58 protein-coding genes are annotated in these 57,671 nt (G+C 51.0%); 19 read left to right on the plus strand and 39 right to left on the minus strand.

Going from position 1 to position 57,671, the window contains the following annotated elements; all coding sequences use genetic code 11:
• Positions 1–149: 149 nt before the first annotated feature.
• The 8 genes from fusA to fkpA form a co-directional block, all read right to left on the minus strand.
• The gene (fusA, locus tag D515_RS00615; protein WP_002535160.1) at positions 150–2,246 is read right to left on the minus strand and encodes an elongation factor G; all 2,097 of its coding nucleotides are present in this window, start codon (positions 2,244–2,246) and stop codon (positions 150–152) included.
• Positions 2,247–2,318: 72 nt separating this feature from the next.
• The gene (rpsG, locus tag D515_RS00620; protein WP_002535161.1) at positions 2,319–2,789 is read right to left on the minus strand and encodes a 30S ribosomal protein S7; all 471 of its coding nucleotides are present in this window, start codon (positions 2,787–2,789) and stop codon (positions 2,319–2,321) included.
• 98 nt (positions 2,790–2,887) lie between these two features.
• Positions 2,888–3,262, minus strand: a complete 375-nt coding sequence (rpsL, locus tag D515_RS00625; RefSeq protein ID WP_002535163.1) for a 30S ribosomal protein S12 — start codon at positions 3,260–3,262, stop codon at positions 2,888–2,890.
• Between the two features lie 179 nt (positions 3,263–3,441).
• A complete protein-coding gene (gene tusB / locus D515_RS00630; protein WP_002535164.1) occupies positions 3,442–3,732 on the minus strand; it encodes a sulfurtransferase complex subunit TusB in 291 nt (96 codons plus the stop codon).
• A 9-nt stretch (positions 3,733–3,741) separates the two neighbouring features.
• Complete coding sequence (tusC, locus tag D515_RS00635; RefSeq protein WP_002535165.1) at positions 3,742–4,098, minus strand: sulfurtransferase complex subunit TusC; 357 nt, start codon at positions 4,096–4,098, stop codon at positions 3,742–3,744.
• 8 nt (positions 4,099–4,106) lie between these two features.
• The gene (gene tusD / locus D515_RS00640; RefSeq protein WP_002535167.1) at positions 4,107–4,499 is read right to left on the minus strand and encodes a sulfurtransferase complex subunit TusD; all 393 of its coding nucleotides are present in this window, start codon (positions 4,497–4,499) and stop codon (positions 4,107–4,109) included.
• Positions 4,496–5,218, minus strand: a complete 723-nt coding sequence (locus D515_RS00645) for a helix-turn-helix transcriptional regulator (RefSeq protein WP_002535169.1) — start codon at positions 5,216–5,218, stop codon at positions 4,496–4,498. Before D515_RS00645 ends, tusD begins: the two co-directional genes overlap by 4 nt.
• A 165-nt stretch (positions 5,219–5,383) precedes the next feature.
• The gene (gene fkpA, locus D515_RS00650) at positions 5,384–6,160 is read right to left on the minus strand and encodes an FKBP-type peptidyl-prolyl cis-trans isomerase (RefSeq protein WP_002535170.1); all 777 of its coding nucleotides are present in this window, start codon (positions 6,158–6,160) and stop codon (positions 5,384–5,386) included.
• Between the two features lie 122 nt (positions 6,161–6,282).
• Here fkpA and D515_RS00655 point away from each other — a divergent pair, with 122 nt between their 5' ends.
• Together D515_RS00655 and D515_RS00660 are read left to right on the plus strand one after the other, a co-directional pair.
• Entirely contained in the window at positions 6,283–7,260 is a 978-nt protein-coding gene (locus D515_RS00655; protein ID WP_002535172.1) for a WD40 repeat domain-containing protein, read from the plus strand.
• A 14-nt stretch (positions 7,261–7,274) separates the two neighbouring features.
• The gene (locus D515_RS00660) at positions 7,275–7,499 is read left to right on the plus strand and encodes a SlyX family protein (RefSeq protein ID WP_002535174.1); all 225 of its coding nucleotides are present in this window, start codon (positions 7,275–7,277) and stop codon (positions 7,497–7,499) included.
• A 10-nt stretch (positions 7,500–7,509) separates the two neighbouring features.
• Here D515_RS00660 and D515_RS00665 read toward each other — a convergent pair whose 3' ends face one another.
• From D515_RS00665 to kefG, 5 genes are all read right to left on the minus strand, one after another.
• Entirely contained in the window at positions 7,510–8,475 is a 966-nt protein-coding gene (locus tag D515_RS00665) for an isoaspartyl peptidase/L-asparaginase family protein (RefSeq protein ID WP_002535175.1), read from the minus strand.
• 141 nt (positions 8,476–8,616) lie between these two features.
• Positions 8,617–9,192, minus strand: coding sequence for a peptidylprolyl isomerase (gene slyD / locus D515_RS00670; protein WP_002535177.1), 576 nt, complete (start codon positions 9,190–9,192; stop codon positions 8,617–8,619).
• A 98-nt stretch (positions 9,193–9,290) separates the two neighbouring features.
• Entirely contained in the window at positions 9,291–9,500 is a 210-nt protein-coding gene (locus D515_RS00675) for a YheV family putative zinc ribbon protein (protein WP_002535178.1), read from the minus strand.
• 26 nt (positions 9,501–9,526) lie between these two features.
• The gene (kefB, locus tag D515_RS00680; protein ID WP_002535179.1) at positions 9,527–11,326 is read right to left on the minus strand and encodes a glutathione-regulated potassium-efflux system protein KefB; all 1,800 of its coding nucleotides are present in this window, start codon (positions 11,324–11,326) and stop codon (positions 9,527–9,529) included.
• The gene (kefG, locus tag D515_RS00685; RefSeq protein ID WP_002535180.1) at positions 11,326–11,889 is read right to left on the minus strand and encodes a glutathione-regulated potassium-efflux system ancillary protein KefG; all 564 of its coding nucleotides are present in this window, start codon (positions 11,887–11,889) and stop codon (positions 11,326–11,328) included. Before kefG ends, kefB begins: the two co-directional genes overlap by 1 nt.
• Positions 11,890–12,159: 270 nt before the next feature.
• Between kefG and D515_RS00690 the strand changes: the two genes are divergently transcribed.
• The gene (locus D515_RS00690) at positions 12,160–14,082 is read left to right on the plus strand and encodes an ABC transporter ATP-binding protein (RefSeq protein WP_002535181.1); all 1,923 of its coding nucleotides are present in this window, start codon (positions 12,160–12,162) and stop codon (positions 14,080–14,082) included.
• Positions 14,025–14,543, plus strand: coding sequence for a TIGR02444 family protein (locus D515_RS00695; RefSeq protein ID WP_039849453.1), 519 nt, complete (start codon positions 14,025–14,027; stop codon positions 14,541–14,543). The genes D515_RS00690 and D515_RS00695 overlap by 58 nt, the downstream gene beginning before the upstream one ends.
• Here D515_RS00695 and D515_RS00700 read toward each other — a convergent pair.
• Both D515_RS00700 and D515_RS00705 read right to left on the minus strand, forming a co-directional pair.
• Entirely contained in the window at positions 14,525–14,818 is a 294-nt protein-coding gene (locus tag D515_RS00700; protein WP_002535184.1) for a DUF1330 domain-containing protein, read from the minus strand. The genes D515_RS00695 and D515_RS00700 overlap by 19 nt on opposite strands.
• 14 nt (positions 14,819–14,832) lie before the next feature.
• Positions 14,833–15,435 carry a LysE family translocator gene (locus D515_RS00705; RefSeq protein WP_002535185.1) on the minus strand — a complete coding sequence of 201 codons (603 nt, stop codon included), beginning with the start codon at positions 15,433–15,435 and terminating at the stop codon, positions 14,833–14,835.
• 123 nt (positions 15,436–15,558) lie between these two features.
• Between D515_RS00705 and D515_RS00710 the strand changes: the two genes are divergently transcribed.
• The 8 genes from D515_RS00710 to D515_RS00745 all read left to right on the plus strand — a co-directional run bounded on the left by D515_RS00710 (position 15,559) and on the right by D515_RS00745 (position 22,763).
• Positions 15,559–16,941, plus strand: coding sequence for an aminotransferase-like domain-containing protein (locus tag D515_RS00710; protein WP_002535186.1), 1,383 nt, complete (start codon positions 15,559–15,561; stop codon positions 16,939–16,941).
• A 9-nt stretch (positions 16,942–16,950) separates the two neighbouring features.
• Positions 16,951–17,937 (plus strand): hydrolase, encoded by a 987-nt coding sequence (locus tag D515_RS00715; RefSeq protein ID WP_002535187.1) that lies wholly within the window; start codon positions 16,951–16,953, stop codon positions 17,935–17,937.
• A gap of 42 nt (positions 17,938–17,979) precedes the next feature.
• Positions 17,980–18,957 (plus strand): DUF3187 family protein, encoded by a 978-nt coding sequence (locus D515_RS00720; protein WP_002535188.1) that lies wholly within the window; start codon positions 17,980–17,982, stop codon positions 18,955–18,957.
• A 14-nt stretch (positions 18,958–18,971) separates the two neighbouring features.
• Positions 18,972–19,187: a YheU family protein gene (locus tag D515_RS00725; protein ID WP_002535189.1), complete on the plus strand. Its 216-nt coding sequence runs from the start codon at positions 18,972–18,974 to the stop codon at positions 19,185–19,187.
• Between the two features lie 71 nt (positions 19,188–19,258).
• A complete protein-coding gene (locus tag D515_RS00730; RefSeq protein WP_002535191.1) occupies positions 19,259–20,128 on the plus strand; it encodes a phosphoribulokinase in 870 nt (289 codons plus the stop codon).
• 169 nt (positions 20,129–20,297) lie between these two features.
• On the plus strand, positions 20,298–20,717 hold the full coding sequence (locus D515_RS00735; RefSeq protein ID WP_002535192.1) for a rubrerythrin family protein: 420 nt from the start codon (positions 20,298–20,300) through the stop codon (positions 20,715–20,717).
• Between the two features lie 108 nt (positions 20,718–20,825).
• The gene (locus D515_RS00740; protein ID WP_002535194.1) at positions 20,826–22,151 is read left to right on the plus strand and encodes a heterodisulfide reductase-related iron-sulfur binding cluster; all 1,326 of its coding nucleotides are present in this window, start codon (positions 20,826–20,828) and stop codon (positions 22,149–22,151) included.
• Between the two features lie 15 nt (positions 22,152–22,166).
• Positions 22,167–22,763, plus strand: a complete 597-nt coding sequence (locus tag D515_RS00745) for a DUF3501 family protein (protein WP_002535196.1) — start codon at positions 22,167–22,169, stop codon at positions 22,761–22,763.
• A gap of 60 nt (positions 22,764–22,823) precedes the next feature.
• On the opposite strand, the gene D515_RS00750 is transcribed toward D515_RS00745, so the two are convergent.
• Entirely contained in the window at positions 22,824–23,231 is a 408-nt protein-coding gene (locus D515_RS00750; RefSeq protein WP_039849422.1) for an OsmC family protein, read from the minus strand.
• 236 nt (positions 23,232–23,467) lie between these two features.
• Here D515_RS00750 and crp point away from each other — a divergent pair, with 236 nt between their 5' ends.
• Both crp and D515_RS00760 read left to right on the plus strand, forming a co-directional pair.
• Positions 23,468–24,100, plus strand: coding sequence for a cAMP-activated global transcriptional regulator CRP (crp, locus tag D515_RS00755; protein WP_002535199.1), 633 nt, complete (start codon positions 23,468–23,470; stop codon positions 24,098–24,100).
• Positions 24,101–24,265: 165 nt separating this feature from the next.
• Positions 24,266–24,460: a hypothetical protein gene (locus tag D515_RS00760; RefSeq protein WP_002535202.1), complete on the plus strand. Its 195-nt coding sequence runs from the start codon at positions 24,266–24,268 to the stop codon at positions 24,458–24,460.
• A 23-nt stretch (positions 24,461–24,483) separates the two neighbouring features.
• Here the strand turns inward: D515_RS00760 and D515_RS00765 are convergent, their stop codons facing one another.
• The 11 genes from D515_RS00765 to rpe form a co-directional block, all read right to left on the minus strand.
• Complete coding sequence (locus D515_RS00765; protein WP_002535203.1) at positions 24,484–25,278, minus strand: DUF1338 domain-containing protein; 795 nt, start codon at positions 25,276–25,278, stop codon at positions 24,484–24,486.
• 33 nt (positions 25,279–25,311) lie between these two features.
• A complete protein-coding gene (gene astD, locus D515_RS00770) occupies positions 25,312–26,769 on the minus strand; it encodes a succinylglutamate-semialdehyde dehydrogenase (protein ID WP_002535204.1) in 1,458 nt (485 codons plus the stop codon).
• Positions 26,770–26,781: 12 nt separating this feature from the next.
• Positions 26,782–27,798 carry an arginine N-succinyltransferase gene (astA, locus tag D515_RS00775; protein ID WP_002535206.1) on the minus strand — a complete coding sequence of 339 codons (1,017 nt, stop codon included), beginning with the start codon at positions 27,796–27,798 and terminating at the stop codon, positions 26,782–26,784.
• 43 nt (positions 27,799–27,841) lie between these two features.
• Positions 27,842–29,059 carry an aspartate aminotransferase family protein gene (locus D515_RS00780; RefSeq protein WP_002535207.1) on the minus strand — a complete coding sequence of 406 codons (1,218 nt, stop codon included), beginning with the start codon at positions 29,057–29,059 and terminating at the stop codon, positions 27,842–27,844.
• A gap of 324 nt (positions 29,060–29,383) precedes the next feature.
• Entirely contained in the window at positions 29,384–29,962 is a 579-nt protein-coding gene (locus D515_RS00785; protein ID WP_039849455.1) for an aminodeoxychorismate/anthranilate synthase component II, read from the minus strand.
• Between the two features lie 79 nt (positions 29,963–30,041).
• Positions 30,042–31,010, minus strand: a complete 969-nt coding sequence (locus D515_RS00790) for a response regulator (protein ID WP_002535211.1) — start codon at positions 31,008–31,010, stop codon at positions 30,042–30,044.
• Entirely contained in the window at positions 31,000–34,332 is a 3,333-nt protein-coding gene (locus D515_RS00795; protein ID WP_002535212.1) for a PAS domain S-box protein, read from the minus strand. The genes D515_RS00790 and D515_RS00795 overlap by 11 nt, the downstream gene beginning before the upstream one ends.
• A 207-nt stretch (positions 34,333–34,539) precedes the next feature.
• On the minus strand, positions 34,540–37,356 hold the full coding sequence (locus tag D515_RS00800) for an ExeM/NucH family extracellular endonuclease (protein ID WP_002535214.1): 2,817 nt from the start codon (positions 37,354–37,356) through the stop codon (positions 34,540–34,542).
• A gap of 266 nt (positions 37,357–37,622) precedes the next feature.
• Positions 37,623–38,639 carry a tryptophan--tRNA ligase gene (gene trpS, locus D515_RS00805; RefSeq protein ID WP_039849424.1) on the minus strand — a complete coding sequence of 339 codons (1,017 nt, stop codon included), beginning with the start codon at positions 38,637–38,639 and terminating at the stop codon, positions 37,623–37,625.
• A gap of 78 nt (positions 38,640–38,717) precedes the next feature.
• Complete coding sequence (locus D515_RS00810; RefSeq protein WP_002535218.1) at positions 38,718–39,416, minus strand: phosphoglycolate phosphatase; 699 nt, start codon at positions 39,414–39,416, stop codon at positions 38,718–38,720.
• A 3-nt stretch (positions 39,417–39,419) separates the two neighbouring features.
• Positions 39,420–40,094: a ribulose-phosphate 3-epimerase gene (gene rpe, locus D515_RS00815; protein WP_002535219.1), complete on the minus strand. Its 675-nt coding sequence runs from the start codon at positions 40,092–40,094 to the stop codon at positions 39,420–39,422.
• A gap of 186 nt (positions 40,095–40,280) precedes the next feature.
• Between rpe and D515_RS00820 the strand changes: the two genes are divergently transcribed.
• Positions 40,281–40,514, plus strand: a complete 234-nt coding sequence (locus D515_RS00820; protein ID WP_002535220.1) for a DUF2970 domain-containing protein — start codon at positions 40,281–40,283, stop codon at positions 40,512–40,514.
• Here D515_RS00820 and D515_RS00825 read toward each other — a convergent pair.
• From D515_RS00825 to pilM, 9 genes are all read right to left on the minus strand, one after another.
• A complete protein-coding gene (locus D515_RS00825) occupies positions 40,511–41,344 on the minus strand; it encodes a Dam family site-specific DNA-(adenine-N6)-methyltransferase (protein WP_002535221.1) in 834 nt (277 codons plus the stop codon). The genes D515_RS00820 and D515_RS00825 overlap by 4 nt on opposite strands.
• Before the next feature lie 102 nt (positions 41,345–41,446).
• Positions 41,447–42,955, minus strand: coding sequence for an AAA family ATPase (locus D515_RS00830; protein WP_039849458.1), 1,509 nt, complete (start codon positions 42,953–42,955; stop codon positions 41,447–41,449).
• Between the two features lie 30 nt (positions 42,956–42,985).
• On the minus strand, positions 42,986–44,062 hold the full coding sequence (gene aroB, locus D515_RS00835) for a 3-dehydroquinate synthase (RefSeq protein WP_002535225.1): 1,077 nt from the start codon (positions 44,060–44,062) through the stop codon (positions 42,986–42,988).
• 16 nt (positions 44,063–44,078) lie between these two features.
• Positions 44,079–44,597: a shikimate kinase AroK gene (aroK, locus tag D515_RS00840; RefSeq protein ID WP_039849459.1), complete on the minus strand. Its 519-nt coding sequence runs from the start codon at positions 44,595–44,597 to the stop codon at positions 44,079–44,081.
• Positions 44,598–44,879: 282 nt separating this feature from the next.
• A complete protein-coding gene (locus D515_RS00845; protein ID WP_002535227.1) occupies positions 44,880–46,664 on the minus strand; it encodes a type IV pilus secretin PilQ in 1,785 nt (594 codons plus the stop codon).
• A 12-nt stretch (positions 46,665–46,676) separates the two neighbouring features.
• Positions 46,677–47,192 carry a pilus assembly protein PilP gene (locus D515_RS00850; RefSeq protein WP_002535229.1) on the minus strand — a complete coding sequence of 172 codons (516 nt, stop codon included), beginning with the start codon at positions 47,190–47,192 and terminating at the stop codon, positions 46,677–46,679.
• A complete protein-coding gene (locus D515_RS00855; protein WP_002535230.1) occupies positions 47,189–47,782 on the minus strand; it encodes a type IV pilus inner membrane component PilO in 594 nt (197 codons plus the stop codon). Before D515_RS00855 ends, D515_RS00850 begins: the two co-directional genes overlap by 4 nt.
• The gene (locus D515_RS00860) at positions 47,772–48,359 is read right to left on the minus strand and encodes a PilN domain-containing protein (RefSeq protein WP_002535231.1); all 588 of its coding nucleotides are present in this window, start codon (positions 48,357–48,359) and stop codon (positions 47,772–47,774) included. Before D515_RS00860 ends, D515_RS00855 begins: the two co-directional genes overlap by 11 nt.
• Positions 48,349–49,287, minus strand: coding sequence for a type IV pilus biogenesis protein PilM (gene pilM / locus D515_RS00865; protein WP_002535233.1), 939 nt, complete (start codon positions 49,285–49,287; stop codon positions 48,349–48,351). The genes D515_RS00860 and pilM overlap by 11 nt, the downstream gene beginning before the upstream one ends.
• 146 nt (positions 49,288–49,433) lie before the next feature.
• Between pilM and D515_RS00870 the strand changes: the two genes are divergently transcribed.
• The gene (locus D515_RS00870; RefSeq protein ID WP_039849429.1) at positions 49,434–51,944 is read left to right on the plus strand and encodes a penicillin-binding protein 1A; all 2,511 of its coding nucleotides are present in this window, start codon (positions 49,434–49,436) and stop codon (positions 51,942–51,944) included.
• 57 nt (positions 51,945–52,001) lie between these two features.
• Here D515_RS00870 and oxyR read toward each other — a convergent pair whose 3' ends face one another.
• Entirely contained in the window at positions 52,002–52,907 is a 906-nt protein-coding gene (gene oxyR, locus D515_RS00875) for a DNA-binding transcriptional regulator OxyR (protein WP_002535235.1), read from the minus strand.
• 147 nt (positions 52,908–53,054) lie between these two features.
• Between oxyR and D515_RS00880 the strand changes: the two genes are divergently transcribed.
• Both D515_RS00880 and D515_RS00885 read left to right on the plus strand, forming a co-directional pair.
• Positions 53,055–53,786: a glutathione peroxidase gene (locus D515_RS00880; protein WP_002535237.1), complete on the plus strand. Its 732-nt coding sequence runs from the start codon at positions 53,055–53,057 to the stop codon at positions 53,784–53,786.
• 72 nt (positions 53,787–53,858) lie between these two features.
• Positions 53,859–55,310 (plus strand): dihydrolipoyl dehydrogenase, encoded by a 1,452-nt coding sequence (locus D515_RS00885; protein ID WP_002535238.1) that lies wholly within the window; start codon positions 53,859–53,861, stop codon positions 55,308–55,310.
• On the opposite strand, the gene D515_RS25855 is transcribed toward D515_RS00885, so the two are convergent.
• Positions 55,307–55,462 carry a hypothetical protein gene (locus D515_RS25855; RefSeq protein ID WP_002535239.1) on the minus strand — a complete coding sequence of 52 codons (156 nt, stop codon included), beginning with the start codon at positions 55,460–55,462 and terminating at the stop codon, positions 55,307–55,309. The genes D515_RS00885 and D515_RS25855 overlap by 4 nt on opposite strands.
• On the opposite strand from D515_RS25855, the gene D515_RS00890 reads away from it, so the two are divergent.
• Positions 55,461–55,712: a DUF3624 domain-containing protein gene (locus tag D515_RS00890; protein WP_002535241.1), complete on the plus strand. Its 252-nt coding sequence runs from the start codon at positions 55,461–55,463 to the stop codon at positions 55,710–55,712. The two genes, D515_RS25855 and D515_RS00890, sit on opposite strands and share 2 nt — an antisense overlap.
• Before the next feature lie 57 nt (positions 55,713–55,769).
• On the opposite strand, the gene argH is transcribed toward D515_RS00890, so the two are convergent.
• Positions 55,770–57,647 (minus strand): argininosuccinate lyase, encoded by a 1,878-nt coding sequence (argH, locus tag D515_RS00895; protein WP_002535243.1) that lies wholly within the window; start codon positions 57,645–57,647, stop codon positions 55,770–55,772.
• Positions 57,648–57,671 lie beyond the last annotated feature (24 nt).

Below are 57,671 nucleotides of genomic sequence, written 5' to 3' on the forward strand. Positions count from 1 at the left end.
AACGTTAACGTGCGGTTTCGTACGTTCAAATTTTTCTTTAGACACGATCGTGTTCCTTCCTAGTTGTGAGCCGCACCCACCGTCGTGAGTGCGATCAGAAGTTTTTATTAATGCGGGCCAATAATGCCAGCATTAAAACCACCTATCAATCAAGAACGCTCTGCGATGATTGAATCAGCGATGTTCTTAGGAATATCAGCATAGTCACTGAATTCCATAGAGTAAGATGCGCGGCCCTGAGTCGCTGAACGCAAGTCAGTTGCGTAACCAAACATCTCAGCCAGTGGCACCTGCGCGCGAATGATCTTCAAGCCAGCTGGACCTTCATCCATACCACCAATCAGACCACGACGACGGTTCAGGTCGCCCACTACGTCACCCATCCAGTCTTCTGGAGTGGTAACTTCCACTTTCATCATTGGCTCAAGAATGACAGGTTGCGCTTCAAGTGCACCTTTCTTGAATGCCATAGATGCAGCGATCTTAAACGCCATTTCGTTGGAGTCAACATCATGGTACGAACCATCGAAAAGCGTTGCTTTGATATCAAGCACTGGGTAGCCAGCAAGTACGCCGCTACTCATCTGCTCTTCAACACCTTTAGCAACAGCGCCGATATATTCTTTCGGTACCACACCACCAACGATTTCGTCGACGAAGACAAAACCTTCGCCTTTCTCAGATGGTTCCAGTTTCAGCCAAACATGACCGTACTGACCACGACCACCAGACTGCTTGACGAATTTACCTTCGACTTCAGCCGAACCACGGATGGTTTCGCGGTATGCCACCTGTGGCTTACCTACATTACATTCTACGCTGAACTCACGACGCATGCGGTCTACGATGATGTCTAGGTGAAGCTCACCCATACCTGAGATCAGGGTCTGGCCTGACTCGTCATCGGTTTCAACGCGGAATGATGGATCTTCTGCCGCCAGTTTACCCAGCGCGATACCCATTTTTTCCTGGTCTGCTTTAGAGCGTGGCTCTACAGCGATCTGAATAACTGGTTCAGGGAACTCCATACGCTCAAGAACCACTTTTGATTCTTGTGCACACAGGGTGTCACCTGTAGTGACGTCTTTCAGACCGATGGCTGCTGCAATGTCACCCGCGCGAATTTCTTTGATTTCTTCACGCTTGTTTGAGTGCATCTGAACGATACGGCCGAAACGCTCACGCTTTTGCTTCACTGAGTTGTACACAGTGTCGCCAGTGTTAACCACACCTGAGTAAACACGCAGGAAGGTCAAAGTACCCACGAATGGGTCTGTAGCAATTTTAAATGCCAGAGCTGCAAACGGTTCGTTGTCGTCAGAGTGACGCTCGATCTCGTTGCCATCTTCGTCTTCACCTTTGATCGCTTTCACATCAACAGGGGAAGGAAGGAACTCAATAACAGCATCAAGAACCGCCTGAACGCCTTTGTTCTTAAATGCAGAACCACAAGTCGCCAGTACGATTTCATTATTCAGTGTACGTTCACGCAGAGCTTGCTTGATTTCAGCTTCGGTCAGTTCACCCTCTTCGAGGTACTTATCCATCAGCTCTTCGTTTGCTTCAGCAGCGGCTTCGACCAGATTCTGGTGCCACTCATCAGCCAGCTCTTGCATGTCTGCCGGGATGTCTTCGTATGTGAAGCTCATACCCTGGTCAGCTTCGCTCCAGTTAATCGCCTTCATTTTGATAAGGTCGATAACACCGCGGAAGTCTTCTTCAGCGCCGATATTCAGATGAATTGGCACTGGAGTTGCGCCCAGTCGAACTTTAATTTGCTCAACCACACGCAGAAAATCTGCGCCTGCACGGTCCATCTTATTGACGAAAACCATACGAGGAACTTCATATTTGTCAGCCTGACGCCAAACGGTCTCTGACTGAGGTTCAACACCGGAAGAACCACAGAATACAACTACTGCACCATCCAATACGCGCAGGGAACGCTCTACCTCGATGGTAAAGTCAACGTGTCCTGGGGTATCAATGATGTTGATGCGATGCTCAGGGAATTGCGCATCCATACCGCGCCAGAAAGTTGTAGTCGCAGCGGAGGTGATGGTGATACCACGCTCTTGCTCCTGCTCCATCCAGTCCATGGTTGCTGCACCATCGTGCACTTCACCAATTTTATGAGAAAGACCGGTGTAAAACAGGATACGCTCTGTTGTTGTAGTTTTACCTGCGTCTACGTGCGCACAAATACCGATGTTACGGTAGCGCTCAATAGGGGTCTTACGAGCCACAGTAGTATCCTCTTACTAAGGGTATCCTTAGAGTGTGGTTTAGGCGCGACCGAAGTCGCGCCCAAAAAGGTATTACCAGCGGTAATGAGCGAATGCTTTGTTCGCTTCTGCCATACGGTGAACGTCTTCACGTTTCTTAACAGCAGTACCTTTGTTCTCAGATGCATCCAGCATTTCGTTAGCCAGACGCTGAGCCATAGATTTTTCACCACGCTTACGCGCAGCTTCAACCAACCAACGCATCGCCAGAGCGTTACGACGTACAGGACGTACTTCTACTGGCACTTGGTAAGTTGAACCACCAACACGGCGAGATTTAACCTCTACCGCAGGGCGTACGTTTTCAAGAGCGGCTTCGAACACAGACAGGTGATCTTTACCAGAACGCTCTGCCATGATGTCCAGTGCACCATAAACGATTTTTTCAGCAGTCGACTTTTTACCGTCAACCATTACGATGTTTACAAATTTTGCCAGCAGCTCTGATCCGAACTTAGGATCCGGCAGGATTTTACGCTGACCAATTACGCGACGACGTGGCATGGAAATTCTCCGTTGTCTTCTTCAGGTTTTATCCAAAACTTTTCAGTTTTTTCAAAATTACAAATTAATTAGTGTTTGGCCTTACTTAACGGATTCCATTAAGACTTAGGACGCTTCACACCGTACTTAGAACGACCTTGTTTACGGTCGTTAACGCCTGCACAGTCAAGTGCACCACGAACGGTGTGGTAACGCACACCTGGAAGGTCTTTAACACGACCACCGCGGATCAGAACAACTGAGTGCTCTTGCAGGTTGTGACCTTCACCACCGATGTATGAAGTAACTTCAAAACCGTTGGTCAGGCGAACACGACATACTTTACGCAGTGCCGAGTTAGGTTTTTTAGGAGTAGTGGTGTAAACACGAGTACATACACCACGTTTTTGCGGACACGCTTCCAGCGCAGGCACGTTGCTTTTTGCAACTTGCTTGATGCGTGGCTTGCGTACCAGCTGGTTAATAGTTGCCATTAAATAGCTCCTGATATTACTTACGTATAAGTGTGAAAAATCTATGCCCCACAAAAGTAGGGACGCGAAATTTTAGGCGTCGTCAAATGGGGTGTCAAGATTTATACAACGATCTTTGCTTTGATCGTTTTATAACCGCAACAATCCCAGACTATTACGCTAGTAGATAGACGGCTAAATCACCATTTCAATTGCGTGACATGCCGGGCTGTTAGCTCTACAAACCCTTCCATATCAATAAGTTCAAATTGTGAGGCGATTTGATGCTCGATGCCGCGAGCCATGGCGTCTTCTTGAAGCACGTAAATCCTGCGCCCCGACGAAACCAGTTTTTCTTGCCACAGCCCTCCAAGGATCCCGGCGACAACCGCATCTTCGAGCAAAAGGATCTCACTGTGTTTCTCGGAATATCGCAGGCAATTCGCCAGAGCAGATGAGGCGTAAGGGGAAGCATTAACGGTATGAAGCATTGACGATCCTTAAAACTGGAGCACTTTGGCACATTGACCCAGTGAGGCTGCAATGTCCGTTGGTGAGACTTTTTCTACCGCAATAACAAGGGGATGGTCACTCAATCCGCGCTCAGCTAATGAGTCAGCACATACGTAGATTTCCTCCACATCGCACAGTGACAGCATTTTGAAGGTAGAAATGTAGTCTCGGCTAAGGACTTCACTTGGCTTTTGGTCTGCCAGCAATTGCATCACACCATCACCGACAAAAAACAGGACAAGATCTTCACTGTAATTGGAAGTTGCCAGCACCGCATCAAGCCCTTCCCGGCCAGACGCGCTGCCGTGAGGCGCAGAAGAGAAAACAAAACCTATCTTTTTCATACCAGCACCTAAAACTGAATCACGCGATCAGCAGTCAGCAGAGCTTCTGAAAGCGCGCCAAGACCTGCCTGAGAGAAACTATCCGCCATGTTGGATGATGTGAGCGCATGCTGTTTCGCCTCTTCTTCGCTCACCTGACCACGACGAAGTGCAGCGGCAACACAGGTTTCCAGCTCGACGCCGCTTTCTTTTGACAGTGATTGCCAAGCAGCAACCAAATCAAATTCGTCATTGGCTGGCACTGTCAGTGAAGAAGCGTTGGACACACCATCTTGATAGAAAAACACACGCGTTAACGTGTGTCCTTTTTCTATCAGTGCTTTGGCAAAGCGGTACGCGGTGAGCGATGACTGGCGCCCGTATACTGGGCCATTCACCACCAGCACATAACTCAGGCTCATTTTTCGCCGTCCTCACCTTTTCGCTGACGGATGTAGAGATAAACCGTGTGCTTGGAAATATTAAGGCGATCTGCCACACGGTTGATGGCATCTTTGATATCGAAAATACCTTTATCGAACAGCTCCATCACAATCTGGCGGTTCTTGGTATTGTTCGACACAGATTTGTCTGCATTGATCTCTTCGATGGTGCGCTCAACCGTTTGGTCTACCAGCTCATCCACATCGCTGGCAAAGTTAACGGAAGACACAGCCTGACGCGCTTCTTCTGTAGGCATGAAAGCTTGCAGCACTTGAGAGAAAGGCGCATCCAAGTTGATGTTGATACACAGAAGGCCAATCACGCGGTTGTCCGCATTGCGGATGGCCACTGTGATAGATTTCATCAGAGTGTTGCCTTTGGCACGCGTGAAATAAGCACGTGAGAAGTTTCGCTCAGATCCTTCAATATCACGCAGCATACGCAGTGCCAAATCAGTGATAGGCGAACCCACCTGACGGCCAGTGTTTTCGCCGTTGGCAATTTTGATAGCAGAGGTGTTCAAATCTTCCAGCGAGTGCAGCACGATTTCACAGTGCTGACCAATCAGGGCTGCAAGACCATCTACCACGGCTTCATAAGATTTCAGGATAACGCGATCGGTGTCAGTGAAAGGATTACTCTCGATAAAGTCACTTTCGACGATCACGTCCGCACCAAAGCTGTCTGTCGATACCACAGGTTTATCTTCCTTTGTGATGGATTTCGTTTACCGCAGGCAAAGATAAACGAAAGCTGCAAACTTTAAAATCTAGCGATAAGTCTAACAGACTTAGATCAAGAAAATAAAAAAACCCCGACAAAAGCCGGGGTTCTCTTTGTAAGCAAACGTGCAATCGAAGGATTAACCTTTCGCTTCGTCACCTTTGCCTTTGATTTCCAACAGCTCAACTTCGAACACTAGCGTCGAGTTAGCAGGAATCGCCGGCGTATCCTGAGAGCCGTATGCCAGCTCAGGCGGGATAACGAACTTGAACTTAGAACCTACAGGCATTAACTGAACGCCTTCAGTCCAGCCCGGGATCACGCGGTTTAACGGGAAAGTCGCTGGCTGGTTACGATCATAAGAGCTGTCGAACTGGGTACCGTCAGTCAGGGTGCCTTTGTAGTGAACCACAACAGTGTCTTCTGCTGCTGGTTTATCACCCTCACCCATTGTTTCTACCAGGTACATGAGGCCAGAATCTGTGGTATTCACACCGTCAGTCTTCGCAAACTGTGCACGGAAGTCTTCACCAACTTTCACTGCTTCTGCTGCTTTCTCCTGAGCCTTTTCCTGAGCCAGTTGGGCAACACGCTGATCCAGCGCTTGCAACGCCAGCTGCGCTTCTTCTTCGGTCAGCTTGGATTTGTCAGCAAATGCGTCCTGCACACCTTGCAAAACCAAGTCGTTGCTCAAAGCCAAGCCCAATTCTTCTTGCTGGTCCAGATTGGCTTTCAGGTACTGCGCCAGGGACGCACCAATCGCGTATGCCGCTTTGTCATCTTCAGTTGCGAACGTTACAGCTTCAGCAGCAACAGGCGCTTCAACTTTTGCGGTTTCGTCTTTCGCTTCTTCCTGACAACCCACAGCTAGTGCAACAGTGGCAGCCAGCAGCGACATTTTAAAAACTGATTTCATTAGTGACTCCGTTGGTATAAAACCCACATTTCTTTTATTCGCTTACGCGATAACGATGCGAAAGCCCGAAACGATCAATATACTCGACGTTATAGGGGTCCAAGATAAGGAACACAAGGGCAATGCGACAATTCGTCCGCACAATTTGCTTATTTCTGACACTGTTAGCACTTTCCGGCTGCTTTCACTCCACCCATGAAGCCCAGCGCTGGACGCTGGATCCGAATGGCGTGACCAGTTTCAGCCTTAGCCGAGACGGCCGCTTCGCGCTCATCGCTTCCACGTCCCACGGCATTGATTTGTGGGATTTGGTACAAAATAAAAAGCTGGCCGAATTCGGCGATCAAGACCCGGATAAAAACACCGTGCTCGCCAGTCAGATCTCAGACAACAACCGCTACGCCATTACCGCCACATCGCAAAACTTTGCAGTATGGGATTTGGCATGGGGACAAGCCGAAGGTCTGTGGTCGATTTCCGACGGCATTATCCGCGACGTTGATATCAGCAATAATGGCGAAAAAGTCCTGCTTGCCCTTTCGAATGGCAAAGCCCTTTTCGTGGACTTAGGCACTGGAAGACGCTTAGAGTTCCTTGCCCACCAAGATAAAGTGAACAGTGTGTCGCTCGCGCCCAATGGAAAATTCGCCATGTCAGGCGGAAATGATCACAATGCCTTTTTCTGGAGCACGGAAACCGGACAAATCCTCAATGAGTTTCCTCATGAACACCGCATTACCCGCGTAGAGTTGCACCGCACCGGTAAGTTCGCTTTCTCTGCAGATGGTGATGACACCGCCATTATCTGGGATTTATCGACGGGCGAGCCGAAAACCGAGCTCAACATGTTCCACCGTCACCCGAATTTCTCAACCGCCCGTTTTTCAGATGATGGCACCAAACTGGTGACCGGCACGCCGGGACGACGGGTAGAGTTTTGGGATGTAGAAAGCGGGGACAATCTCGGCCGCTGGCTGGCAGAGGAGCAACAAAATACGCGTCCACCCAGTGCAGTCGTGTATGATGTCGCCATCGATCCAACTGGTCGCGTGATTTCCGGCACTTCCGCTGGCATCGCTCAGGCGTGGATAGCAGAGTAATTTGAGATACCAAGATGACCGAGACAGAACTGCGTCTGCAGAAACAAATTGACGATCTGGAGATCAAACAGGCTTTTCAGGAACACACAATTGAAGAGCTGAATGATGCGATCACCCAGCAGCAAAAAACCATCGACAAGATGGCAACGCAAATAACCTTTTTGGTAACCAAGCTGAAAGCGATGGAGCCGGCAAACATTGCCAGCATGTCGGAAGAAACACCGCCACCGCATTACTAAAAAACAGGTCCTAGGATCCTAGGACCTGAAGCTCTTCGTCCGCAAAAATAGCCACCAACGCTTCTCCTTTCTCGTTCACCGTCGCGCGGTACATGCCCGGACAATTCAATTCGAAATTCACCTGTCCGCCAGCATCAATGGCAATGACTCCGCCTTCTCCACCAAGGCTCAGGAAATCACCATGAATCACATCACGGCAGGCTTGCTCTATCGATGCCTTACCATATTGCATGCGTCCGGCAATATCGCCTGCAACCGTGCAGCGCATCAGAAGTTCGCCCATACCGGTTGCAGAAACCGCCACATTGCCGTTGCGGGCATAATTCCCCCCACCAATGATCGGTGTGTCACCGACTCTGCCCCAGCGCTTGTTGGTGAGTCCACCCGTGCTGGTTGCAGCGGCCAGATTGCCTTCTTTGTCGAGTGCCACTGCTCCGACTGTGCCGTGCTTCTTTTCATCCGGATAGCGGGCTTCTGACAGTGCAACGCCGCCGGTTTTTTTCATCGCTTTCAATTCTTTGTAGCGACGATCCGTGAAAAAGTAGTCCTGCTCGACGTACTCGTAGCCACACTCTTTGAATGCAAAGGACTCGGCGCCCTCGCCTGCCAACATTGCATGGGGGCTTTTTTTCATCACATCACGGGCAAGTTGCACTGGATTTTTGATATGGCGAATCAGGGTTACCGCGCCGGCTTCAAGGTTTCTGCCATCCATGACCGAAGCGTCCATCTCAACGGTTTCTTCATGGGTAAGCACCGACCCTTTGCCTGCATTGAAAAGCTCGCTGTCTTCCATCACAGTCACAGCGGCGACTGTCGCATCAACCGCCGATCCACCTCGCTCCAACAAAGCATGTCCAGCCAATACTGACTGCGCCAGTGCTTTACGATAAGCAGCTTCCAGTTCTGGTGTCATCAGACGGCGTTCAATGGTGCCAGCACCACCGTGTATGGCGATAGAAAAGGGGCGGGTCATGATGATTCCTTTCGAAGTGAGAGTGGATATCCGATGAGATTAATATGAAATTGCCTAATAAAAAAGCGCCAACCGACTGATCGATTAGCGCTTTCTTTTCAGACCCTGCAGCCAGCGATAGCTGCAAGCCCAAGGCTTGGATTAGTGAGAGCCGCAGCCACCACCGCCACAACATTCATGGTCGTCGCCTTTGTCTTCGCCGCCACAGCAACCGCCTTCGTCGTCATGGTCATGACCACCGCAGCAGCCGCCAGACTGGTGGATGTGACCGTGTGCGATTTCTTCTTCCGTCGCCGCACGCAGTTCTACCACTTCAACGTTGAACGTCAGGGTTTGGCCAGCCAGCATGTGGTTACCGTCAACCACGACTTCATCGCCGTCAACATCAGTCACTTCAACTGGGATTGGACCCTGGTCTGTATCCGCCAGGAAGCGCATACCAACAACGATTTCGTCAACGCCCTGGAACACGTCAGCAGGTACGCGCTGAACCATTGCATCCAGGTATTCGCCGTACGCTTCTTCCGGCGCAACAGTCACTTCGAAAGATTCGCCAGCTTCGCGGCCTTCCAATGCATTTTCCAGACCTACGATCAGGTTATTGTGACCTTGCAGGTACTGCAGTGGCATTTCTTTGGTTGATTCATCAACCACGATGCCGTCTTCGTTTTTCACTTGGTAAGCAATGCTTACTACCACGTCTTTAGTGATTTTCATCTTAACTCCGGAAGCGGTTCAAGGGTGTCGACATAACGACACCTGCTCATTTCGGCGCCGATAATACAGAAATAAACTGACTTCGACCATGGGATTCGTTATTGCGGTTTAAATATCCCTATAACCTGAGCATCCTGCTGCTGCGCAACGGGCTGTTTCTCTTCCGCAGACATCGGTGAGCGTCTGTCGGTATGACCGCACTGCACGCACTCCACCACTTCCACGTGGTGTTCTTGCCACCAGCGCATCGTGTCCGTTGCGCTGCATGATGGACAGGTCGCGCCAGCGATAAATCGTTTCTTGGCCATGTACTTCCTTGCCTTCGTTCTTATTGTTAACTATCCCGGTTCCAGCTCTGGTGGCGTTCGGTATCCCCTTTCATTTCGAGGTCGAACAGTTCTTCAAGCTCCACTCGCGCTTCTTTGGTCCGGGATGCAGCCATGGAATCTTCACTGTGATGGGGCTGCATTTCATGTAATCGCATTTCATCCAGCTTTCTGAAAAATGCCTCTGCGCGTTTGGCTTTATACGGGTGCATGCCCAGTGCGATCAATGTCTGTTTCCCTAAATCAAGCGCACTTAAAAAAGTTTCCCTGGAAAAACCCACCACGTCATGATCGAGTAATTGGTTTGCCTCAACACGGCTTCGGGCCCGGGCGAGCACCTTCAGATTCGGGAAATGTTGCTGACAAAGTTCGACGATTTCCATCACTTCTTCCGGCGAATCCGCGCAAACGATAATGGCCTCCGCCGTTGCCGCCCCTGCGGCCCTCAATAAATCAAGCTGGGTTGCATCCCCATAATACACCTTGTAGCCAAACTTACGCAGCAAGGCGATTTGCGAAGGATCGCGCTCCAGTATGGTCAGTTTGATCTTGTTGGCGAACAGCAATCTACCCACCACCTGACCAAAACGACCAAAGCCGGTGATGATGACGCGGGCGCCTTCATGATTAAATTGCTCCGCCGCGGGCATTTCGGCATCCGCATTTATGGTGCGGGCAAACCATTTGGATTGCAGCATCAGCAGTATCGGGGTTGTCATCATAGACAGACTCACTACCACCAGCAGGAAAGCATTAAGCTCTGGCGTCAGCAGGTTTTCACTTCGCGCTGCAGTAAACAATACAAACGCAAATTCCCCACCCTGGCTAAGCAGCAAAGCAACGTGACTGCGGGATTTCTCGCTACCACCAAAGACGCGGGCTAACCCATATATGATGGCGGCTTTTACGCCAATCAAGCCAGCGACCGCAGATAAAATTTCCAGCGGATATTGGAGCAGCAAACCAAGGTCAACCGCCATGCCCACAGCGATGAAAAAGAGGCCCAGCAACAAACCTTTAAAGGGCTCGATGGCGATTTCCAGCTCGTGGCGGTATTCACTCTCTGCCAACAGCACACCTGCCAAGAAGGTGCCTAGCGCCATAGAAAGTCCGAGTGACTGCATACCAATCGCGATACCAATCACCAGCATCAAAGCAGTCACGGTAAACATCTCTTTGACGCGGCTGAGCACCACCCAACGTAGCAAAGGACGCAAAAGGTAATGACCACCGACCAAGAGCACCAAGATCGCTCCCAGCATGATGCCTACATCCAGCCAGCTGCCACCCGCACCACCTGCCATCGCAGGAAGCACCGCAAGCATAGGGATCACAGCGATATCTTGAAACAAGAGCACCGCAAAGCCTGATTGCCCGGCTTCGCTGCGCATCAAGCGTTGTTCTTCGATAATCCGCATGGCGATGGCCGTGGATGACAGCGCCAGTCCCATCCCGACAACCAAGGCATCAACGCGACCGACACCCCAGTAATAGGCAATAAGAGCAATCACCACGGTACTGATAAAGACCTGAGAGCCACCAAAGCCAAGGATTGGCCGTCGCATCTGCAACAGCTTCTTTGGATTCAATTCCAGACCAATCAGGAACAGCAGCAGCACCACGCCAAGCTCGGCAAAGTGCAGAATCGCTTCTACATCTGTAATCAGGCCAAGCCCCCAAGGGCCAATCACCACGCCGCCGATCAGATATCCCAGCACAGAGCCAATTCCGAGGCGCTGGGCAAGGGGAACTGCCACCACAGCAGCAGCAAGGAAAATCAGAGCGTCTAGAAGGTAGTTATGTCCCATTACACCACCTCCGACACAGGATGACAGAGCCAATCGGCGTAGAGTTCTGCATGGGCTTCCCTGTCTTCATCGCTCACTCGGCGAGCCCAGTGAAGCACAAGCGGATCGACCCAACGCATCTGGCAAAGGAGTGCAGTCAGCTCAAACGGCTGTAAAAGTTCTTCCATACTGTATTTGTTGTAACCGGTTTGGCTGAAGGCTTCCGCAGCACCTCCGGTGGTAATGACAAAGCGGCAAATCTTGCCAGCCAATGCATTACCGCCACCATGGGCAAAGCCTTTGCCAAGCACCACATCAATCCATTCTTTTAAAAGCGAAGGGCAGGAGTACATTTGAAGTGGATGTTGGAACACAATCACATCGTGTTCTAAAAGAAGCTCACGTTCATGGTGAACATCAATAATAAAGTCAGGATAGGCTGCATAGAGGTCGTGTACTTTGACATGATCAAATTGACGGGCAGCCTCAATCATCCGTTTGTTGGCGACAGACTCGTGCGGGTCTGGGTGAGCAAAGACCACCAGCACTTTCGATTTAAATAACGACGTTGTCGGGGTTCCCATTTGGCAGCAAAATCCTTTTAAGCTTTCCAACGCCCAATGTGTGGTAGAGCGAAGAGGTAACATAATATTTTTTATAATCTTTTTATCATGACACAAAACTGCCAACTCTGCGGCTTTGGCGTCATCCTTCAACCATACGGTAAATCGTCCCGCATTTCACCGCTCTGCCGTGGTCCATTTTTGCGCCTCTCTTAAGTAAATCGCCGTCGTGTGATATAACAGCGCCAGTTTTTCGACCCCACATTCCTGCGGCCGGAGCCGCCAAGAGTCATGATCACTATTTCTGATATTCAGCTACTTCGTGGTGGCAAACCGCTGCTTAACAATGCGTCTGCCACTATCCACCCGGGCGACAAAGTCGGTCTGGTCGGTAAAAACGGCTGCGGTAAATCGACCCTGTTTGCGTTGCTGAAAGGCGAACTGTCCCTTGATGCGGGCAGTTGTAACTTCCCAAGCGGCTGGCAAATGGCATGGGTGGCACAGGAAACCCCGGCGCTGGAACGCGAAGCGATTGAATATGTGATTGACGGAGACCGCGAATACCGCGCGCTGGAACAGGCCCTTCGTGCTGCAGAAGAAGCGGATGACGGCCACAAGGTCGCCACCCTTCATGACAAAATTGATGCCGTTGGCGGTTACAGCATTCGCGCCCGCGCAGCAGAGTTGCTGGATGGCCTCGGCTTTCGTCAGGAGCAGATGAGCTGGAACCTCACCCAATTCTCCGGTGGTTGGCGTATGCGCCTGAACCTCGCACAGGCACTGCTTTGTCGCTCAGACTTACTGCTGCTCGACGAACCGACCAACCACTTGGATTTGGATGCTGTGATGTGGCTGGAAAAGTGGCTGCAAAACTACCGCGGCACTCTGGTACTCATTTCCCATGACCGCGACTTCCTTGACCCAGTGGTTAACCGCATCATCCATATCGAAAATGAGCTGCTGAACGAGTACACGGGTAACTACTCAGCCTTCGAAACCATGCGTGCAGAAAAGCTGATCCTGCAACAGGCGATGTACCAGAAGCAGCAAAAGCAAATGGCGCACATGCAGTCGTACATTGACCGCTTCCGCTATAAAGCCAGTAAAGCCCGTCAGGCGCAGAGCCGGATTAAAGCGCTTGAACGCATGGAGAAAATGCTCCCGGCGCAATTTGACAACCCATTCAGTTTCGAATTCCGTGAGCCATCTGCTCTGCCTAATCCTATCCTGATGATGGAAGAGGTGTGCGCAGGTTACGGCGACACCATGATTCTGGAAAAAATCTTCCTGAATCTGGTGCCAGGCAGCCGCATTGGTCTGCTTGGCCGTAACGGCGCGGGTAAATCAACGCTGATAAAACTGCTTTCAGGCACAGTGCCCGCACAGGCTGGTGAGCTGCGTTATTCGCAGGGTGTGAAGATTGGTTACTTTGCCCAGCACCAGTTAGAAACATTGCGTGATGATGAAACGGCCATTCAGCATATGATGCGTCTGGCACCGGAAGCGACAGAGCAACAGCTTCGCGATTACCTCGGCAGCTTTGGCTTCCATGGCGACAAAGCGCTGGATGTGATTGCCCCTTTCTCTGGCGGCGAAAAAGCACGTTTGGTGCTGGCATTGATTGTTTGGCAAAAACCGAACCTGTTGCTGCTCGATGAACCCACCAACCACCTTGATCTGGACATGCGCGCTGCACTAACCATGGCACTGCAATCGTTTGAAGGCGCCATGGTTATCGTGAGCCACGACAGATACCTGCTCCGTGCAACCACTGACGATCTGTATCTGGTGCATGACCGTAAGGTTGAGCCGTTCAATGGCGACCTGAATGATTACCATCAGTGGCTGAATGAATTGCAGCGCTCTGAGCGTCGTCAGGAACAGGCAGAAAACGCCAAACCTGCAGGTACAAATACTCAAGCAGCCCGTAAAGAACAAAAACGTCTGGAAGCAGAATTTCGCAAACAGACCGCGCCTATCCGCAAGAAAATTGACACGCTGGATACAAAACTCGAAAAGTATTCTGCAACAATTGCTGAAGTAGAATCTCAACTGGCGGAACCTTCTATTTATGAAGCGTCCAACAAAGAGAAACTTACCGAATTGCTGCGCCAGCAGGCAGACGCGAAATCATCGCTCGAAGAGGTCGAACTGGAATGGATGGATCTTCAGGAACAACTAGAGCAAATGGAAGCGGAGTTCCAAGGCCGCTAAAACAGCAAGCCACAGCCGATGGGCTGTGGCAATTTTGTCTGCATCATTATGGACAGCAAGAGGTCAAACACGCCTGCCTTAAACTTCAGGATCAGTTCAAAGGCAATGTGAACCTCGCCCTGCTGTTAGCCTGGCTGGAAGACACAGGGTTTTCCCTCTCGGCCTCATCACTCGCTCAACTTCGCCAATCATTGGTTCAGTCAGAAACCCTTCTCACCCGCTATCGATTGATGCGGCGCGATCTCAAACCACAGCTCTCACGCGGGGCTTACCAGAAAATGCTTAACTATGAGCTGACATTAGAGAAGTTCCAGCAGCAGGAATTGCTCGCCTGTGTTAACCAACAAGTGTGGGAAGAAAACGCCTCTTCCTCTTTGGAGATGTACTGCTCGCAGTTAGATGGGGATGCACATTACCTTTATCCGGCGTTGATGAAAGGACTTCATACCTGCTCGTCGTAAAGGACTATCGTCATCTCACAGGCTTCATCGCGAAGTGGCACCAATTCAAGATACGCCGGAGAAGCGTAAAAACGTTCGACAGCTTCAATATCCCGATAGCGAAAAACGGCGGTGACATGCTCTTCCGCTTTGTCACCTCGGAAAGTCCCCACGCAATTTCCTCGAACCACCACTTCCACACCAGCTTGGTCGAGCAGCACTTTGGCGGCTAACACATATTCGCCGAATTTCTCGGCATCTTTGATGGTGGCATAAGAAAAATTAAGTACAGACACACAAGACTCCCTGCTTACAGCCAAATAAAGATTAAGCAGGATGCGGTCAGGGTGCCCATCACGCGGTTAAACACTTTCCAGCTTTTTTCTGAAGACAGCACTTTCCCCACCCAGACGCCAAAGCCCGCCCAAATAGATGTGAGAGACAAGCCCACGATGAGAAAGGTAGTGACAATCACCATGGAAGATAACCAATAGTCTCCGCCTGCTAAGGTAAAGGTACCCACCGCACTCACCGCCATTGCCCACGCCTTGGGATTGACGTACTGGAACAATGCCCCTTCCATCAGGGTCATTGGCCGGCGATCACTGGAAGCATCCTCAGAAGGTGCGCCCGCCCTCGCAATACGCCAGGCAAGGTAGAGCAGATAGGCACTGGCGAGCAGCTTCATCCCTTCCTGTACCCAAGGGTAGAGCTGAAATACTGCGCCAAGTCCGGCGGCAACCACACCAATCAATGACGCCACCCCCAATGAAATGCCAATAAGGTGTGGCACTGTGCGTCGAAATCCGAAGTTTGCCCCTGATGCTGTCAGCATCATGTTGTTTGGTCCTGGCGTGCCTGTCATGGTCGCTGCAAAAAGCGCCAGCGTCGCCAAAAAAGATAGTTCCATCATGAATTGTCTCCCTGCTCACATTGTATCGATACAATTCAGGCTAAAAATTGAAATTGACCTATTAATTGTTCAAAATTCACGCTAACAGGGATCAAAAATCAGATCAAAAGGTTTATTGTCACCATGACAATCATCAATATTGCATTGGAGAAGTCCGGCGCTCCTATGTATCGGCAAATAGCCGATGCCATTGCGGATAAAGTGGTTAGCAAAGAACTGGCACCGGGAACAAAACTGCCGACCCACCGCGCACTGGCGGATGCGTTGTCAGTCACCGTAGGAACGGTCACCCGCGCGTATGCAGAAGCGGAGCGACGAGGAATTGTCGAAGCCAAAGTCGGTGCAGGCACCTACATTTGCGAGAACAACCGCCCACTGTGGTCTTTTTCTGATCCTGATCGACAAGATGTACTGAGCTTTGGCTACAACGTGCCACCAACGATTAACCGTGCCGATCTCTTCGCGGAGGCACTGGAGCAACTTGCCGCCCACCCGCAGGAACTCAATAGTCTGATGCTGTATCAGCCGCCTTCCGGCATTGTGCGTCATCGTGAAATTCTGGCCGACTGGTTGAAAGGGCATCAGGTGAACGCCGATCTGTCGCGCTTGCTGTTCTGCTCTGGCGCGCAAAATGCCATGCAGCTTTGCCTTATGACCCTTTGTCGAGCCGGGGATACCATCCTTACCGACAAATTCACCTATCCCGGTTTACTCAGTCTTGCCAGACAGTTGCAACTCACGGTGAAGCCCGTAGAGATGGACGATGAAGGCATGTTGCCAGAATCCTTAAGCGCAGCCTGCCAGCAATATCAGGCAAGATTGGTGTACCTCACCCCTACCCTGCAAAACCCCACAACCGCGACAATGAGTGAAGCCCGTCGTCACGCACTCATCGAGGTATGTGAACAACAGCAATTGATGATCGTGGAAGATGACATTAACGGCCTACTTCCCCGCGAACGGCCCTCGCCGATGGTCAATCTGGCTGCTGACAATGTGATATATATTGGTGGGTTGGCGAAAACATTGGCTCCCGGTCTTCGTCTGGGCTTCCTGCATCTGCCGGAACGCTTCTATCCCCACTTCGTTAACGCACTGCAAAACCACAGCTGGATGATCAGCCCGCTTTTAACCGCCATGGCATCAATCCTTTTGGAGAATGGCTCAGCAAACCAGATCCTTGAAACCATTCGTACTGAAATGGAAACACGGTGGGAAATCGTCACCCGCTATCTTGGTACTGAGTCGATGCGTTACCATCCCAACGCGTTTCACGGCTGGCTAACATTACCCGAAGCCTGGTCTCTCAGTGAGTTTCTGGCGGCGAGCAAAGCGGAAGGCCTGGAGCTGAAATCGTCTGAGCTTTTTGTGCCTGCGGGATATTCCGCGCCACCGACGGTGCGGATTGCTGTGAGCGCACCGCCCAGTCGTGAGTTACTTGAACAGGGCTGCGAGAAGCTCGCCAAGCTGTTGGCGAATCCACCACTGACTGAATTTGCGTTGTAAGAGATAGAAATGGAACAAACAGCAAGCAAGCCTTTCGTGCCGATGAAAGGCGGCAAAAACCCACATATCCAAACCCTGCTTCCGCGCTTTTTGCGCAGGAAAGCGGTGTTTGAACCGGTCTGGCAACGCCTTGAAACGCCGGATAGGGATTTTCTGGATATCAGCTGGACGCAAGACCCCGCCAGCGTTGGTGACAAACCTATTGTGGTGCTGTTTCACGGCCTTGCCGGGTGTTTTTACAGCCCTTATGCCAACGGATTGCTCAATGCCTTTAAACAGCAAGGTTGGGTCGGTGTTTTAATGCACTTTCGCGGCTGTAGCGGCTCGCTGAACAAAATGCCACGCAGCTATCACTCTGGTGAAACGGGGGATGCCCGCTTTTTCCTCGAGTATCTAAACAAACGATTCCCTGCCAATACCAAAGTCGCTACCGGCGTCTCCCTCGGTGGCAACATGCTGGTGCGCTATCTGGCAGAGTTTAAAGACGATCCCATCATCAAAGCTGGATGCGTCATCAGCCCACCTTTGGATCTGGCAGCATGTTCCAGCCGCATTCGTCAGGGTTTTTCCCGCGTCTATCAAGCGTATCTGCTCCGCTCAATGAACCGCACCCTCGGTAACAAGCTTGCCCGTCACCCGCAAATCGGGCACTGGAAAAGTGGGGAGAAAGTGGCGATATCGAACCTCTATCAGTTCGACCAAACCGTCACAGCGCCACTGCACGGATTCAACGATGCTGAGGATTATTATCGCCAATGCAGCGGCTTAGGTGTGCTGCAGGAAATTGCGGCTCCGCTCAAAGTGATCCATGCTAAAGATGATCCTTTTATGACGGAAGCGGTGATCCCCAAAGCGCCGCTACCGGACAACATTGACTATCACCTGACCGAATATGGCGGTCACGTCGGATTTATCTCCGGTACCTTGAATGCACCAGACTTCTGGCTGGAAAAAGAGGTGCCACGCTGGTTAGCCCTGCACATCGACGCCGAATAAAGGCGCAATAACACCAAGAAAGCAGGGCGAGAGAGGTGGACGATGGCAATATCTCGCACTGCTTTTATGCTGCTATGGTGGCTCCCCCTCGCTACGCAGGCAGAAAACACAGACCCTTTGCGCTTTGGGCCGCTGATTGCCCAAAGTCAGGCACCGCTGCAAACCACAGGGCTCACACCGATACTCCAAGACCCGTTTCAATTAAAAGCGGGACAAACAGATGCCTTCGCTTCCGTCGCTATTGGCAGCGTTTGGGCACCTTCACAGGAATACAACTTCGACTACTATCACAACCAGTTTATGGGCGGCTTCGTTCATGCGCTGGATGAGGAAAAACGGATTGGGGTTTGGCTGCAATACCGCTATGCGGCAAACAACCGATTGGATGGCCTAACGGAAAAGTTCCATAGCATTTTTGGCATCGACCAAAACGGTCGCACCGAAGTCGATGAAGACAGGTTCTACATCTATGTCCCCAGCACCATGGACGCGCCAGTCGAAGACTTCACTGGCGACCCTTTACTCAGTGCCATCAATCTGTATGGCGAGCAAACACTCTATGAAGCCATGCACCATGCGGTGAGTGCGGGTGTCACCCTGTTCTTTAACCGGGTCAGCCATGGCGTGTTTGCCAACACTTCCTTCGAGCAGTCTGCTCAGCTCAACTATGGCTACCAAAGAGAGAAACACCGGCTGACCGCCATGGTGTCGCTCGTCCACCGACCGGATAAACCCCAGCATTTTGTTGAGGTAAAATCCTGGGGTATTCACGCGGGTATCAGCTACCAGTATCAATGGTTCACGCATCATGAGCTGATAGGCGAATACCTGATATCGCAAGGCAAAGCAGCCGGTGCAGGGCTGGGTGAACTTAATGCCTTGGTGCACGAGTTTGCGCTGGGTTATCGCTACCTTTTTAATAACAGTGCGATAGAATTGGTGGCTATAGAGAATATGTTCAATCACGATAACAGCACGGATATCGTGTTTAACGCCACCTTCCGGCACCGTTTTTTGTAGTAGGTAAAGCCACCATGATTGTTCCCTGGCAAGAGATCCCCGAAGAGACCCTTAGAAACCTGATTGAGCACTTTGTGCTGCGTGAAGGGACAGATTACGGCGAGCAGGAAGCAAGCTTCGAGGAAAAGGTGGAACAGGTCTATAACTTGCTCAAAAACAAAGAAGCCGTTGTGGTGTTTTCTGAGTTGCACGAAACGGTGGATATCAAACCTGTGCGATCACTTGCCTAATACCCATCGCTTGACCAAGCCAGCGAGACCCTGTTAACTGTTGCCATCTTTCTAAATTGACAGGGTTTGTCATGTCTGCAAAGCACCCCATTATTGCAGTCACCGGTTCGTCCGGCGCAGGGACTACCACCACCTCAGACGCATTCCGCAAAATTTTCAACATGATGAAGATTAGCGCCGCTTGGGTGGAAGGTGACAGTTTTCACCGGTATACCCGTCCTGAAATGGACGTGGAAATCCGTAAAGCCAAAGAACAGGGCCGTCATATCAGTTACTTCGGCCCAACTGCCAACGACTTCCCAAGGCTCGAATCTTTCTTCAAGGAATACGGTGAGGAAGGCACGGGTCAGTTCCGTCGCTACCTACACACTTTTGATGAAGCTGTACCTTATAACCAAATGCCGGGCACCTTTACAGCTTGGCAGGACTTGCCGGAAAACACTGACTTGATGTTCTATGAAGGGCTTCATGGCGGTGTGGTAGAAGGTGACATCAACGTCGCACAACATGTTGACCTGCTGATCGGCATGGTGCCAATCGTGAACCTGGAGTGGATCCAGAAGTTTGTCCGCGACACCCGCGACCGTGGTCACTCCCGCGAAGCGGTAATGGATTCCATTGTTCGTTCGATGGACGACTACCTGAACTACATCACACCGCAGTTCAGCCGAACCCACATCAACTTCCAGCGTGTCCCGACGGTAGATACTTCGAATCCACTCAACGCAAAAGGCATCCCAAGCTTGGATGAAAGTTTTGTGGTGATCCGTTTCCGAGGCATCAAGAAAGTCGACTTCCCTTATCTGCTTTCAATGATCCAAGGTTCTTTTATGTCCCGTCATAACACCCTGGTTGTGCCGGGCGGCAAGATGAGTTTCGCCATGGAACTGATTATTCGCCCCCTTATCCAGCAGCTGATTGAAACCGGCAAAATCAGCTAGTACCACTGAACTCATCTACCACGTTTAAACGTAATCCGCCATCGATAAAATCTATCGCGGATTACGTTTTTATTCATTAGACCGAATAACAAACCTGTCCTTAACTTAATCTTGCTGGTTACTTTTTAACCAGCAGAAGCAAGACAATGTCATAAAAGAGGACAGAGCCATGTCACTGAAAGGAACCAAAACCGAGCAAAACCTCAAAGACGCCTTTGCCGGTGAAAGTCAGGCAAACCGTCGATATCTCTATTTCGCATCAAAAGCAGACATTGAAGGCTACAACGATGTCGCCGCCGTTTTCCGCTCAACGGCCGAGGGTGAAACGGGCCACGCACACGGCCATCTGGAATACCTAGAGGAGGTGGGCGACCCTGCGACAGGGTTACCTATGGGTAACACAGCAGAAAACCTCAAAGCGTCGATTGCCGGTGAAACCCACGAATACACCGATATGTATCCGGGCATGGCCGCCACGGCGCGCGACGAAGGTTTCGATGAGATCGCGGACTGGTTTGAAACGCTCGCCAAAGCAGAGCGAAGCCACGCGAACCGCTTCCAGAAAGCACTCGACAACCTCGACAGCTAGTCGCACAAAAAGGGCGGCCAGTCCGCCCTTTCAGAGCGCAATAGGCGCTAATGACGATAACGCACAGTGACTGCCGAAAACCGGCACAACCAGTAGCAGGGACACGTCATGAAAGAAAAACGCGAAGGAGGCATTGACGCCCCCACCCGCCACGCAATTGAGTGGCAATCCCCAGACTTTTACGATCGCGAAAAGCTCGAAGCAGAAATGGAGCGCGTCTTCGACGTTTGCCACGGCTGCCGCCGCTGCGTGAGCCTCTGCGATTCATTCCCCACCCTGTTTGACCTCATTGATGAATCCGAAACCTTCGAAGTCGATGGCGTTGATAAGAAGGATTACCAGAAAGTCGCAGATCAATGCTACCTCTGTGACATGTGTTATATGACCAAATGCCCCTACGTCCCGCCACATGAGTGGGAAATCGACTTCCCTCACCTGATGCTACGCGCCAAAGCGGTGAAATTTCACGAGCAAGGTGCATCGCTGCGGGACAAACTGCTTTCAAGCACAGATTTGGTGGGTGGCATGGCAACGATTCCCATTGTGGATGTCACCGTAAACGCGATGAACAAAAACAATGCATTTAGAAGCGTGCTTGAGAAAGCCGGCGTTCACAAAGACGCTATTGTTCCGACATACGACAGCAACACCATGCGAAAACGTGTTGCCTCAATGGTGAAAGACATCACGCCAGAACCTGTTGGCGAAACCACAGGGAAGGTGGCTATGTTCACCACCTGTTACGGCAACTACAACAGTCCAGAACTCGGTGAGGATTTCTACAAGGTCTTTCAGAAGAACAATATCCATATCGAAGTGGTCGGCAAAGAGCGTTGCTGCGGTATGCCCAAAATGGAACTGGGCGATTTAGAAAGCGTTCAGCGCGCCAAAGAAGAAAATATTCCGCAGCTTCTTGCGATGGTGGAGAAAGGGTTCGACCTTATCGCACCGGTACCATCCTGCGTGCTGATGTTCAAACAGGAGCTTCCGCTCTTGTTTCCCAATGACCCGGATGTCGCCAAAGTCCGTGATGCCTTCTATGACCCCTTCGAATATCTGATGCTTCGCCACAAAGCCGGCAAACTCAACACCGAGTTCGATACGCCGCTTGGTGACATCAGCTACCACGTCGCCTGTCATCTTCGCGTGCAGAATATTGGCCTAAAAACCGCAGATCTACTCCGTTTGGTGCCTGGCACTCAGGTTGCACCGGAGCAACGCTGTTCGGGTCACGACGGGACTTACGCGGTGAAAGTGGAAACGCATGATAAGGCAGTGAAAATAGGTCGCCCCGTGGCAAAGAAAGTGAAACAAGCCAACGCCGACTACTTTGCCAGTGACTGCCCGATGGCAGGTGCGCACATTGCCAAACTGGCGGAGGTGGATAAACCCATTCACCCCATGACCTTATTGAGGAAGGCCTACGGCCTGTAACAGGGAGCGAAAACCATGGAAAAACTGACTGCAGATGACTTAATGACGCTGGAGGATTACGCCCGTGCACGCGCCCAATTCCGCCACCAAATCATGGAGCACAAAAAACACCGCTTCGTGAAGCTTGGTGATCATGCAAGGCTGATTTTTGAAAACCGTCAGACCATCCAATACCAGATTCAGGAAATGCTGCGTATTGAGCGCATCTTCGAGCCAGAGGGCATTGAGGAAGAATTGGATGCCTACAATCCTCTGATCCCTGATGGCAGCAATCTGAAAGCTACCATGATGATTGAGTATGCTGACCCAGAAATCAGGAAAGTAGAACTCGCCAAGCTCATTGGCGTGGAGAACAAGGTCTGGCTGAGAGTAGGCAACGATGCGAAGGTTTACCCTATCTGCGATGAGGACCTTGAACGCGACAATGACGAAAAAACCTCGAGCGTGCACTTTATGCGATTCGAGCTGACACCCCCGATGATCACCGCCCTGAAAAAAGGTGACGCACTGACCGCGGGCGTTGATCATCCTGCACTCGAACTCAGCGTGACGATCAGTGATGAGGTGAGAAATGCTCTGTCTGATGATCTCGACACACCACAGATAAACTAAAGGAGGGCTAACCCTCCTTTTCATTCTTACCGTTTGATGTTCAGGCTTTTTGTTACATGATCAAGCCTCCTCAATCACCTCATAACTGTGGGTCATTTCCACTCCTGCACCTAGCATCAAGCAAACAGAGCAGTATTTCTCGAGGCTGTCTTTCACCGCAGAGGCTACCCGGCTTTCATCAAGCGCTTTACCTGTCACGACAAAGTGAATATTGATTCTGGTAAACAGCTTTGGTGCTTGCTCACGGCGTTCAGCACTTAGCTCAGCCACACAAGAAACCACCTGCTGTGCACCTTCTTTCAGTGCTGCAACCACGTCGACAGAGCTACATCCGCCCGCGCCCATTAGCACCATTTCCATCGGACTTGGGGCATTTGCACCACCGTTTCCATCCATCACAATGCTATGGCCGGAATTTGACAGTCCGAGGAAGGTCTCATTTCCACACCATTTGACGCTCGCTTGCATTTCTTACCTCCATTTACTTTCAGGGTCGTGATCTTGTCCACGTTTTTAGCCTTTAATAGGGGGAGAAGTCCATATCAAAATCAAGAAATCGTGCTGGAAAAAGGATAAACTCAATGACTCAAACAGAGAGCTTGTAGCCTGACTGCCGACACTTTATGCTATCCAACGGACTTGTGCCGCAGGACGGTGGGCTAAGGAAGACTCATCAGGCAACAACTGCAGAGGAAATGAGATATATGGTTCCAGGAAAACCTCAAACAGACCCAACACTAGAGTGGTTCCTTTCACACTGCCACATTCATAAGTACCCTTCGAAAAGTACTCTTATCCACGCGGGTGAGAAAGCAGAAACGCTGTACTACATCGTGAAAGGCTCTGTGGCTGTACTGATCAAGGATGAAGAAGGCAAAGAGATGATCCTCTCTTACCTCAACCAGGGCGACTTCATTGGCGAACTTGGCCTATTTGAGGAAGATCAGGAGCGTACCGCTTGGGTTCGCGCAAAATCTCCATGTGAAGTTGCAGAAATCTCATTCAAGAAATTCCGCCAGCTGATCCAGGTTAACCCAGACATCCTGATGCGCTTGTCTTCTCAGATGGCTCGCCGTCTGCAAGTGACCAGCCAGAAAGTTGGTGACTTGGCGTTCCTGGACGTAACTGGTCGCATCGCTCAGACGCTGCTGAACCTGGCAAAACAACCAGACGCAATGACTCACCCAGACGGTATGCAAATCAAGATCACCCGTCAGGAAATTGGTCAAATCGTTGGCTGTTCACGTGAAACCGTTGGCCGCATCCTGAAGATGCTGGAAGAACAGAACCTGATTTCTGCACACGGTAAAACCATCGTGGTATACGGTACTCGCTAAGCGTACCCAGCCTAAAAAGAAAGCCACCGTTTATGCGGTGGCTTTTTTGTTTGCAGCGTGATCGTGATCACGTCGATTTTCCAGCGAATGTCATTATTCAGTGCTAATTTTCAATGCAAGCTATGTATGCATTCGCATGCAGTCGTTGTATTAGGGAACATCGACATGGACATGGAAATCCAGCACTTCTCACAACCTGCTCAGCAAACGCCAGTTTCCGCTACCCCGGGCCACCTCAGCACTGAATTGACTGGCTTTAGCGACCCATCGCACTACCACATTCAGTGCATGCTAGGCGAGGACAGACGTCGTTTAGACACGCCTTCAGCGGAAGATTGGCCAACCACGCAATCCTACTGAGTTAGCCTTTCACTGATGAAGCGTTACTGATCGGTACTCTCGAAGATTTTGTCTGCTGATGCTTCGACAAAACCTTGGTAGAGAGAGCCGTCAGCCAGCGGGTAACGCTTGGCAAATTCGTAGAATCCGCCAGGAATGGTTTGTTCGCCGTCGCTGAAAACCACACTCACTTTGTCAGCCATGGTCGATGACTGCTCCAGACACACTTCCGGACTACCTTTCACTTCCCCGCCAGACTCATTGATGGCAAAGCCAGACTGGCGCAGCAGGTCATTGACGCCTTTTACTGTGTCCAACGTACTCAGCTGATTCACACTGACAGTAAAATGGTTGGCGCCAAAGCCATGCGCTGACAACCAGCCTGCATATTCACTTTCATCAGCCAGTTTCTTGTAAGTATCAAAGTCGATATCCCACAAACGGCCACCGTAAAGGAAAGCAGGATCATTTAATGCGGCATCATCCACTTGGTCCACCAGCGAGCGAACTGCCAGTTGAAGCTCTGAAGAGCATTGACCGACCAACAGCTCACTGATGAAGACTTTAGGTGCATCAGGGTTCGGATGTTCAAAATGGCGTGCGAACAGCTTCTTAGCTTTGAATTCATATTCGCCCTTTGGCTCATAGCCGATAGCAATGAAAGGCGCAGCCAGCCTGTCGAGACCCACTTTTGGCAACGCAAAGGTACGCAGTGCAATGTGGTCATTCAGCAGCGGCGTGCCTTCTTCCAGCAGCTGATGAACCTTTGCTGCTGAAGGGCACAGGCGTGCAGTGTAATCTTTCCAAAGTCCGTCGAATAAAGCCTGAACGCGTTCCATCACATCCTCCTGAATGCTTGTGATTGCGGAATATTAAAGTGAGAGCCCTGGGCTCAATTGTGCTGGCAGTGAAACGTCTTCACCTTCCATCGATGCCATCGGGTAAGCGCAGTAGTCTGCCGCGTAGTAAGCGCTTGGACGAAGGTTACCCGACGCGCCAGGTCCACCAAACGGTGCATCACCACTTGCGCCCGTCAACTGTCGGTTGCGGTTTACAATGCCTGCGCGGATATGGTCGAGGAAGTAATCCCACTCAGCGTCATCGGTGGATACCAGACCCGCAGACAACCCATAGCGGGTATCATTGGCAAGCTCGACAGCCTGTTCCAGCGAATCATAACGAACCACCTGAAGCAGTGGGCCAAAGTATTCTTCATCTGGCAGCTCAGCAACTTTGCTCACTTCAATAATGCCTGGAGACACCACAGCATCGTGCAGCAACTCTGCTTTCAGCAGTGGTTCGCCGCCAAGAGACTCAAGATTCGCCTGCGCAGCCAGAATGCCTTCTGCGGCGCGAACAGAAATCTGCGCGCCCATAAACGGTGCTGGCTCATCGAACTGACCACCGACGCGGATGTTCTTGGTCATCTCGACCAAACGGGAAAGCAAGGCATCACCCTTGTTACCCTTCGGCACATAGAGTCGACGGGCACAGGTACAACGCTGACCTGCGCTGATAAAGGCTGACTGGATGATGGTGTATGCCGTAGCATTTACTTCGCCATAGTCATTTGAAATCACCATTGGATTGTTGCCGCCCATTTCGAGCGCCAGCATTTTGCCCGGCTGACCTGCGAACTGGCGGTGCAGGATATGGCCAGTGTTGGCACTGCCGGTAAACAGCAAGCCATCAATGCCTTTTGATTGCGCCAGCGCTTCACCGGTTTCTCGACCACCCTGAACCATGTTGATCACGCCCTCAGGTAAACCCGCTTCAATCCAGAGCTTAAGGGTTTCTTCGGCCGTTTTCGGCGTCAGATCTGAGGGTTTGAACACCACAGTGTTACCCGCTAGTAATGCCGGAACAATGTGACCATTCGGCAAGTGCCCAGGGAAGTTATATGGGCCAAATACCGCCATCACACCCAGCGGGCGATGACGCAGCACCGCTTGTGTGCCCGCTACGTCTTTTGCCCGTTCACCAGTACGTTCCTGATAGGCACGCAAAGAGATACCGATTTTTCCGACCATGGCCGCCGCTTCTGTGCGCGTTTCCCACAGTGGTTTACCGGTTTCTTCGGCGATCACTTTCGCAATATGCTCGCTATTTTCTTTTACTTTTTCCGCGAAACGCTCCACCAGCGCCTGGCGCTCGGTAAACGGCGTTTTTTTCCAGCTGATAAACGCACAACGCGCGGCATCAACCGCCGCTTCCACTTGCTCAGGCGTGGCCGCTTTGCCGGACCAGACCGCTTCGCTGTTAAATGGGTTGAGCGATTCGAACGCGTCGCCCTTACCCTCAATGGCTTTGTTCTCAATCCATTGTGTCATTGATCGTCTCTCCTAAACCGACACCAGACGCACGGTATCTCCATCTTGTACAAACAGCGCTTCTGCCACTTCCTTGCTGATGAGCACTTCATTGCGCTCTTCATCGACACCAACCTTGGTTGCAGTGGCGCGGAAGTTTTCAAAGTCACTGTTACAGATCAAATAATCCTGTGCGCTGCTGTGCTCGGCGATCTTCACTCTTGCGGTGAATGACCGACGAATAGAATCTATGTTCTGGCGAAGGCACTCTACCGTTGGGCCAGCATCGAAAATGTCGACATAGCCACGGCAAGTGAAACCTTCTTTTTCCAGAAGGCGAAGTGCCGGACGGGTTTTCTCATGCACCTGTCCAATCACTTCACGCGCTTCTTCACTCAATAGACTCACGTAGATTGGCAGCTTAGGCATCAGATCAGCGATGAAGCCTTTCTGGCCCGTTCCTGTCAGGTAGTCTGCCAAGGTGAAATCAATCGAGAAGAAATGCTCTTTAAGCCAAGCCCAGAATGGCGAGTTTCCGTCTTCATCAGATACACCGCGCATTTCTGCGAAGATGACGTCGGAGAATTTTTCCGGGAACTGGGCCAACATCAGGAAGCGGCATTTAGACAGCAATTTACCGTTCAATCCCTGACGGAACTCAGGGCGCAGGAACAGGGTGCAAATTTCCGTTGCACCCGTGTAGTTGTTCCCGAAGGTCAGTACTTCCACCACGTTATGCACATCCAGACGACGTGAATGGTGAACGATTTTACTGATGTGGTAGCTGTAAAACGGGTTGTCCAACCCGATGGCCGCTTCAATGCCGGTGGTGCCTGCCACTTCGCCAGTTTCAGTGTCTTCCGCTACCATCAGGTAACCTTCCATGCCCGGTGCTTGTGCGTTACGGGCGAAACTGTCCAGCGAGTGATCAATACGGCCTTTAATCAGGGTTTCGTCAACAGGGAGCGACGTAAAACCGTGTCCGGACTCCTCTGCACAAAGCATTAAGGCGTCAAAATCCGTTTCTCTGATTGGTCGAATTACCAGCATCTTACTTCCTCCTGATGCAATGAGTGGTCAAAACGTTGGGCGATCATGCCGCCGTCAGTTTTGCCAGTGCACGATCCAGTCGCGCTAAACCTTCTTCTGCTTCTTCTTTGGTGATAACCAGTGATGGGGTCATACGTACCACATTGGTACCGGCAACCAATAACAGCAAACCTTCTTCGCCAGCAGCCAGCAGCACATCACGGGCGCGCCCTTTCCACTCTTCGTTGAGGGCAGCACCAATCAGCAGGCCTTTGCCGCGAATTTCGCTGAACATCTTGTACTTCGCATTCAGTGCTTCCAGCCCTTCACGGAACCAACCTTCACGCTCTTTCACACCAGCCAGCACGTCCGGCTTGCTCACTTCGTTCACCACCGCTTCGGCAACCGCACATGCCAGCGGGTTACCGCCGTAAGTGGAGCCATGGGTACCGACTTTCATGTGAGCAGCCAGTTTTTCAGTGGTCAGCATGGCACCAATTGGGATGCCACCGCCCAGCGATTTCGCCGTGCTCAGGATGTCTGGCGTCACACCGGTTTGCTCATACGCGTAGAAAGTCCCTGTACGGCCGTTACCTGTCTGAACTTCATCGAAAATCAGCAGAGCATTGTGCTTGTCACACAGCTCACGAACGCCTTGAACGAAAGCGGGATCTGGGGTGACGATACCGCCTTCACCTTGCAGTGGTTCCATCATGATGGCGCAGGTTTTGTCAGACATGGCCGCAGCCAGTGCATCCAAATCGTTGTAAGGCAGGTGGGTGACGTTGCCCGGTTTTGGTCCGAAGCCATCGGAGTATGCAGCCTGACCACCCACGGTGACGGTGAAGAAAGTACGGCCGTGGAAACCTTGGGTAAAGGCGATGATTTCGCTCTTCTCTGGGCCGTGGACGTCCACTGCCCAGCGGCGTGCCAGTTTCAGCGCTGCTTCGTTAGCTTCTGCACCAGAGTTAGCAAAGAAAACGCGCTCAGCAAAACTCACTTCAGTCAGCTTTTTCGCCAGACGCAGTGCAGGTGCATTGGTCATGACATTACTGAGGTGCCACAGTTTTTCGGCTTGGGCTTTCAATGCATCCACCATCACTGGGTGGCAATGTCCCAAGCAGCTCACGGCGATACCGCCGGCAAAATCGATGTACTCGCGATCATCCTGATCCCAAATACGAGCACCCTTGCCTCTGTCCGGGATCATATTCATGGGTGCATAACATGGCACCATCACTTCATCGAACAGTTTACGTTCTACTTTATGTTCGGCTGTCATCGCTCATATCCTTCTGTCGATTCTGCTATAAGCATAGTATTTACATTTCATTAACCGCATCAATAGCAGAAAATTTTATAATCTAGCGCAATAAACTATGGGAAATTCACACAAGTGCCATATTTATGCGTGAAGAAGGGTAAATGATTAATAGAACAAGCGGTAAGACTGTCTTTCCTGTTGGGAAATAAACGAGAGATAGCACGAAGGGAGTGAATAAGGTTTCACTGTTAACAACAGGAAAACGGCGAAACAAAAATGTAAAAAGAGTGATGATGATCGGCTTTCAACACAAGTTCGGAAGGTTGAATGCCAGAGTTGGAATCAATCGCGTGTAAGGAAGTTCTGCAGCAGTTGGTGGCCTTGTTCGGTCAAGATACTTTCTGGGTGAAACTGCACACCTTCAAGGTCGAGGGTTTTATGGCGAATACCCATGATTTCATCAAACTCACCTTCCACTTCTGTCCATGCCGTCACTTCAAAACACTCAGGCAATGTATCCGCTTCCACCACCAGTGAGTGGTATCGGGTTACTGTCAGCGGATTGTTCAGCGAGTGAAACACGCCGAGATTACGATGGATAACCGGACTGGTTTTACCATGCATGACCTGCTTGGCACGGATCACTTTGCCACCAAACACTTGCGCCAGCGCCTGATGTCCCAGACACACGCCAAGAATCGGCAGTTTTCCAGCAAAGTGCTCAATCGCTTGAAGGGAGATACCCGCATCATCCGGCGTGCAAGGGCCTGGAGAGATGACCAGATGTGAAGGAGACATGGCTTCAATGTCGGCCAGGGTAATGGCGTCGTTGCGGATCACTTCGACCTCGACACCCAACTGACAAAAGTACTGATACAGGTTGTAGGTAAATGAATCGTAGTTATCAATAATCAAAAGCACAGTGGTTCCCATCACGTCCTGCCCGCCATACATCAGCGGGACTGGGCGCAAATGCTAACACAGGCTTATTCACACTGCATCAGAACTCGTTGATAGGGAGAATGGGCGTTGGCCACGGTGAGGCCAGCCAATCAAAGTAGAGGCTACAAAGCTCTTCGCTGTTTTCGTCCAGAATGTGGATGAGCCTAGGGTCAGCAAGGGTTCCCGCTTCTTGGGAGAGCGCTAAAATCGCCCCTTTCACCCTCTCTGAGACGCTGCCTTCGAGGTTTTCGATCTCTTTGTCGATCGCTTCAGCCACCGTTACCACCCGGCATTCTTCAGGAATTTTATCCCCTTCAATTTCGGGGAAACCGGAGCCATCCCAGCGGGTATTTTTGTAGGTCAGCAAAGTTGCGGCGACACAGGCAAATCCTTTGGTGGCCTCTGATAGCAGCAGCAAACTCCGACTTTCTGCTGTCGTGTTGTTGCCGCCATCGTCCCAAAGCTCCCCTATCTGACAAAGCGGATAGGCCAGGCCAATGTCCTCAGCTTTGGATTTGGTCAGGCCATATTTTACTGCCAACCACTCGCAAAACTTTGCAATACGGGGCGCGGTGATTTCCACGTAGTTGTTGTGAAGCGCGGCGACTGCAGCAATTTGGTTTATCACCAGTTGGTAGTTTTCCCGCATGATGGTAGCTCGTGCTTCCCCTAAAAGGTTCGCGACGCGGCTTTTTACCAGTTCTGGCGACACGGGCTTTATCAGGAAATCCGCCGCGCCGCTTTTCAAGCCTTCCACTTCACTTTGGTATTCATCCAGTGCCGATACGATGATGATCGGAATATGGCTGACTGCTTTTTCGGTTTTCAGTGCGCGGCAGACTTCGTAGCCATTCATGCCAGGCATCATGATATCCAGAAGAATCAAATCCGGGCGCTGTTGCATTGCCAATTCAATCGCCCGCTCGCCACTTTTGGCGAAAATCAGCGTGTATTGATCCTGCAAGATAGTTCGCATCACATGGAGATTGCTGGGTTCATCATCCACCACAAGCACTTTATACGCCATAGCCTTGTACTCCTGTGTTCTGTGACATTGGCATTTGTTCTGTCACGGCCAGAATCAGTCGATAAGCTTCATCCAGCTCAAAACTTTCTATCGATGCCACAAACTGCGACAGCAAGGTGGGGGGAACCAGCCCCGCCATCATTGGTACCAGTTCTTTATAGAGTTCATCGTCATACTGACCTTCAGCCAGTTTGCTGACGAAGACCTCGGTTTTGCGTTCAAACTGTTCCTGGGACATTGGGCTATCCAACGCGCCTTCTTCCAGCTCGTGAGCCCTGATGCCAAGGTAAGCCAGCGCCCGGTCAAAGGTTTCTTGCAATGTTTGCTGCAGGGCTTCCAACTTAGACTCCGCTTTTGCAACATCACCGGCTTCCACATAACCCAGCAACTTAGTCACTCGCTGCTCTATCGCTGGAAAACCGATGCACTTCGCCGATTCTTTGGCTTGCTTCAATAAAGGCTCCAGTGCTTCCGGCTGCTCTAGCAAAAGATGCTGGATGGTCTCCGGTAGCCCGCCATAGGTGGTGTAGAACTCCCGGATCACACTGAGCAAAATGTCGGTGGTAGGCCAATGCTGGAATGCCCATGCATCATCAAAGAGTTCGGCCTCATCAGTCGGGGGAGTGAGTACGGCAACATTGTCAGCGCCTTCCCCGCCACAACAGTTCGCCAGCATGGCGAAGACATCATTGCTGATAAACGGTTTGTCGATGGTGTAATCAAACCCTAGTGCCTCCCACTCGCTGTCAGTCGTGGGGTCTGCCGCTAGCTTCATCGCGACCACTTTCAGTCGCTCACTGCGGCACACCTCAGCCCAGGCACGCAGGGTTTGCGGGGACGGATAATGTTCTTCACTGAGGTAAGCATCGAGAAAAACCGCATCCACAGGTTGTGTTTTCAGCACATCTTCCGCCGCTTCAAGGTCGGTAAATGTCAGCACCTTCACACCCTGACGGAGCAACATATCCCTGAGTTCCTGCTGGTTGCGCTGCACATCATCGATGACCAACACTTCCAGCGGCGGCAAGGCATAATTGGCGGCAGGCACCTCGCGCATTCTCGAGGAACTTTGCGCCGGGATCAGGGGCAAATCGGCATACACCACAGAGCCATGAATCGACTCGCCATCAAACCAGAGGTGTCCTCCCATCAACTCAATGAGCTGGGTCACCAGTGTCGCAGAAAGTGTCTGCCCGGTGTTCACCGCTTCTTCCTGGTTGGTTTCTTTCTGGTTATAGGCGTAACTGGCAACCGCGAAGCGCACGATGTCATTGGTTGGCACAACATGGAGGGCGACGTTGCCCTTTTCCGTTTTGGTCAGAGCGCTTCGCATCAGGTTTTGCAGCAGCTGCTTAATGCGTCGAGAGTCACCGACATAGTGCTCCCAGAGTGCGTCGTTGTAATGCAAGCTGACGTAAAGGTCGCGCGCCTGAACCGTCTCTCGGGCGATGAACTCAATCTGGCGGCAAAGCTGCACCAGCGAGAAATCAGCGATATCGAGCGGCAGGGATTGGCTTTCCAGTTTCGACGTATCGAGAATATCGTTGATAAGCTTCAATAGACTGTTGCCAGACTCACGAATCACTTCCAGATGATGTCGATGAGCAGGACTTGCCGTTTCTTCAATCAAGACTTCCGTCAGGCCAAGAATAGAATTCATGGGTGAGCGGAACTCGTAGCTCATGTTGGCAAGGAAAGAGGCTTTGGATTGAGTCGCCTTTTCCGCAAGACGCAGTTTTTCCTCGAACGCTTCTTCTGCTTCGTGCTTTTCGGTCACATCAATAATCACACCGTCTATCCAGGTACTGCCATCTTCCGCACGGTAGCTGTGACCAATTTCCCAGAACCATTTCTCTTCATCATCCCGGGTCAGAAAGCGGTATTCACAGTCGTACTTTCCATTGCGCCGGGAAGCCAGCTCCCGCACTTTTCGATAGCTGGCGGTATCACTGGGATGAATGCGGTCGACAAAATGGGAAACGCCATTTTCCCCGGTCAGGATAGACGCGCTATACCCGGTCAATGACTTCGCCGCGTCACTGATATAAACGATATGTCGGGTCGCTCCGGTCATTTCCCTGAACGCCATACATGGCAGGTTGGAAACCAACGCCCGGTACTGTTTGGCATTTTCCCGAAGCGCCCAAGCCATACTGCGTTGTTCAGAGATATCTGAAATCACGGCAACAAATTCATGTTGCCCTTGAGAACCATGATGGCCGATAGACAACCTGACGGGCAGTTGCGAACCGTCGCGCCGTTTGGCCATGACTTCCCGCACCGATCCCACCACGGATGCGTCTCCCCTTTCGAGGAAGTTGTGAATGTACATATCGTGGCGGTGCTGATGCTCATCGGTCACCAGCAGACGCACATTTTTGCCAAGCACTTCTGTAGAGTGCCAACCGAAAACACGCTCGGCGGATTTGTTGAAATAGGTGATATTGCCTTTGCGGTCAATCGCCACAATGGCTTCCGTCGCGGTTTGCAGGATGGAGGAAAGCTGCTCCTCCCGTTTGCTAAATAGGTGCGCCTCAGCATGGCTGCAAAGCCAGGCATTAGCCAACTGATTGAAGACAATCACAAACATGGCAAGAAATGCCTGCACCAGCACCACATCGAGAATAGTGAACAGAAGGGCTTCATCACGAAGAGGCTGACGCGACAACACGACCGCTTCTGAAGACGCCAACGCCATCACCAGCGAGCCAACCGTTAAGCAAGCACCGCTGAGTAGCCCGGCAGTAAGATTTTTATCCCAAAATCCGGTTTTCTCTGTTGAGAAGCGGCTCCAAAGAGCAATGGTCACCAGAAAACCTGAAATCACAACAGCGAGAGAATAAATCGCGGCGTCAAGTTGGTAGATTGACGTCAGATTCACGCCAGTAAAAGCCATCAGATTCTGCAATACCATGGCCAGCGTGATAAGGCCAGATGCCACCAGGATTCGAAATGGACTGTTCTTGGCAAACGAGATCATCCTGAGCGCTGAAAAGTTGAGCCCGAAGGTCAACACCAATGGCAGATACAACAAAGCTGGCTGGAAACCCAAGGACTGGTAGGTCGGACTGGCTGTAACGTTGGCAACATGAACCAACGACATGGCGACCGTCAGTGTCAGTGCATTGATAGGTACAGGAGACACCTTGAACCAATGCAGTTTCTTTTCTTCCAGCGGACGGTGAATGAAGGTCATGGAAGCGGCAATAAACGCTGCCATGGCCGCCAACAGTTGGAGCCACGGGTCAATATAGCCCATTGGCAATAGCTGCTCGCTTGCCGCCGGTAGAAGGAACATCGATAGTGATTCAATGATCGACATGAAAGCTTCCGAAGCCAAAAAATTGATGCTGCAATGCCGTCTGGTGACTGGGTGAATATAGGCACCTGACATTCAACATCACAAATACAAGACACTGCCTTGTCTATGAGACATGACTAAAGCTTAGTCAAGATTCAGCAGGCAACCCATTAAAAGGGCGGAAAAAAACAGGCTCCCGAAGGAGCCTGTGGCAGGATAGGTAGAGGACTATTTGATCTTACACTGGAATCCTTTAAACACAGCGCGTGTGTTTTCTTCCAGCACGGCATCTCCACATGGAATCGCAATAAAGCCCCATAGACGGAAGCCCAACTCGACGGAGTCGCCGTACCCAACACCCAGGTCTTTCAGAAATTCACTCTTTTCGGTGTATTTCATGTTGGTTTTCCAACGCAGCCAAGGACGGTTTTCATTCACTTCACCGTTCACCGTCGGCTGAACCCAGAAGAAGCTCTTGTTCTTAAAGCGCAGCTTGAACTTCTGCGGCTTGTCCGGGTAATTCAGGCTGACGATCACAGGGTCATGATCTGACGACGAGTATGGGTTTGTCGATTTGACCAAATCACCGGTGAAACGGCCGGAATATTCAAACAGGGTGCTTTCCACTGAGTTGATGTGCCAGTCTTCCACGCCTGTGATTTTCTCCAGCACGCTGGCATTGCCCACCGCGTGGTCGAGACTACCGAGCTCGCCATCAAAGGTGTAAGAAAAGGCTTCATCGCCCAATGCATAACTTGCCAAGTTGACGTATCCAAAACCGTCACCCACTTCACGCGCCGTTTCATCCAGCGTCACACCAGCAATCGAGGTGCCTGCTGCAGTGACAATCTTACGCTCCGCGGCATCCGCATCGTAATCGGTCAGCACGCGCATTGGGTCTTCCTGCGCATAGGCATTGAAATCACCCAGCGCAATCACATCGCCCTTCACGCCTGCCAGAGCGTTACCTAGGGTTTCTGCGGCAGAAACGCGGAACTCATTACAACGCCCCTGAAGATCGGCCGGATCGTCACTAAACTCACCAGCAACCCAATCCTCGTAACAACCAGAACCTTTCGACTTAAAGTGGCTGACCGCAATAGACAGGGTTTCACCGCGTTTTAGGTTGAAAGACTGCATCAGACTGTCACGCTGGAATTTATCCAACTGGCGGGTTTCGCCGTCAGGGTTTTCACCACTGATATGTTGCTCAGGCATACGGATAACCATGGCATCATCTTTCAGCTCTACGCGCGCTGGACGGTAAATCAGCGCTACCTGAATGGCGTCACTGCCAAGGAATGTACCTTCGGTCAAATCGGCTTCTGCAGGCGTCACATACGCGTAGTGATCAGCTTCATCAGCAAACTGGGCGTTCAGCTCAGCCACCAAATTTGCCAGTGCGCCGTTTTCACCGAAACCGTTATTTTCGATTTCCATCAGACCAACGATGTCTGCATCCATGGCGGTCAATGCATTGACGATTTTCGCCTGCTGCAGCGCGAACTCTGCGGCGTCTTTGGTACCACGGTTACAACCACGGGAAGCATCAGCATCTGCCTGATCCTGACAGGTAACATTAAGATCGCCGCCTATGGCACTCGCACTGGTGAAGTAATTCAGTACGTTGAAGCTGGCCACTTTCAGGTTGGTGTCAGCAAACGCTTCTGGCGCTGAGGTGCGATCTTCTTCACGCACGAAGTCACTCGCCACCAGCTCATTGGTCACCACCAAACGGTAATCACTGAAGCTGTAACCAATCACACCTTCGAGGTTAGTGACAGTATCGCCGATACGAATATAACCCTGCTCAGCATCCAGACCCGGGAAGTAAGGCACAACACCATTCGGCGCTTTGCGGTCTGACTCCACAAACAGTTGGTTTGCATCATTAGCTGCAGCCAAGGCTACCGCGTCATCAGAACCAGCAATATACAGTTGTGTCGGTTTAAAGTTGGGCGCTTCGTATGAAAGTACCATGTTGTTTCGGAAAGCATCGTAATCAAATCCGAAGTTACGGGTCACGACCAGTTCACTTTCCTGCGTCAGACGCACTTTCATGCCTTCATGACGTTCAAGCGCCGCATCCAGCGTTTCACCCTCTTCCACTGCCAAATCAGTGACAGGAAGCTCGCCCACGGTATCAATCACCTCCCACTGCTTGTCGGACGCATCCAGTTGAGTGAGATTGAAAAACTCTTTGACAGTACCCGCCACACAAACCTGCATGCCAGGCTCAATACCCTGAGGGGCATCTCCCGTAAAGATGAACAGACCATCTGAGGTTGCGTTGTCGCCATCACCGTTAGCATCCTGAAGCCAGAAGCCTTTATAGAGGCTCTCTGTTACCGCGGTAACAACACCTTCGACATAGTAGGTACCCTCAGCTTCAAAACTGCCATCTGGTACCAGTGGGCTGCGATCACCACTGCCTTGAATCGCATAAGTCGGTGTGAGGGTCTCACCTTCACAACTGAAGGTGCCGCCACCTCCACCTCCACCATCACAAGCGTCAACACCGCTACAACCCAGACCGTCAAAGGTATTTTGTGCGAAAGATTGCCATTCCACTGAGGCGTCAAACGCCGAAGACGCATCTGTGCGACCTGTGCTGCCGTCGATACGGCGCAGCGTGATATCTTTTCCGTAGTTGCCGCTGTTACCTAGCTGCCCGAGGCTGTCGAGCACGTTATCGTTTTCATCGACCAAGGCCACCACGTCATTACCATTGAAAGAGAGCGAACCAGAAGTTTGCTGGCTGACGTCGGTGACTTCCCCCGCCGCGCTGCTGTTAGCAACCACGTAGCTTTCACCTGCTGCCAAGGTACCGGAAAGCGCAATTGTATTACCAAAACTGGTGGCACCGTTGAAAGCCAATCGGAGCGAGAGGTTGTCGAGAGAAGCATCCCCTGAACCCGTGTTAGTCAGCTCTATCGCTTTATTGTTGGAGGAGCCTTCGACGTATTCCGTGATGAGAATGTCAGCACTGGCAGGAAGCGCTGCACTGAGAGCCAGAGCCAGAGGGCTCCATGTAAAGATCTTCATTTTCTGTCCTTATTGGGATTGAAGTCATAAACAGTGCAAATGATTTAACATCTCGACATGTCATTTACGTGATGGGAAGCCCAAGTTTGTATATCAATTCTGACATAGCACTCAACAATCAGGACGGCGTTCAGAAATCAACAATTTCAGATAACAACAAAAGTCACGAGAAGGAGGGGGGAATTGAAGGCGAACGTGGAGGGAATAGCGGCGAAAATAAAAAAGCAGCGATTTCTCGCTGCTTTTTTCAACATTCTAAACGGTGCTTATGGGCAAGCAACAAAGCCTACTGCTTCGTACACTTTTTTCAGTGTGTCAGCAGCGCGTGCAGACGCTTTTTCTGAACCAGCTTTCATCACCTGATCGAGATACGCTCGGTCAGCACGGAACTCCTGATAGCGTGTCTGTACTGGCTCTAGCATAGCAACCACAGCATCAGCAGTGTCAGTTTTCAGGTGGCCGTACATCTTGCCTTCGTATTCCGCTTCGATTTCTGCGAACGTTTTACCGGTCGCCACAGACATCAGACCCATCAAGTTGGCAACACCCGGCTTGCTCTCGATATCAAACAGCACACGTGGTGGCTCGTCGGAGTCGGTTACTGCACGTTTGATTTTCTTAGCGATCGCTTTCGGATCTTCCAACAGGCCAATCACGTTGTTGCGGTTATCATCCGACTTCGACATCTTCTTAGTCGGATCCTGCAGGCTCATCACACGCGCACCCACTTGTGGGATGTAAGGTTCTGGTACTGTGAATACCTCGCCATACACGTTGTTGAAACGGGTTGCGATATCGCGCGCCAGTTCCAGATGTTGTTTCTGGTCGTTACCGACTGGCACCTGATTCGCTTGATACAACAAGATATCCGCAGCCATCAGTACCGGATAACCAAACAGACCGGCGTTGATGTTTTCCGCGTGGCGTGCTGATTTGTCCTTGAACTGGGTCATGCGGTTCAGCTCGCCCATTTGGGTGTAGCAGTTCAAAACCCAACCCAGTTGCGCATGCTCAGGCACGTGAGACTGGATGAAAAGGTTACTTTTCTCTGGGGTTACGCCTACAGCCAAGCACAGCGCCAGTGAGTCCAGCGTCGCTTCACGCAGCTTTTCTGCTTCCTGACGAACAGTGATCGCGTGCAGGTCTACGATGCAGTATTGGCAATCGTAATCATCCTGCATTTGCTCCCACTGACGCAAAGCTCCAATGTAGTTGCCGATACTGAGTTCGCCTGATGGCTGAACACCGCTAAGTACAATGGGTTTGGTCGTAGGATTACTCATGTTCTTTCTGTTCCTGTCAGTCAATTCAGCCAGCATCGCTGCTGGCTGTCATTTCGAGAAAATAGTCGAAGCTTTAATTTACGCTGTTTTTTCGGTGCTGAGAACCGTTAAAAGCTGGTTGAAGTGGTCAGCGACAAATTCCGGAGCACTGTCGCTGATTGGCTCACCATAGTTATATCCGTAAGTCAGACCTACAGAAGCGTAACCTGCATTTTTCGCGGCGAGGATATCGTTTTTCGAATCGCCCACCATCAGCATGTTTTCGTTGTTCAGGCTGTGCTTGTCACGCAGGCTGAGAAGACCTTCCGGGTCCGGCTTGTTGGTTGGCAGGGAATCACCGCCAATCACGTCAGTGAAGAACTGCGCCAGATTTAAATCCGCCAAAATCTCCGGCACGAACTGATACGGTTTGTTGGTCACAATACCCAGGGTGTAACCCGCCGCTTTCAGAGCAGTCAGGGTTTCTTTCACACCCGGATAGACGATGGTTTTGTCATGGCCATTGTTTGCGTAGTGGAAATCAAAACGCTCACGGACTTTTTGATACAGTGCTTCATCAATATCAGCCTTGATAGTGACACTCTGGCTCAGGGCACGCTTGAGCATGATTTCTGCGCCGTTACCAATCCAGTTACGCACTTCATCGTCTGTTGGCGAATGCAGATCGTGATCTGCCAGTGCCATGCGAATACCTTCCGCCAGATCCGGCACGCTATCTACCAGCGTTCCGTCCAGATCAAAGGCAATGTATTTGATGTCGTCAAAGTTTACCGTCACGGTTTATTTTCCTACTTTGCTCAGTTCCGCGCGCATTTCGTCTATCACAGCTTTGTAATCCGGCTGACCGAAGATAGCCGAGCCTGCTACGAACATATCTGCGCCTGCTTCTGCGATTTCACGGATGTTATCTACTTTTACGCCGCCGTCGATTTCGAGGCGAATATCGCGACCGCTCTCGTCAATACGACGACGCACTTCGCGCAGTTTATTCAGGGTTTCAGGAATAAAGGACTGACCGCCAAAACCTGGGTTAACGGACATCAGCAGGATCATATCCAGCTTGTCCATCACGTGGTCCAGATAGTGCAGCGGCGTTGCTGGGTTAAACACCAGACCTGCCTGACAGCCATGCTCTTTGATCAGCTGCAGGCTGCGGTCGATGTGCTCGCTCGCTTCCGCGTGGAAGGTGATCATGCTGGCACCGGCCTTGGCAAAATCTGGGATAATACGGTCAACCGGTTTCACCATAAGGTGAACATCGATGGGTGCAGTAATGCCGTAGTCGCGCAGAGCTTTACAGATTGGCGCGCCAAAGGTGAGGTTTGGGACATAGTGGTTGTCCATCACGTCGAAATGCACCACGTCAGCACCTGCTGCCAGTACGCGCTCAACGTCTTCACCTAAACGTGCGAAATCCGCCGAGAGGATCGACGGTGCAATGAGAAAATCCTTCATCCTATAGCCTCACTGTAAATTGGCATTACCCGAAAGTGGTGTCGGTGTTACCCGAATTTCGGCGCAATTCTACCCGATTGCATGGCATCTGTCTTATCAGATCCTCTGATTCAAACCATAACCTCTGAATTTTGAAGCTGGGACAGACGCTGCCCTTCCCCCTGTTCTAAGCTGGGATTAATCAAGATGAATGGTGAAGATGACTCAATGGATAACGACAAACCGCAACAGGAAAAAGTGGGCATGATGGATGTGGTAAAAAGCGTGTTTGCAGCGATGTTTGGCGTGCAGTCAGACAAAAACCGACAACGGGATTTTCAGCAAGCCAGTATGGTGCCTTATATCGTTGTCGGTTTCGTGTTTGTCGTGGTGTTTGTGCTGGGGCTGATGGGCTTAGTTTCGCTCATCATACCAAATTAAAGAAGCTCTGATACGTCTGGAGCAAACAGTGCCAGCAGTTCATCCACTTTGTTACGCCCACCACCATTGCGGCTAATGGTGCGTTTTACTTTCACCATGTTGAAGTGAGAGCCATGATACAGGCTTCGGGTCAGAGCAGTATCGTGATTTGAAATCAGCACCGGAATGTTTTTCTCGATACTCACTTTACGCGCCCACTCACCCAGCAATGCCTGGTCGTCCAAACTGAAACCGCCGCTCGCATAGGTCGTGAAGTTGGCCGTCGTCGACAGAGGCGCATAAGGTGGATCGCAGTAAATCACGCTACCACGGCGGGCACTTTTGAAACTCTGCTGGTACCCTTCACATACAAAGGTCGCTTTCTTTGCTTTCTCAGAGAAAAACTCGAGCTCAGCTTCAGGAAAGTAAGGTTTCTTGTATGAACCAAACGGCACGTTGAAGCCGCCCTTTTTGTTGTAACGACACAGGCCGTTAAAACCATGGCGGTTCATGTACAAGAAGTACAGGGAACGAAGGTACGGATCTTTCGTCTGGTTAAATTCTTCACGAATCGCCAGATAAGCTGATTTCTGGTTGTACTCTTGGGTAAACAAGCGCTTGGCGTCTTCGATGTAACGCTCCGGCTCTTGCTTGAGAAGATTATAAAGATTAATCAGATCCGGATTGATGTCCGCCAGACGGTATTGGTCGTAGTCTGTGTTCAGAAACACAGAGCCCGCGCCAACGAATGGTTCAATCAGCTTTTTTCCTTCCGGCAGGTGCTTGCGGATATCGTCGACCAGAGAGTACTTGCCCCCGGCCCACTTAAGAAAGGCACGATGCTTTTTCATTAATGTGTATCCACCACCACTGCTGCTCGAACGGTGGCGGATTGTATCTCATTTTTAACCATCAATCAGCGTAAATTCGTGCCTTGTCATTACCAAGGCGGATTAGTTAACCAGTCCGATTTCTTTATGGATCTGAACGAAAGATTTAGCCCAAGGGGTCAGCGCCTGAATATTCGCCGGAAGCTGCAATTCTGCACGTCGCGCCTCTGTAACCGAAGGGTAGTCACCCAACAGCACCATAAACCATGGTTCACCGTTTCGGCGGGTTTCGTACACCAGTGCGCGGTCAGCAATCGCATATTCTTGCAAAAACTCGTTTACCGCCTGCTTGGATTGCAATGCCGCGAGTTGAAGCGCGTAGCGCGATTCTGGAACCGTCAATAGCAACTGGTTCGCCAGAGGCACATCGGCATTGGTTGCCGGCGGCGACAAAGGTGCCACCACTGCCACTTCTTCAGTCACAGTCTCGGCTGTCACTTCTGGCTGTGTGGGTTCAACACGCACAGTGGTTTCGGAAGGTGGCACCAACTCAGGAATAAGCGGCTGTTCAACCGCGCTCGTGCCGTCACCCCCGACAGCCTGCTCATCAATGATGGCGTCTACCACACGATCAGGCACCACAATACGGCGGTTTTCATCGCGGCGTCCAACCGTCATGCCTTCTACCGAGGGCGTCTCCGGCAAGGCCGCAGTGTCGTCTGTCACTTGCGCATTGCTGTTCAGTGCTTGTTCACCACCCTGACCTTCACCTTGCTGCGCCGCCATTTCCTTTTCTTTTTCATCCAGAATAGCGGAAAGCTCTTTCACGCCATCCGGCACAACAGACTCAGTCGTCTCTTCCGATGTCATCTGGGGGTTCAGTGCCCACCACACCAAGCCACCACCCAATACTAACAACAGCACCACCAGCAAAATCAAAGGGAGGGGCGAGCGACGTTTCTTTTCTTCCATTGCAGTGGTCTCCTGCTGTTCCAGCCCGCGAAGGGCTCCGGGTAAAGAAGGCAATGATGCGGCTTTTTGTTTGAGTGCACGCCGTTGGGCAGCATCAAGCTGGCGACTGACCATCATGACTTCAATGAACATTTCTCGCTCATTGTCTGCCAGCGGGCTGATTTCCAACTCCAAAGGTTTCACACCCTGGCCATAAGACACTTTGTGAAGCCACTTGTTGAGCTTGCCACGCAGGCTAAATAACAGAATGTTAATCTGCCAGTTGTCACGCTGCTGCGCTTCGGTCACCAGCGCCCACAGCTCTGCGATGAGATTGGCACTCAAGCGCTGCGCGTCATCTATCACGACCAAAGCATGCACACTTCGGCCTTCGAGCATGTAATCGAGGCTTTGCAGCATCGAGTCTTGCTCGTTAAAGACACCATCACGCACGATTTGTCTGAGAATAATGGCACGATGCTGAGCATCCTGCTGGCTCGGATTACAGATTAGAAGAGATTGGATGGGTTCGTTTGCCCAGTTTTCGAGGTATCGTTCGCTGAGCCACGTTTTGCCCGCCCCTGGCTCACCAGTGATCTGAACAAGGTTGGAGCTGAATCGGGTAAGAAATTGGATTCTAGATAAAAGTTGGATCTGGCTATCCAGATCCAACGCAATCATTTCATGGGAGCCTGTCATATACAAACCCGCTTAGTGTGTCTTAATGACCTCAGCAAGCGTTTCAGGAGTCACGTTCGCAACCACTTCGGCTGTACCAATGGAGGTTGGCAGCACGAAACGTAGTTGCCCGGAAAGCACTTTTTTATCGCGTTTCATGTGTTTAATAAAGGCATCATAGCCCATGGTTGCGGGTGCTTTCACGGGGAGATTGGCTTTTTCGAGCAAGGAAGTGATACGGCTAACATCTTCTTGTGTCAGCAATTGTTGATGCACCGCGGTAACAGCAGCCATGACAGTACCGGCAGAAACGGCTTCGCCGTGTAGCCAGTTGCCATAACCCATTTCCGCTTCTATCGCATGCCCGAAGGTATGTCCGAGGTTCAGTAATGCGCGAACACCGGATTCTTTTTCATCTTCCGCCACCACATCTGCCTTGATTTGGCAGCAACGTTTGATTGCATATACCAAGGCTTCAGCATCTAAGGCGTTGAGTGGCTGGTAGTTATCTTCTAGCCAAACGAAGAATTCTGGATCGGCAATGATGCCGTATTTGATGACTTCTGCCATACCCGCGGCAAACTCGCGCTGAGGCAGGGTTTGCATGACATCGATATCGATGACAACGGCTTTAGGTTGGTAAAAGGCACCAATCATGTTTTTGCCCAGAGGGTGATTCACTGCGGTTTTACCACCGACAGAGGAGTCCACCTGAGACAGTAATGTGGTTGGAACCTGAATAAAGTCCACACCACGCTGGTAACACGCTGCCGCAAAGCCAACAACGTCACCAATGACACCGCCGCCCAAAGCAACAATCAGCACATCACGGCCGTAATTGCCTTCAAGCAGGAAGGTATTAATGGTGTTAAAGGTGTCGAGGGTTTTGTATTGCTCGCCATCCGGCAGGGTCAACAAAGCTGGCTCACCGCCAGCCTTGTTCAGGGTTTCCATAAGAAGGTCCGCATAAAGCGGTGCGACGGTGTCATTCGAGACCACCACCACGCGACGACCTTGGGCATCAGAAAAATACGCGGGATCGGAAAGCAATCCTGCACCGATAGAAATAGGGTAACTTCTGTCGCCTAAGCTTACGTCAATCCTTTCCATGGAGTTCCTTTAACGATTAGTGATTTTCCAGCAGTTCGATGATCTGATTAGCCACGACCTTGGCGCTTTGATCATCAGTGCGTACAACATAGTCTGCAATCTCTTCATACAGAGGGTTACGCTCACCCGCCAGCGCTTCCAGCACTTCACGTGGTTGCTCAGTTTGCAGCAGAGGACGCTTTTTATCGCGTTGAGTACGCGCCAGTTGTTTCTCAATGGTGGTTTCCAGATAAACCACGATACCACGAGCAGACAAACGGTTACGGCTTTCACGGCTCTTAATTGAACCACCACCGGTTGCCAGAACGATACCTTGTTTTTCTGTCAGGTCGTTGATGACGTTCTCTTCGCGAACGCGGAATCCCTCTTCACCTTCAACATCGAAAACCCATGCAATGTCTGCACCTGTGCGCTCTTCGATCACAGTGTCAGAGTCGAAAAATTCCATGTGTAGTTGTTGTGCCAGGTGTCGACCAATTGTGCTTTTGCCAGCCCCCATTGGACCTACAAGAAAGATATTTCGTTTTTCAGCCATTTTAAGCAGTTTACGCGCGGTTAATGAAAACAACACCGCCCGCAGGCTCGCTATCAGAAAGCCCGAGGCGCCAAATTCCTCACAGTATATTCGTGATCAGACCAAAAATTATCTCAGGTCGACTGGGCGTTTGGCAACTTAAAATACGTTTCGCTTCGCCTTTAAATTCCCGATTGACGACCAAAAGGACAAGAAAAGGGCAGAAATTCACACGAATGTGGATTCCTACCCTCACTACATATAACGATCAACAAACAAGCTAATTAAATGAATTACTTCAATTTATTGCGTCATAATCCTAGGCGTAACGAAGATCAATAGCTCACGTTTACCCATGGTTTCGTAGTTACGACGAAAGAGTTGACCGAGACCTGGAATGTCCCCCAACAATGGCACCTTATCCACGCCTTCCATCATCTCATGCTGGTAAATTCCCCCCAGCACAACCGTTTCTCCGTCATTCACCAATACCTGAGTACCAATTCGCTGGGTGTTAATTGCCATTGCTTCACCCGTACCGGCTTTGACCGTGCCTGCCGGTTTATCCTGAGTGACCTGAAGATCGAGCACCAGTTTGTTGTCCGGCGTGATTTGTGGTGTCACCGATAAACTCAATACCGCTTTTTTAAACGACACTGCTGCTGCACCGCTAGAAGAAGCTTCCAAGTATGGCAGTTCGGTACCCTGTTCAATGTAAGCAGGGCGTTTGTTGGTGGTCAAAAGGCGCGGACTGGAGATGATTTCAGCTTTGGATTCAGCCTGAAGGGCTGACAGTTCAAGGTCCAATAACAAATCTTTACCCAAACTTGCTACTTGGAAGGCAATGCTCGCTGCGTTAGGGCTGGTCGCTGCCAAGTTAACATTCAAAAAGTCATCGATGTTACCCGTCGACGATTCAACACCATCTAAATTGCTAATGTCGAGGAAGTCACCGCTATCCGTATCGAAGCCAAGGCCATTCTCCCAGCCGAGGTTGCCCTCAATAGAACCACCTTGTGTGAATGAACCGTTTCTGTTTACAACCCCCCAACGCACACCAATTTCATCCAGCGTGCCTTCGTCCACTGTCACAATACGCGCTTCGATTTCCACCTGGTCGACAGGCACATCCAACGATTCGATCAGGGATTTGACCACGTCAATATTGTCGGCCAAATCTTTGATCACGAGTGAGTTAGTTCGAGGATCGACAGCAAGACTGCCACGCTCAGACAACAGGCTGATCCCTTCATCCTCACCTTCTCCGCCGCTACCGCCGCCCAACATGTCTTTTAGGTCGACAGCATTGGCGTATTTGATTTGAATCACCTCAGAGCGTAGCGATGCCAACTCACGTTCCTGACGGCGTTTTTCAAGCACCAAACGTTCCTGCTCATCCAGCTCAGCTTTAGGTGCAACGAGCAGAATGTTGCCCATCTGGCGTTTATCCAAACCTTTCACATTCAAGATGGTCTGCAAGGCCTTTTGCCAAGGCACATCGTCAAGGCGCAGTGTCAGGTTCCCCTGTACCGTGTCTGACACCACCAGGTTAAATCCATTGTGCTCTGCCACCATTTGAAGTACTGAGCGCACTGAAATATCCTGGAAGTTAATGGAGATGTTCTTGTTTTTCTGGTTCTTTGCAGCGGCGGACTTTTCTTTCGAAGGCAGTGAGGCAAACGGGAAAATCTCAACCGTCAATACACTGCCCGTCTGATAGTAGTCGTAGCCGAAATGCCCTTCGGTGGAAACATTGAGTTCAACATCATCGTCGACGGGTTTCACTTCCAGATTCGCGGTTGCTTTACCAATATCCTGAAGGCTTCTGACTCCAATCAGATTATCTTCCACTGACGTGCCTTTCAGGCTTATCGACAGTTCCCCATCGCGCTTATTGAAGTTGGTGACCACTGACTTATCTTCAAGCGTCAGTGTCAGCAAGGTTTTACCTCTTTCCCCTGCTTTAACATCGATGTGCTGCAGCTGATTGGCCGCGAACGACCATGGTGCCGCCAGCAAACTGGCGATCACTATCAAGCTGCGGGAAACTGCTCCCAGACCCCGGCATCCTTTCCTCAGGCTTATCATGAGTTACCCTTTTTAGTTATTGTTGAGTGCCAATCTAACGTTTCGTACCTGCCAGCAGCCAAGTCCGTCAGGCAGGTGTTCTGTGATGGAGAGTGTGTGCTGACTGATACTGTCGACACGCCCACGGTTGTTGCCAAGCATGCGTCCCAAGCCGACTCGGTGAATACTTTCGTCCGGTGCAGAGACCAACGCCCAGTAGCTGCCCGGCAGACCAATCACGCCTTTAAATTCAAGCGACGACAGCTCATAGCTTTCAAGCGGGTCTTTCCCCGGCAGGTCTTCTGGCTGCCAGCAGTCTCCTTTCACCAATTGCTCTTCCTCCATGGCAATCGGTAGCACGAAAGGATCAGTATCAATGCCAGGGTTAAATGGTGTTGGAAAGTAAGTCGGCTCAGGGGGAAGTGGCGTTGCCGTCACCTTGGCAGCGGCATAGGTTTGAACGATAAAACGTTCAAGATCCTGCGTTTTCGGCTCCTGCATGCAGCCTGACAGCAAAAGCAGACTCAGCGTCGCAATCAGGTATCTCATTGCGAGACCTCCTGTTGCTTTTCATAGCGATAGGTATGGGCATTCACCGCAAATCTTAGGGTATCGACTTTCTCGTTTTCACGGGACAGTGTGAAATCCTGCAAAGCTACAATACGAGGCAAGCGCGCCAGCGCGGCAGAGAACTCTCCCATGTCGGCATACTCACCCGTAAGCTCAATATCCAGTGGCACCTGATACAACCAGCCAACGCGTTGACCCGGTTTCCAGTTCAGCTTTTGGAAATTGAGGTTGTATTGAAGGCCCGTATCGTTAATACCGGCAAGCAGCAGCGCCAACTCATCTTCGGCAGGCAATTGTTTGGTGAGGTGACCGTAAAAGCGCTGCAATTCTTCAACCTGCTCATCGACATTTGGCAACGCAGCCACTTGCTCAGCTTTGATGCGAAACTGAGTACGCAGCAGGTTTTCATCTTGTTTAGCCAACTCCACGTCTTGCTTTGCAGGGAGGACGACAAAAAAAACAGCGGCAGCCAACACTAAAATGGCTAAGAGACCTAGCAGCACATTTTGTGCTGTGGCTGGCCATTCTGGGATTTCATCGATTTCCCAATCACGCCAATCAGCGGCCATTGTTTTCCTCCTTTGGCAACTCGAGCGACATGTAATCTGCCAGATCAAAGGTCGCCTTAAAGTTTTTGGCGATCAGGGACGATTTCGCTGCGTTGTTAATAATGGAATGGATCTGTACGTTCTTGGCACCAGAGTCAGCTTCAAGCAGGGCTAACAGACTGGCGAGTTTGGCGTTATCGCGGCTTCGCCCTTCAATGGTCACCGTACCTGCGGTCATCGACACTTTATCGAGTACCACCCCATCCGGTGTAATTTGTGGCAGCAGATTGAAAAGCAACGTGGCATTGTTGCGCTGCTTTTGTAGCGAATTTACGAGGGTCAGGCGGCGATGAAGCTCATCACGCTCCACTTCTCGTTTAGCAAAATCCCGGAGAGTGGCATTCAGCTCATCGATTTCCTGCTGCAAACGCGCATTTCTCTCCTCTTGGAGAGTGAGTTGGTTGTAAACAACCCAACGGCCACCAATGACGCAAAAGGAAACCAATACCAAGACCAATACGGATTTATTGAAAAAGCGTCGACGGGTCGCCTGACGCTGCATTTCACGCCAAGGGAGGAGGTTGATACTAACGTTCATCTTCCACTCCCCTCAGTGCCAGTCCAATCGATGTGGACCAAGCCGCCGCTGATTCATTCAGATTGTCGACAAGCTTTGGCGAATAGCTCAGCCCTTGAAGTGGATTCAATGCCCTGACCCGCCAACCTAGCGCACTTTCCAGTTTAAAGATGTCGATCTTTTTCGCCCCATCGCCTGAGAGCCAAACCGTTGATACACGGGCTCCCTGCAACTGGGTAGAGGCCAGTTGATATTGACGTTGAATGGTCTCAGCAAGCTGTTGGGTGTATTGCTCACGGAGATCCTCGGCACTTTGATCGCCTTGCTCAAAGGGCACTGGCAATTCTCGGTAGAAATGGCCGTCTTTGGTGTCACCCAAACAAATCTGAAGACGTTCTGTGCCGACATCCACCATCAGCGAAGCGCCGACATCCGGCCGGGCGGTCATATGTTGTTTATAAAGACGCATCAGAGCATGGGTTTGGAGCTCAATCACTGAAAGCGAAAAGCCAGCAGATTCAAGACCGGAAAGGGTTTCTTTGAGCATGGGCTTGCGGCAGGCATAGACCTCCACCCCATCACTTTCCGGCAGAGGGCGGTAATCATAGAGCAGTTCATCCATCGGCATCCCCAGACTCTCACTAAGCTGGAGGCCGACCTGAACGTATTGCTCATGCTCCGGAATATCGAGTGCTATCGGGAATCGCTTCATCGCCACACTGCTTTGAGGGACGCCCATGATCTGAGCTTGTGGCCAGTTCCAAGGTACACCGCAGGCTTTGCGAAGTTGCTTCTTAACCAACTTAAGGGTGTCATTGAGAGAGGAGGATTTTCGCGGTGCTACAACGAGAGCCTGAAGCCTTAATGCTTTGCCACGTTTTTGGATCATCGCAGCACGAATAGAATGTGTGCCAACATCGATCCCCATAGCGGTTTTTCCAGCAAACATTTGAAATGCCACCTTCTTAAAAGTCAGCATCAAGTAACTTTTTTGAAAGTTCTCTCCGCAGGTTCGTTATTTTTTGTTCAGTTCTCTTTATACTACGAGCACTAATGGTTTGAACGACTCGACTGAAAACTTACGGGAAATATCAAGTGAAGTTCATTAAGCGACTGCTTATCCTTGCAATAATTTGCATATTACTTGGAGTGGGTACAATTTTTGGTTTTTACGTTTACGTAAAACCGGAATTGCCAGATGTTGCCACACTCAAGGATGTTGAACTGCAAACTCCGATGCAGGTGTACAGCGCAGACGGCAAACTGATTTCCCAGTTTGGTGAAAAACGTCGTATTCCAGTAACTTATGACGACATCCCACAAGATTTGATTGACGCGCTGATCGCCACAGAAGACAGCCGTTTCTACGATCACCCGGGTATCGACCCAATCGGTATCACTCGTGCTGCGATCGTGGTCGCCATGTCGGGCAGCGCCAAACAGGGTGCGAGTACCATCACCCAACAGTTAGCTCGTAATTTCTTCCTTTCTAACGAAAAGAAGATCATGCGTAAAATCAAAGAGATATTTATCGCGATCCACATCGAGCAATTGTTGACGAAACAGGAAATCATGGAGCTTTACGTCAACAAGATTTTCCTTGGTTATCGTTCGTATGGCTTTGGTGCCGCAGCACGTGTTTACTTTGGTAAAGACTTGAAAGACCTGACGCTGAGCGAACTCGCTACCCTTGCCGGTATGCCTAAAGCGCCGTCAACCATGAACCCGATTTACTCGGTAGAGCGTGCGACTAACCGCCGTAACGTGGTGCTGAAACGTATGCTGGATGAAGGCTATGTCACCCGTTCTGAGTACGAACAAGCGAGAAACGAGCCGATTGTTTCCCGCTACCATGGCGCAGAAATCGAACTGAACGCACCTTACATGGCAGAAATGGCACGCGCCTGGGCGGTAGAGAAATACGGTGAAGACGTTTATGAATCCGGCATGAAGGTGTATACCACGCTCGATTCACGTCTGCAGAATGCCGCTGAAAAAGCCGCCATCAACAACCTGTTGTCCTACGACGAACGCCACGGTTACCGGGGGGCGGTCGCAACACTTTGGAAAGACGGCGCTGAACCTTGGGATTCAGAAAAGATTGCTAACCACCTGAAAAAACAACCTACCTACGGTGTGCTCAACCCGGCAGTTGTCATCAAAGTAGAAGGGAAAACGGCTGAGGTGGAGCTGCAAGACGGCAAGACAGTTTCCCTGCCTTGGGATGGCATGAAGTGGGCGCGTCGCTATAAAACCGACACCCGTCAAGGCACTGCCCCGAAACAGGCCGCAGATATTCTGGCTGTGGGTGAGCAAATCTGGGTACGCAAGATCAATGACGCATGGAACCTGAGTCAAGTGCCGGACGCCAACACCGCCATGGTGGCCATGTCACCGGAAAACGGGGCAATCAAAGCATTGGTCGGTGGTTTTAACTTCGTTCACAGTAAATTTAACCGTGCCACCCAGTCCGTCCGTCAGGTAGGCTCTGCTATCAAGCCATTTATCTACTCGGCAGCATTGGACCAGGGAATGACACTCGCAACCTTGATCAATGACGCTCCCATCAACAAATGGGACTCAAGCCAAGGTACAGCGTGGCGTCCGAAAAACTCACCACCAACCTACATTGGTCCAACCCGTGCACGCATTGGTCTGGCAACCTCTAAAAACGTGATGGCGGTTCGTGTGCTGCGAAAAGTTGGCTTGGATGAGACCATCGACTTCCTAACCCGTTTTGGCTTCAAGCATGAAGAACTGCCACGCTCTGAAACCCTGGCTTTGGGTGCTGGCAGCCTGACACCAATGCAAGTAGCACAAGGCTTCAGCGTGTTTGCTAACGGCGGTTACTACCTCAAGCCATATTTTATCAGAAAGGTTGAAGACCCGTTTGGACAGCTGCTTTTCACCGCACATCCACAAACTATCTGCCGCGATAACTGCGACAGCAATGCGTCTAAACTCAGCTCCGATAACCTGATGGAAGAGGAAAACCTGCTGGATGAAACCGCAGCAATGGAAAACGAGCCAGAGTTCGCACCACAAGTCATCAGTGAACAGAATGCGTTCCTGACCCGCGAAATGATGGAAGCGAACATCTGGGGTGGCGGCGACTGGCGTCAGGGCACTGGCTGGAACGGTACCGGCTGGCGCGCACAAAAACCGCTTAACCGCCGTGATATCGGTGGTAAGACGGGCACCACCAACGACTCCAAAGATGCATGGTACAGTGGCTTTGCGCCAGGCATGGTCGCAACAGTATGGGTTGGTTTCGATGACCACTCACGTGAGCTCGGCCGAACCTCCCGCAACGCGAACCTGGATAACTCCCAGATCTCCGGTGCGGAAGCGGGGGCAAAAACCGCGCAACCCGCCTGGATAGACTTTATGGTTGATGCGCTGGTTGATGTACCAGAGCAACGCAAAGAAGTTCCCGCCGACATCGTGAAAGTGCGCATTGACCGTGATACCGGTTTGCTGACACGCAAAAATGATGCAAGCTCAATGTTCGAATACTTCGAAAAGGGCACCGAGCCAACTGACTATGTTTCCTCTGCCGCCAGCAGCGGAAATATTTACGAGTCGGAAGGTGAAGAGCTTTTCTAAGTGCTAAAGAAACCACAAAGGCGCCCATTGGGCGCCTTTTCTTTTGGTCTCGCGAAGTTAGCCTATCGGATTACAGACTTTACCCATGGCATCAGCAATGACTTTCGCCAGTTTTTCATAGCGCGCCCGCAGTGGCGAACCGGGACGGTAGTCCAAGGTGATCAAGCGCTGAGGCTCAGGATCCACGGCTTTCACATACACCACACCATCACGCTGCATACTCTCAGGGACAGACAGCTTCGGCAGCAGAGTGATACCCGTCTCTGCCGCCACCATGTTGCGAAGGGTCTCCAGACTGGTCGCTCGGAAACGCGAGTCTTCCTTCGCGCCTGCTGCAAAACAAAAGCCCATCGCCTGATCGCGAAGACAGTGCCCATCTGCCAACATCAACAATGTTTCGCCACGAAGGTCATCCATCGGCACGGTTTCAGCCTTTGACCACTTGTGACCTTCCGGTAACGCCAGCAACATCGGCTCAAGATACAGTGGGATTTCCTTAAAGTGCTCAGTTTCTTTAACGGATGCCAGAATAATGCAGTCCAGTTTCCCCTCTTCCAACTGCTGCACAAGTTGATGGGTCTGTGCTTCGTGAAGGAAAAGTTCAAGCTCTGGGAATGCCTCTTTCAGCGCTGGCACAATATGGGGAAGCAGATACGGGCCGACAGTCGGAATAAACCCAATGTGCAGCGGCCCCGCCATTTCTTCGCCTTGCTGACTTGCCATCTCTTCCAGCACTTTCACTTCCATCAGGATTTTTTGTGCTTGACGGACAAGCTGCATGCCAGCGTCAGTGAACAGCACTTTTCGGCTGGTGCGCTCCAGCAGCACCACACCCAGTTCATCTTCCAACTTGCGGATCTGGCCGCTCAATGTTGGCTGGCTGACGAAACAGGCTTCCGCTGCCTTTCTGAAGTGCTGGTGCTCGGACAGAGCCACCAGATATTCGAGATCGCGAATATTCACACCAAACCTCTTTGATAGATTTTACTTATTAAAATGATAAACCCAATCAATTAGAACTATCTACCCCTTTCGCCCTAATATACACACATCAACCGGGAACACCGGATTAAAGAACTGAAAAACAAAATTTATTTAAGGGGTATTACCATGGAATTTATTAACAAAGAAGGTCAGAAAGTACCAAGCGTTACCTTCCCAACTCGCAAGGGTGATGAGTGGGTAAACGTGACCACTGACGAGCTGTTTGCCGGTAAAACGGTTGTTTTATTCAGCCTGCCAGGTGCTTTCACTCCGACGTGTTCTTCAACGCACCTGCCTCGCTACAACGAGCTGTACTCAGTGTTCCAAGAGCACGGTGTCGATGACATTCTTTGTGTGTCTGTCAACGATACGTTCGTGATGAACGCTTGGAAAGCAGACCAGGAAGCAGAAAACATCACTTTCATCCCAGACGGCAATGCAGAGTTTACTCGCGGCATGGGTATGGCAGTAGCGAAAGACGATTTGGGCTTTGGTGAGCGTTCATGGCGCTACAGCATGCTGGTAAAAGACGGCGTGGTAGAGAAGATGTTCATCGAACCAAACGAGCCAGGCGACCCCTTCAAGGTTTCTGATGCAGACACTATGCTTGGCTACATTGCACCAAACCATAAACTGCAAGAATCAATTACGGTATTCAGCAAACCAGGTTGTCCTTTCTGTGCGAAAGCGAAACAAACGCTGATCGATAACAAGCTACAGTTTGAAGAGATTGTGCTGGGTCAGGATGCTACCACTGTGAGCCTGCGTGCAGTAAGCGGCCGCGCTACAGTGCCACAAGTATTCATTGGCGGTAAGCACATCGGTGGCAGCGACGAGCTGGAAGCATACTTCGCATAACACCGAACAGGGCAGCTTAGGCTGCCCTACTTAATCCTAACGCTTGTAACCGGATTTACCTGGAGAATAATAATGAAAACCTTGAATGTAGATGTCGCCGTCATTGGTGGAGGTACCGCAGGTCTGGGTGCTTACCGCGCAGCCAAAGCACACACCGACAATGTTGTGATCATCGAAGGCGGTCCTTACGGCACGACCTGTGCGCGCGTTGGCTGTATGCCATCGAAACTTCTGATTGCCGCTGCTGAAGCCGTTCACCACATCGAAAAAGCGCCCGGTTTTGGCGTGCATCCTCAAGGTGAAATTAAAATCAATGGCCGTGAAGTGATGGATCGTGTGAAACGCGAACGTGACCGTTTCGTTGGCTTTGTTCTCGAAGGTGTTGATGAAATCCCGGTAGAAGACAAAATCGCCGGTTACGCCAAATTTGTTGACGACAACACTCTGGTTGTCGACGACCACACCCGCATCGAAGCAAAACGCATTGTGATTGCAACGGGTTCACGCCCAACCTGGCCGGCGCCATGGAATGATTTGGGTGACCGTCTGATTGTGAATGATGACGTATTCGATTGGGATGATTTGCCAGGATCTGTCGCTGTATTCGGTCCAGGCGTTATCGGTCTTGAGCTTGGTCAGTCACTGCATCGCCTTGGCGTGAAAGTGAAAGTCTTCGGTGTTGGCGGTCAGGTAGGTCCTTTAACTGACCCAACGGTAATGGCTTACGCAGATAAAGCCTTCAACGAAGAGTTCTATCTGGACGCTGACGCTAAAGTCGAAGAAATGGTGCGCGAAGGCGAAAAAGTCCATATCCGTTACCTTGACAAGCAAGGTCAGGAACAACGTATGGAAGTGGACTATGTGCTGGCAGCAACCGGTCGTCGTCCTAACGTCGACAAGCTGGACATTGAAAACACAGGCATGGAATTGGATGCACGCGGTGTACCAACGGCTGACCCATACACCATGCAAACCAGTGTCGCGTCGATTTTCATCTCAGGAGATGCGAGCAACCAGATCCCATTGCTTCACGAAGCAGCGGATCAGGGTCGAATCGCCGGCGACAACGCAGGTCGATTCCCAGATATTCGTGCGGGTCTGCGCCGAAGCAAAATCGCTGCTGTGTTCTCTGATCCACAAATTGCCATGGTGGGTGAAACCTACAAAGAAATCACCGCACGTCTTGGCACCTGTGGCTGTTTCGAAACCGGTGTTGTGTCGTTTGAAGGTCAAGGCCGCTCACGTGTCATGTTACGAAACAAAGGTGTGCTGCACGTTTACGGTGAGCAGGGTACCGGTCGCTTCCTTGGCGCAGAGATGATGGGCCCGAATGCAGAGCATCTGGCACATCTGCTGGCTTGGGCACACCAAAACCAAATGACCATTTCTCAGATGCTGGATATGCCTTTCTATCACCCGGTGATTGAAGAAGGCGTGCGTACCGCACTGCGTGACCTGAACGCCAAGCTGCACTTAGGTCCTGAAATGATCAAGCACTGCCTGGATTGCGGTCCAGGCTGTTAAAACCCAATACCAATAACAGTGTTAATCCCCTTGCTTGCATAACTTGCACGTTCACCTAACTCTCCCCAAGAGTTTGTGGTTTGCCCTCCTTTACGGAGGGCTTTTTTCTTTGTAGGCTGCAACAAGTTGATATTTTTGGGCTTGCTATCCATGAGTTGCCGCTTTTGCAAAGACGCCTCTCTCACTATTCGCGCCAAACTCGGCCGCTGCAAACGTTGCATGATTCAACTTGCCGTGATGAATCTGGTGCTGTGGCCAATATGGTTTATCGGGTTCAGTGACACACCGAAATCGATAGAGTCCATCACCTTGCTCTTTGGTGCAGGTGCCAGCGCTATTTTACTCACCCTTCACCTCATTCTGATGCCGTTTCGGATGAATGCGCCCGAACCCAAAAAGTAGCACCTAGAAAACACAAAAAAACCGGCCTAAGCCGGTTTTTATTTATTCGATGCTTGTTTAAGCGACGTTGGCTTTAGCAATCAATCTGTCCTGATCAAAGGTAAACTCCAGCGCCACTTCATCACACGCATGAAGGCGTGGACAGCGGTCGCAATCTTTCATCACCTTTTCAGGCAGCAAAGATTTAGACGTTGGAATAAAGCCCTGACGCATAAAGAACTCTGGTACACGGGTCAGCACAAACACTTTCTTGATGGCCATGCCACTCGCTTTTTTCAGCAGATGTTGAACAATCGCGCTGCCCTGCCCTTGATTCTGCCAGCCAGCTTCCACGCCCAAAGAGCGCACTTCCGCAAGACCCGAATCATAAACATAAAGCGATGCACAACCTGTCACTTCACCCTGATGCTCAGCTACCGCAAACGAACCAATATCACGAACCAGTTCATTACGTTCACGCGGCAGGTTTTCACCCAGCCCCGCCCAGTAAACCACCATGCCTTCAATCGCATCGAGGTCAGTAAGACGCGCGCCACGTACTTTCACGCTTGGCGAGTAACGTTTTTCCAAACGCTTCTCTGCCTGACTAATGGCGTATTCCACCTGATTCGGCGCCACACCACCCAGCGCACAACGCTTCTCAAGACAGGATTCAATAGTGAGGATGGGATAAACATCCTCGTCAATCACTGGCGAGAACTGCTTCATGTCATCAAGAGAAAGCTCTTCCAGCGCACAGCCTTTTTCAATGGCGGCGACCACAGCGACACCCACGATATGGTGCGCTTCACGGAAAGGAATGCCTTTAGCAACCAGATAATCCGCAAGCTCAGTCGCGTTGGAATAACCTTGCATCGCCGCTTCCAGCGTGCGGTCTTTGTTGATTTTGATGCCATCAAAACAAAGCGCCGCCATCTCAATACAGTCAAACCAGGTGTCGAGCGCATCGAACAGCCCTTCTTTGTCTTCCTGCATGTCTTTGTTGTAAGCAAGCGGCAGTGCTTTCACTGTCATCATCATCGCCGACATGGCGCCATAAACGCGGCCCGTCTTACCACGGATAAGCTCAAGCGCATCTGGGTTCTTCTTCTGTGGCATCAGGGATGAACCTGATGTCACAGCGTCTGCAAGCTCAACAAAGTTGGACTCGCCAGAGTTGTAGAAAATAAGATCTTCGGCCATACGCGACAGGTGCAACATAGACACCGATGCCACAGACATCAGCTCCATCACATGGTCACGGTCAGAAACCGAGTCCAGGCTGTTGCGGGTTGCACGGCGGAAACCCAGGCTGTGTGCCAGTGCTTCGCGGTCAATCGGATACGCCGTACCTGCCAGCGCACCAGAGCCCAATGGGCAGGTATCCAAGCGGTTCAGTGCATCGCTCAGGCGCGAGTAGTCACGCTCGAACATTTCAACATAAGCCAGACACCAGTGTGCAAAAGTCACTGGCTGGGCACGTTGAAGGTGAGTGTAGCCCGGCAGCACCGTGTTCTGGTTCTTTGCCGCGACTTTTACCATCTGGTTTTGCAGTTTATCGAGTGCAAGGAGAAGCTGTTGACCTTGCTGACGACACCAAAGCTTAAGGTCAGTCGCCACCTGATCATTACGCGAACGACCGGTGTGCAGCTTTTTACCCAAATCGCCCACTTTGGCAATCAGTTGCTGCTCGACCCAGCTGTGAATGTCTTCAGCGTCAGAGCGCAGGATCTGCTCTGGATCTTCCATCACAGCCAGCTTGATTTCATTCAGTGCAAGCTCAAGGCGTTGCTGCTCAATCTCAGACAATACGCCCACTGAGCGCAGTGCCTTTGACCAGGCAATTGAACCTACGATGTCCTGCTCCGCGAGGCGATAGTCAAAACGCAACGAATCATTAAACTGCTTGAACCGCGTGTCTGCTGCCTGACTAAACCTTCCGCCCCATAACGCCATACTTACTTCTCCTTAAAACTCTAT

Origin of the sequence: Grimontia indica (assembly GCF_000333895.2) — a bacterium.
In the GTDB taxonomy this organism is placed as follows: domain Bacteria; phylum Pseudomonadota; class Gammaproteobacteria; order Enterobacterales; family Vibrionaceae; genus Enterovibrio; species Enterovibrio indicus.

Excerpts from the sequence above, each read along its gene's own strand:
- D515_RS00800 (WP_002535214.1), bottom strand. The coding sequence starts at position 37,356 with ATGAAGATCTTTACATGGAGCCCTCTGGCTCTGGCTCTCAGTGCAGCG.
- kefG (WP_002535180.1), bottom strand. The coding sequence starts at position 11,889 with ATGGGAACCCCGACAACGTCGTTATTTAAATCGAAAGTGCTGGTGGTC.
- aroB (WP_002535225.1), bottom strand. The coding sequence starts at position 44,062 with ATGGAAAGGATTGACGTAAGCTTAGGCGACAGAAGTTACCCTATTTCT.
- D515_RS00715 (WP_002535187.1), top strand. The coding sequence starts at position 16,951 with ATGGAACAAACAGCAAGCAAGCCTTTCGTGCCGATGAAAGGCGGCAAA.
- D515_RS00795 (WP_002535212.1), bottom strand. The coding sequence starts at position 34,332 with ATGTCGATCATTGAATCACTATCGATGTTCCTTCTACCGGCGGCAAGC.
- tusB (WP_002535164.1), bottom strand. The coding sequence starts at position 3,732 with ATGCTTCATACCGTTAATGCTTCCCCTTACGCCTCATCTGCTCTGGCG.
- D515_RS00825 (WP_002535221.1), bottom strand. The coding sequence starts at position 41,344 with ATGAAAAAGCATCGTGCCTTTCTTAAGTGGGCCGGGGGCAAGTACTCT.
- tusC (WP_002535165.1), bottom strand. The coding sequence starts at position 4,098 with ATGAAAAAGATAGGTTTTGTTTTCTCTTCTGCGCCTCACGGCAGCGCG.
- D515_RS00660 (WP_002535174.1), top strand. The coding sequence starts at position 7,275 with ATGACCGAGACAGAACTGCGTCTGCAGAAACAAATTGACGATCTGGAG.
- argH (WP_002535243.1), bottom strand. The coding sequence starts at position 57,647 with ATGGCGTTATGGGGCGGAAGGTTTAGTCAGGCAGCAGACACGCGGTTC.
- astD (WP_002535204.1), bottom strand. The coding sequence starts at position 26,769 with ATGACACAATGGATTGAGAACAAAGCCATTGAGGGTAAGGGCGACGCG.
- fkpA (WP_002535170.1), bottom strand. The coding sequence starts at position 6,160 with ATGAAATCAGTTTTTAAAATGTCGCTGCTGGCTGCCACTGTTGCACTA.
- D515_RS00790 (WP_002535211.1), bottom strand. The coding sequence starts at position 31,010 with ATGGCGTATAAAGTGCTTGTGGTGGATGATGAACCCAGCAATCTCCAT.
- D515_RS00740 (WP_002535194.1), top strand. The coding sequence starts at position 20,826 with ATGAAAGAAAAACGCGAAGGAGGCATTGACGCCCCCACCCGCCACGCA.
- D515_RS00830 (WP_039849458.1), bottom strand. The coding sequence starts at position 42,955 with ATGATTGCGTTGGATCTGGATAGCCAGATCCAACTTTTATCTAGAATC.
- D515_RS00855 (WP_002535230.1), bottom strand. The coding sequence starts at position 47,782 with ATGGCCGCTGATTGGCGTGATTGGGAAATCGATGAAATCCCAGAATGG.
- kefB (WP_002535179.1), bottom strand. The coding sequence starts at position 11,326 with ATGGGACATAACTACCTTCTAGACGCTCTGATTTTCCTTGCTGCTGCT.
- D515_RS00750 (WP_039849422.1), bottom strand. The coding sequence starts at position 23,231 with ATGCAAGCGAGCGTCAAATGGTGTGGAAATGAGACCTTCCTCGGACTG.
- D515_RS00725 (WP_002535189.1), top strand. The coding sequence starts at position 18,972 with ATGATTGTTCCCTGGCAAGAGATCCCCGAAGAGACCCTTAGAAACCTG.
- D515_RS00655 (WP_002535172.1), top strand. The coding sequence starts at position 6,283 with ATGCGACAATTCGTCCGCACAATTTGCTTATTTCTGACACTGTTAGCA.
- D515_RS00710 (WP_002535186.1), top strand. The coding sequence starts at position 15,559 with ATGACAATCATCAATATTGCATTGGAGAAGTCCGGCGCTCCTATGTAT.
- crp (WP_002535199.1), top strand. The coding sequence starts at position 23,468 with ATGGTTCCAGGAAAACCTCAAACAGACCCAACACTAGAGTGGTTCCTT.
- D515_RS00765 (WP_002535203.1), bottom strand. The coding sequence starts at position 25,278 with ATGGAACGCGTTCAGGCTTTATTCGACGGACTTTGGAAAGATTACACT.
- trpS (WP_039849424.1), bottom strand. The coding sequence starts at position 38,639 with ATGAGTAATCCTACGACCAAACCCATTGTACTTAGCGGTGTTCAGCCA.
- D515_RS00705 (WP_002535185.1), bottom strand. The coding sequence starts at position 15,435 with ATGATGGAACTATCTTTTTTGGCGACGCTGGCGCTTTTTGCAGCGACC.
- D515_RS00860 (WP_002535231.1), bottom strand. The coding sequence starts at position 48,359 with ATGAACGTTAGTATCAACCTCCTCCCTTGGCGTGAAATGCAGCGTCAG.
- D515_RS00780 (WP_002535207.1), bottom strand. The coding sequence starts at position 29,059 with ATGACAGCCGAACATAAAGTAGAACGTAAACTGTTCGATGAAGTGATG.
- D515_RS00690 (WP_002535181.1), top strand. The coding sequence starts at position 12,160 with ATGATCACTATTTCTGATATTCAGCTACTTCGTGGTGGCAAACCGCTG.
- rpsG (WP_002535161.1), bottom strand. The coding sequence starts at position 2,789 with ATGCCACGTCGTCGCGTAATTGGTCAGCGTAAAATCCTGCCGGATCCT.
- pilM (WP_002535233.1), bottom strand. The coding sequence starts at position 49,287 with ATGTTTGCTGGAAAAACCGCTATGGGGATCGATGTTGGCACACATTCT.
- D515_RS00730 (WP_002535191.1), top strand. The coding sequence starts at position 19,259 with ATGTCTGCAAAGCACCCCATTATTGCAGTCACCGGTTCGTCCGGCGCA.
- tusD (WP_002535167.1), bottom strand. The coding sequence starts at position 4,499 with ATGAGCCTGAGTTATGTGCTGGTGGTGAATGGCCCAGTATACGGGCGC.
- D515_RS00695 (WP_039849453.1), top strand. The coding sequence starts at position 14,025 with ATGGATGGATCTTCAGGAACAACTAGAGCAAATGGAAGCGGAGTTCCA.
- astA (WP_002535206.1), bottom strand. The coding sequence starts at position 27,798 with ATGCTGGTAATTCGACCAATCAGAGAAACGGATTTTGACGCCTTAATG.
- D515_RS00735 (WP_002535192.1), top strand. The coding sequence starts at position 20,298 with ATGTCACTGAAAGGAACCAAAACCGAGCAAAACCTCAAAGACGCCTTT.
- D515_RS00880 (WP_002535237.1), top strand. The coding sequence starts at position 53,055 with ATGGAATTTATTAACAAAGAAGGTCAGAAAGTACCAAGCGTTACCTTC.
- D515_RS00665 (WP_002535175.1), bottom strand. The coding sequence starts at position 8,475 with ATGACCCGCCCCTTTTCTATCGCCATACACGGTGGTGCTGGCACCATT.
- D515_RS00820 (WP_002535220.1), top strand. The coding sequence starts at position 40,281 with ATGAATGGTGAAGATGACTCAATGGATAACGACAAACCGCAACAGGAA.
- rpe (WP_002535219.1), bottom strand. The coding sequence starts at position 40,094 with ATGAAGGATTTTCTCATTGCACCGTCGATCCTCTCGGCGGATTTCGCA.
- D515_RS00890 (WP_002535241.1), top strand. The coding sequence starts at position 55,461 with ATGAGTTGCCGCTTTTGCAAAGACGCCTCTCTCACTATTCGCGCCAAA.
- D515_RS00745 (WP_002535196.1), top strand. The coding sequence starts at position 22,167 with ATGGAAAAACTGACTGCAGATGACTTAATGACGCTGGAGGATTACGCC.
- aroK (WP_039849459.1), bottom strand. The coding sequence starts at position 44,597 with ATGGCTGAAAAACGAAATATCTTTCTTGTAGGTCCAATGGGGGCTGGC.
- D515_RS00885 (WP_002535238.1), top strand. The coding sequence starts at position 53,859 with ATGAAAACCTTGAATGTAGATGTCGCCGTCATTGGTGGAGGTACCGCA.
- D515_RS25855 (WP_002535239.1), bottom strand. The coding sequence starts at position 55,462 with ATGGATAGCAAGCCCAAAAATATCAACTTGTTGCAGCCTACAAAGAAA.
- D515_RS00760 (WP_002535202.1), top strand. The coding sequence starts at position 24,266 with ATGGACATGGAAATCCAGCACTTCTCACAACCTGCTCAGCAAACGCCA.
- D515_RS00675 (WP_002535178.1), bottom strand. The coding sequence starts at position 9,500 with ATGGCCAAGAAACGATTTATCGCTGGCGCGACCTGTCCATCATGCAGC.
- D515_RS00720 (WP_002535188.1), top strand. The coding sequence starts at position 17,980 with ATGGCAATATCTCGCACTGCTTTTATGCTGCTATGGTGGCTCCCCCTC.
- rpsL (WP_002535163.1), bottom strand. The coding sequence starts at position 3,262 with ATGGCAACTATTAACCAGCTGGTACGCAAGCCACGCATCAAGCAAGTT.
- D515_RS00845 (WP_002535227.1), bottom strand. The coding sequence starts at position 46,664 with ATGATAAGCCTGAGGAAAGGATGCCGGGGTCTGGGAGCAGTTTCCCGC.
- slyD (WP_002535177.1), bottom strand. The coding sequence starts at position 9,192 with ATGAAAATCACTAAAGACGTGGTAGTAAGCATTGCTTACCAAGTGAAA.
- D515_RS00850 (WP_002535229.1), bottom strand. The coding sequence starts at position 47,192 with ATGAGATACCTGATTGCGACGCTGAGTCTGCTTTTGCTGTCAGGCTGC.